Raw genomic sequence first — 57,671 nt, 5'->3', positions numbered from 1 at the left:
CCATCATGAGCGACTGGAAGTCCGGCCTGCTGTATCTGCTGATGCCCATCCTCACGCTGTTCCTGCACGAGATCGGCGTGCTGATCCGCATGGCCAGGGCCAGCACGCTGGAAGTGCTGCGGCTGGACTACATCACCCATGCGCGTGCCAAGGGCCTGTCGGAGCGTGCCGTGCTGGTGCACCATGCCTTCCGCAATTCCTTCGGCCCGACCTGGACGCTGATCGGCCTGGTGCTGGGCAACCTGCTGGGCGGCGTGGCCGTCGTCGAGACCGTTTTCACGATTCCCGGCCTGGGCCGCCTGCTGGTCGACGCGATCTTCGCGCGCGACTACCCGGTGATCCAGGGCTGCCTGCTGCTGGTCGCCGTGATCTACGTGGTTACCAACCTGGTGATCGACCTCTGCTATCCGATCTTCGACCCCAGGGTGCTCGCGGAATGAAAAAGTTTCTCACCCCGCAGGCCCTGATAGGCCTCTTCATCGTGGGCCTGATCCTCGCGGCCGCCGTGCTGGCCTTCTTCTGGACGCCGCACGAGCCGCTCAAGATCAACTTCCTGGCGCGCCTGAAGCCGCCCAGCGTCACTTACTGGCTGGGCACCGACGAGTTCGGCCGCGACGAGCTTTCGCGCCTGATGGCCGGCGCCTCCAACAGCGTGTGGATCAGCTTCCTGACGGTACTGCTCTCCATCACCGCGGGCACGGCGATCGGCGTGCTGACCGGCTTTGTGCGCGGCTGGACCGACCGCATCATCATGGCCTTCATCAACGCCCTGCTGGCCTTCCCCGGCTTGCTGCTGGCGCTGGCGCTGCTGGCCGTCTTCGGCGCCAACAAGTACGGCATCATCCTGGCGCTGGGCCTGGCTTACACGCCCTCCGTCACACGCATCGTGCGCGGCACGGTGATGTCGCTGCGAGAAAAGGAGTTCATCGAATCCTCGCGTGTGCTCGGCAACTCCGAGCTCTACACCATGTTCCGCCACGTGCTGCCCAACTGCGTGGCGCCGCTGACGGTGCTCGCGACCTCGATGTTCGGCTGGGTGATCCTCGCGGAAAGCTCGCTGTCCTTCCTGGGCCTGGGCGTGCCCCCACCCGCACCGACCTGGGGCAACATGCTGGCCGCGGCCAGGCCCTTCATGGCGCAGGCGACTTATCTTTCCATCTTCCCGGGCCTGTGCATCGCGCTCACGCTGCTGGGCATCAACTTCCTGGGTGATGCGGTGCGCGACCTGCTCGATCCGCGCATGAGGGGCATCGAATGACACAGCTGGTCGATGTCTCCGGCCTGAGCCTTTCCATCGGCAAGGGCGGCCGTGAAATCGTGCGCAACGTCTCCTTCACCGTCGCGCCCGGCGAAATCGTCGGCATCGTCGGTGAATCCGGCAGCGGCAAGACCCAGGCGGCGCGCGCCATCATGGGCCTCACACCGCCGCCGCTGCTGCGCAGTGCGGGCCGCATCCTGTTTGAAGGCGAGGACATGGCGGCGGCCGGCGACGCGCGTTTGCGCAAGCTGCGCGGCGCGCGCATCGGCATGGTGTTCCAGGAGCCCATGACCTCGCTGAACCCGTCGATGACGATAGGCAGGCAGCTCGACGAAGGCCTGGCACTGCACCGGCCCGAGCTCTCGCCGGCCGCGCGCCGCGACAAGGCGCTGGCCATGCTCGCGCGCGTCGGCATCACCGACCCACAGGCCGCGCTGGCCGCCTGGCCGCATGAGTTTTCAGGCGGCATGCGCCAGCGCATGATGCTGGCCTCGGTCATGCTGCTGGAGCCCGCGCTGCTGATCGCCGACGAGCCGACCACGGCCCTGGACGCGCTGGTGCAGCGCGACGTACTGGAGCTTATGGTCGGCCTCACGCGCGAACACAACACCGCCGTGCTGCTGATCAGCCACGACCTGCCCATGGTCGCGCGCTACACCCAGCGCATGATCGTCAWGCAGCAGGGCGAAGTCGTTGAAGCCGGCGACACCGCCGCCCTGCTGGCAGGCCCAAAACAGGACTACACCCGCAAGCTGCTGGAGGCCATCCCGCGAAGGCAAGCTGCGCGCACGATTGCCGACGAGCAGCCCGTTATCGAAGTGCGCAACCTCGTCTTCGACTACCCGGGCAAGCGTCGTCTCTTTGCCAAATCCGCGGCCAAGCGCGTGCTGCACGGCATAGACCTGGTGGTGCGGCCGCGCGAAATCGTCGCGGTAGTGGGTGGCTCGGGCTCGGGCAAGACCACGCTGGGCCGCGCGATTGCCGGCCTGATCAAGCCCACGGAAGGCGACATCCGTTTCCGCGGCCGTTCGATCGCGCGCAGCGATGCGGGCTGGCTGGACTACCGGCTCAATTGCCAGATGGTGTTCCAGGACCCGTATTCCTCGCTGAACCCGCGCATGAGCATTGGCCAGCTGGTCGGCGAAGGCCTGCGGCTGGTGCCCGGCCTGACTTCGGCCGAGCGGCAGTCGCGCGTGGCGAAGATGCTCGACGAAGTCGGGTTGCAGCCCCAGCACGCGCAGCGTTATGCGCATGAACTCTCGGGCGGGCAGCGCCAGCGCGTGGCGATTGCCCGCGCGCTGATACGCGAGCCGGCTTTTGTGATCGCCGACGAGCCGGTGTCGGCGCTTGACGTCACCGTGCGCGCCCAGGTGCTGGCGCTGCTGGCCGAGCTGCAGGAGCGCCACGGCTTTGCCTGCCTCTTTATCAGCCACGACCTCGGCGTGGTCGAGCAGGTGGCGGACCGCGTGATCGTGATGCAGGCCGGCCGGATCATCGAGCAAGGCAGCCGCGACGAGGTCTTCGATAAGCCGCAGCACGCTTACACACGCAAGCTGCTGTCGGCGATTCCCGCGCTGACGCCGACCGGCCAGGGCGGCATGCAACTCAAGTGGCGTTTTGACGAAGCCGATGCGCCGGCGGGCGCGACCAACCCCATACATCCCATACGACCTTTTTCGGCCTGATTTTTAAGGAGCCTCCCATGCTTTCGATGCGATTGAAATTCCTGAGCGCCGCCGTGCTGGCGGCCTGTTCCGCGGCGCAGGCCCAGACGCCGCAGATCGTGGTCGCGCAGCCGGCCGACATCCGCTCGACCAACCCCGGCGTGAACCGTGACAACACCACCGACGGCGTGGTGCTCAACATCGTTGAAGGCCTGGTGGCCTACCACGAGAACGGCACGGTCGGCCCGCTGCTGGCGCGCTCCATCGTGGTCAGCCCCGACGGCCTCACCTACATCTTCAAGCTGCGCACCAACGTGAAGTTTCACAACGGGGAGCCCATGACCTCGGCCGACGTGCTGTGGAGCTGGAAGCGCTATACCGACCCCAAGACCGACTGGCGCTGCCTCAGCGAGTTCGACGGCCGCTCCGGCGTCAAGGTGACTTCCGTCACCGCGCCCGATGCGCAGACCGTGGTCATGCAGCTGGACAAACCCTCGGCAGTTTTTCTCGACAACCTGGCGCGCACCGACTGCGGCATGACCGCCATCCTGAACAAAAAATCCGTCAAGGAAGACGGCAGCTGGGACAAGCCGATAGGCACCGGCCCCTTCAAGTTCGAGGAATGGAAGCGCGGCGAGTACGTCACGCTGAGCGCCTTCGCCGACTACCAGTCGCCCCCCGGCACCAAGCCCGACGGCTACCTCGGCCTCAAGAAGCCGCTGGTCGAGCAGGTCAAGTTCCTGACCGTCCCCGACATGTCGACCTCCAAGGCCGGCCTTCAGTCGGGTGCCATCGATGCCGGCCAGATCACCTCTTCCGACGTGCAGGAACTCAAGGCCAACAAAAACCTCAACGTGGTCGCCGCCGTCGATGCCGGCAAGAACACGCTGCTGATGCAGACCAACGACCCGCTGCTCAAAGACGAGCGCATCCGCCAGGCCATCGCGCTGTCGCTGGACATGAACCAGCTCGTCGCGGCCGCGTCCGAAGGCCTGGCCCGTGTCAACAACTCGGCCATCCAGGACACCTCGGCCTTCTACACGGCGGCCCAGAAAAAAGGCTACCGCCATGACCCGGCCAAGGCCAAGCAGCTGTTGAAGGAAGCCGGCTACAAGGGCCAGCCCATCGTGATCCAGGCCAACAAGCGCGCCCATGTGCCCAGCTTCTCGGTCGCGGTGATGAGCCAGGCCATGATGCAGGCAGTCGGCATCAACGCGCAGATCGAGGTGCTTGAATGGGCGACGCAGCTGGACCGCTACAACAGCGGCAACTACCAGTTGAGTTCTTTCACCTATTCCTCGCGCCTGGACCCCGCCCTGAGCTATGAGCAGTTCTCGGGTCCCAAGGCCAAGCAGCCGCGCAAGGTCTGGGATGACCCGGCCGCGCAAAAGCTGATCGACCAGAGCTTCACCGAAGCCGACCCGAAGAAGCGCCAGGCGCTGTTCGACCAGTTGCACGCGATGATGATCGCCAAGACGCCGCTGGTCATCCTCTACAACGTGACCGACTCCTGGGCCGTGCGCAAGCGCGTGTCCGGCTTCACGGTGTGGGAAGGCAAGCCGCTGCTCTGGAATACCAAGCTGGCCGCCAAGTAAGCCGTTCCAGTTTCAGTTTTCACTCGCCTTGATGCGCAGGCCCGCGCACAAGGCCCGGACAGGCACGCCTGGCGGCGGCCGTCCGTCCCCTTCGGCTAGTTTTCACGACAGCACAGAACAAGACAAACATCGAACAATTCCCCTTTATTTCAGTTTCCGGCAGCCCGCATGAGCGCGGCCTGCAGTACGGCCGCCAGGCCGCCGGCCGGGTGCGCGGCAGCGCGCGCCTCTACGGCCAGACCCTGGTCAACCTGGGCTATAGCGAGCAGGCGCGCGCGCGGCTGATCGACTTCTTCGCCAAGGAAATCGGCGACTTTGCGCCCCATTACATTGACGAGATGCGCGGCATCGCCGAGGGCGCGGGCGTGGACTTCCAGGACATCGTGATGATCAACGCCCGCACCGAGGTGCTGGCCAAGGCACGCGCCGAAAAAGTCAAACAGGCCGACGCGGAACCGGGCGACGGCTGCACGGGCGCGCTCATCCTGCCCGAGCGATCCGCCAACGGCAACCTGCTGCACGGACAGAACTGGGACTGGCGCGCCGAGTGCGTCGAGACCTCCGTCGTGCTGCGCGTGCGCAACGACAACGGCCCCGATTTTTTGACCTTTGTCGAGGCCGGCGGGCTGGCCCGCAGCGGCTTCAACAGCGCGGGGGTGTCCATCACCGCTAATTACCTTGAATCGGACCGCGACTTCAAGCAACTGGGCGTGCCGCTGTCGCTGATACGCCGCAAGGTGCTGGAGCAGGAGATTTTTTCGCTGGCCATGAAGGCTGTCGCGGCCACGCCCAAGTCCTGCTCCAACAACATCATGCTGGGCATGGCCCAGGGTTTCGGCATCGACTTCGAATGCACGACGAATGAATCGTTTCCGATTTATCCCGGCGCCGACAACCTGATAGTCCACGCCAACCACTGGATGAGTCCGGTCGCGCTCAGCAAGCTGGTGGACCTCGGCATTTCCCAGTCGCCCGACAGCCACTACCGCGACTGGCGCGTGCGCAAGCTGCTGAACACGCAGGACAAGCTCAGTCGCCAGGATCTGAAGAACGCCTTTTTCGACGACTTCGGCCTGCCCTACTCCGTCTGCCGGCCGCCGCGCCTGGGGAGCCACGACAATCTCTCGGCCACGGTGGCCATGGTCATCATGGAACCGGCCGCCGGCGAGATGGAAGTCGCGCCCCTGCCGGCACTGAACCGCGTGTTCACCTGCTACAGCCTGACGCAGGAACCGCGGCTTTCGGCCGCCTGACGCTGATTAGGGCCTGTTAACGCTATTTATGCAAATGCGAATGGGGTGAAAACAGCGCCAATCAAGGCGTGCGACAACGCCCAGACCGGGCGTCTGCGCTAGGAGCGCAACGCGGAGTGGGGCTGTTTTCACCCCATTCCCTCCGGGTTGCGATCAAAAAGGCCTTGCGCGGCGTTGCAAAGCCTTGACGGGGTCTACCCCGCCCGCGTTTTGCGCCTTGCTCAAGGCCTTTTTGACTCGCAACGCATCTTGCATAAATAGCGTTAACAGGCCCTAAAGTACCGCGGCCAGGCCGTCCAGGTCCAGCGAGGGGACAAACTTGGGGTTGATGTAGCGCTTGCGGATGTCGGCTTCGGAGAACTCGACCATCTCCAAGCTCTTGGCGCTTTCACCGCCGCCCGCGATCCAGGCGCTTTCCCAGATATGGGCCAGGTTGCGTATGCCCAGGGCCATGACCTTGGCGGTGTTGCCGCCGAACTGCTCCCACAGGCCGTCTATCACCGCGCGCGAGGCGCCTTCGCCGAGTTCGACGTAAGCGTCGCAAATCTCCAAGGGCGGGATCAGCCTGGCGACGTCGTCCATGAGCTTGACCGTGGCGATCGCGGCCTTGCGGCCTTCGTCGATCTCCGCCAGCTTGGCGGCCGGTTTACCCAACACCTTGTCGATGGCTTCGAACAATTCTTCCGCCTTGGCGTCAATCATCTTGGTCTCATAGACCGAGTGCACGCCCTTTGCGGGCCAGTCTTTTTTAGGCTTGCCGGTGCTGGTGACACCTTCCGTGACCTGGTCCTGGTAGCCGTCTGCCAGGAAAGAGCCATGCAGCGGCTGGCAGGCGTCGCCCACATAGTGCGCCAGCAGCCCCGCCGCGGCCACATAACTCGCGTAGTCCTTCTTCTCGACATAGCCAACCATGGCGTCATAGAACTGCCAGACGCGGAAAGGCAGGCAGCCGCGCGACTTGGAGGCCGTGGAGCCCACACTGTCGTAAAAGCCCTGCCAGTATTCGACCGTCACCCGGTCGCTGTCCTGCATGCACAGCTCCCGAAGGCTGGGCCCGTCGCCGGGACCGGGCACGTCGATGTCGGCATAGTGCGTCGGGTGTTCCGGCCCGCTGTTAAAGCCGGTGTCGCGTCCGCCTTTGACCTTGCCGGGCTGCTTTTTCCAGATGACGTCGGGCACGTCCGCCAGGGCGATAAAACCTGTCGTGTCTTTCAGCGCCTCGTTGATCTTGCCGGGCGCAATGTCGGCGCGGTCAAAGCTGATGCGCATCGCGTTGGCCGCGAGCAGCTTGGCGAGCTTTTTGTCTTTGACCTGGCCGACCGCGACGTTGCCTATGCTGTAGTGGCCGGTCGCGCCCCAGTAAGGCTGCGCCGCCGTGTTGTGGGCCGACACCAGTTCCACGTCCAGCAGCTTGCAGACATTGCTGAGGTTGGTCGCCAGCGCGAAGTTGTAGGCGCCGCCGTCGACGCTGAAGGTCTGTGCGCCCCATTCCACGGCCAGCGGGCGGTAAGTGGGCTTGCCGTCTTTGCCCGCCTTGCCGTCTTTGCCCGCCTCGACTTTGAGGTGCCAGACCGTCCCCGAATCGCCCGGCTGTGTCTGGTGAGTGGCATCCTGTGGCGCAATCAGCAGGTCGGCCACATAGTCATAGCCGCCCACGGATTTGTAACGGTAAAACAGTGCCTTGATGCGCCCGTCGAGGTGGCCCGAGGCCGCGCCGAAGGCGGACACCGGATGGTCTATCAGTTGCAGACCCAGGTTCTGCTCGTTGAGGTCCGCCAGCGCCCCCACCTCGCCGAGGCCGTAGACGCTGCTGGTCCAGTCCCTGGCGTCGTCGACCTCGACCAGGCCGACGTCCAGGTTCAGGTAGGTCTGCTTGCCGGCAAACGACGGATAAACCTCGGTGAAGGGCAAACGCGTCAGCTGGCGTTCGGAGGCATGGCCGACTTCGACCTCCTCGCCGCGCAGGCGCGCATGGACGGGCTCGCCCGGCTCGCCGCAGACATGGCGGTTGGTCAGCGCGTAAATCGTGTGGCCGTCGCTGACCAGGCAGCCGGCGCTGGCCGTGCGCAGCAGGCCCTGGTTGCGGATCAGCAGCGGAAAGCCCCCGCCTATGGCCGCCTCCGGCCAGATCCACGAGGGCAGCTGCTTGCGCCCCGGCACCTGCGGTTCGACCTTGACGACGCAGACCGGAACGACACGTCCATCGGGCAGATACAGTATCTTGGGCACCATGTCCTGCGGATGGAGCTTGCTGGTGGCGAAGGCTTTTTCCTCCACCCACTCATCGACCATCACCAGGATGCAGGGCCAGGAGTAAGGGCGAACCTCGGAGTTGGCGAAGGTGCGCTCCACCTTTTTCTTTGCCGTGGATTTTTTGAGCGGATTCTTCGCGTCCGGCCAGGGGTCGCTGTGCCGTATCAGGTACAAGCCCACCGCCGTGCCCACGACGTTGCGCTTGTTGAGCATGTGCACATGGAACTGGTTGCGCGCGTCCAGCAGGTCGCGCACGGAAAGGCTGGCGTAGTTGTTCTGACTGCTCAGGATGTCCATGGAATGTCCTCCGTGTGGTGAAGCTTCCGAGGCAGCTCCCCCGTTTGTGCGCGCGAATGCGCGGGTGCGTCAGGCCTGCGGGCATTGTGCGCAGCCAAATCGGCCTGATCAATCCTCCAATAGGAGGAGGAACCAGCTTCACCGGGTTTTATGACGTGGATGTGTCCGCGGCGGGCTGCCTCGGTGGCACGCGCTGGATTGGCGCAATGCAGGCAACACAGCAAGCGATGCAAAAAAAGCATGAGCAAACAATGTCTTTCTGGCGACATTGCGAGATCATCAAAGCTACAGAAAACCAGGGCTGTACGCGCGACATTCAGGGCACAACCCGCAGCGCCACAAGCCCCTTGCCCAGTCTCCAGACCGTGTGGACCCGGGCATTGTCGCGATCCACGTGGAGTTCGATACACAAGCAGGCGGAAGTCAAACCCCGTCGCCGCAGGACAGCCGCGACGCCGGGGAAAACATCATGGGGCGAATAACATGGAAGCCATCAACGCAGGAAATGGATTGTCGATTTATCTGCCGCTCGCGCTGTACGCGGTCATCGCCATCGTCGGCTGGCGGCTCATGAAGAGACAATGCAAATCCGAAGCCGGGCAAGCCACCTACTGGCAGGCCTGCTACATCAAGCTGAACAGCCTCGCCAGGTCACACCGACTGCGCGCGGCCGAGTTTGAAATCCAGGCGGAAAAATTCCGCCTGCGCTGGCAGCAGGAACAGCGAACCCTGCACAAAAGAAGGTTCGACGAAATGTTTTTCAAAAAATAGGCCGCGGCCCAACAGCCACGTCGGCCCCTCGAACACCACGGGATGCATCAAAGGCGGACCAGTGTTTTCCTGGCCAGATAGCCGAAGGTCACAATGCCCGCCAGCCCTCCCCACTTGGTATATCCGGTCGCCCACCAAGGTATTACCGGCGCATGGCCAGGCGATGGCACCATGCTTTGGCCCGCCCAGAAGTCCAGGGCCGGCCACCAGCACATCCAGAGCAGCGCCAACAGGACGGGCCAGATTTTCCTCGGCCGCAGTCGCGGGAAGTCGCCTTTCAGGGTCGAGCAAAGACGGGTGAGCACCGCCAGCACGGCTATCCAGGAGAACACCACCCCCGCCACATCCCGGCTCAGCCGGAAATAGCCGGAAAACTTGCAGGCCAGCAAGGCCACGGATGCAACGCCAATGACAAAAAGAATCCAGCGGTCTTCACCATCGATTTTGTACATGGAAGTTCTCCTTCACTTTTCGGATCAAGCCCAGCCGCGCTTTGAAACGGGAAGGCCGCAGCGAAACGTGGCGTGCAGCAGTTCGGCCTTGAAGGTTTGCGCGGCATTGCCCAGTGCTCGTAAAAGCCCGTACATCGAGCGAGCGCACGCTCCGGGATTTTTTGCACCAAGGCTTCGCTCGCCTCCCTCACGCGGGCCCTTTCAAGCAACCGCGCTCAAATGGGCGCCCAGGGCCCGGACCACCGGTGACCATTCGCCCGGGGTCTCCTGGTTGAAGATCTTCAGGCTCGGATACCAGGGGCTGTCCTCGCGCGGCGCCATCCATCGCCAGCAGGCGTCAAAGCGCGACAGCATCCAGGTCGGGCGGCCCATGCTGGCCGCCAGGTGCACACAGGCCGTGTCCACACTCACCACCCCGTCAAGGCAACTCATCAGGCCCGCCGTGTCGCCAAAATCCGCCAGGTGGTGGCTCCAGTCGACGATGCAGCCCTGCCAGGCCGAGGTGGCGATTTCAGCCGCCGCCGGGCCCAGCTGCAAGCTGTGCCACTGCACACCGCGCACCGACAGCAAGGGCTCCAGGTCGGCCAGGCCTATGTTGCGGCGTTGCGCCATGGCCTGCGCATTGGAGCCGCTCCAGACCAGGCCCAGCTGCCGTACCGCGCGGCCCCGCGCCACGCCCTTGATGGAACGCGGCATGGGCGCATAACAAAAGCGGGTCATACGTTCATGCCAGACGTCGACGCGCTCCTGGCTTGCGGCCAGCGAGGCAGGCGGCGGCAGGTTTTCCATCCTGCAACCTAGGTGCAGCGGCAGGCTCAGCAAGGGCACATGCAGGTCGTGGCCCTGCACGCGGCCCGGCAAGGCTTCTTCCGCCGGCATCAGCGTGATGCGCTCACGCGCGGCCATGCCGGCCAGCACCGGATGCAGGGCCCGGCGGCAGACCAGCAGCAAACCCGCCTCGGGATGCGCGGCCCGCAACTGCGGCAAAAAGCGCGCGAACTGCATCGCGTCACCCAAACCCTGCTCGGCCCAGACCAGCAAAATCCGCTCACCCAGCGCGTCGCCCGTCCAGGCCGTGCCGTAGTCGCGCCAGCAGCCCTGGGCTTGCGAAACCTTCCAGCGCCATTCATGCGCCGGCCAGCCGGCCTCGAAGTCACCCCCGGCCAGCAGGCCCAGCGCGCGGCTGAACTGCGACTCGGCATATGCCGGGTCCGCCTCGCAGGCGGCCTCCACCAGGGGCCTGGCCGCGGGCCAGCGCGACGCTTCCAGCGCCACCACGCCCAGCGCGGTATAGGCCCGCGCCTGGGCCGCGCGGTCGCCGGTGGCCAGCGCGACGTCAAGCTCGGGCTGCCACAGCCTACGCGCCTCGTCAAAGCGGTACTGCGCGCGCAGCATGCCGGCCAGCTGGCGCAGCACGGCTTCCTTATCCGCCGGCCCCAGTACCAGGGCCTTGCGGTACGCCTCTTCGGCGCGGGCCGCCAGGGCGGGCTGTTGCGGCTGGTCGAGCGCCGAGCCCAGGTTGAACCAGTCGTCCGCATCACCTTCGCCGCCGGACGCCTTTGCCAGCGCCAGGACCTTTTCGAACGCCGCCAGGGCCTGCGCCGGCCGGCCGCCGCGAAAAGCCAGCGCACCCACCAGCCGCCAGGCTTGCACCGACTCCGGCTTCACCTCCAGCACCTGTTGCACCAGGCGTTCGCAGTCGGCCCAGCGCTGATTGGCATAGGCTAGATTTGCGGCGCGCATCGCCGCCTCGGGCGTCATGGAAGAAATAGAGGCTTGGTTCATGTCAATTCACCGTGCTGGGAAGCGAACTGTTGCGCACAGCCGGCTCAAACCACACTGGTGGTCAGCAAGACATTGATCAGCAGATTGATGGTGTGTCCATCATGCTGGTACCGGTATACGTCATAGGTCTGGCCACCGATCGCCACGTCGTTGGCCGATGCATTACCGGCCGCTGAAGCCACGACGCTGTAAACCGTTCCGTCCACGTCGGTCAGGTTGTTCGTGCCCGCGGACTGCGTGGTCAGTGTTTTGCCCAAGGCGCCCAGGTTCAAGACGTCGCCTGCCGTGCCCGTGATGCGCAGGGTATCCGCCACCGAGTTGCCGCTGGTGAACTCCAGCACGTCGCCCAGGCTCAGGTTCAGCGTCTGGTTGCCGGCGGCCGCCATGCTGACGATCTCAAAGCCTTTGACGAAATTGCCGGGACTGGCCGCACCCCTGAAGTTGAATGCCGTTGTGGTATCCAGCGCCAGGGTATCCACGCCCGCGCCGCCAAGGTATTGCGCGCCGGCGACGAAGAAGTTGGCTTGTGTCGTGCCGGAGTTCAGGGTGTCGTTGCCGGCCCCCAGGTTGATGACGCTGTTGACGTTGGAGGCCGTGCCGATGGTCACCAGATCGTTCATGTCGCCGGTGTCCAGGATCAATCCACCCAGGTAGCTGCCGCTGGCCGTGCCGGTGACCAGGGTGTCGGCTACGCCTGCCGCCATCGTTTGAAGGTCGTCGTCGATCAGCGTACCGGTCGCCGACGATGTGCCGGCGCTGAAACCGCTGTCGGTGGCGCTCTCGCCCACGATGGTTTCATTGGTTTCAGCCAGCGCGTCCTGGGCCAGGGCCACCGTGACCACCTTGGTGACCTGGCCCGCAGCCCAGTCCAGGGTCTGGATGCTCACGTCCGTGTAGTCGGTCCCGCCGCCTGTGGCCGTGCCGCCGTTGGTGCGGAAGTAGCTGGTGCTGGCAGCGGCGAGGTCACCGCTTCGGGTGACGGTGAAAGCCATCAACCCGTCCGCCTCGTGGGGCGCGCCGGCGGCCGTGACCGCGTAGGCATAGGGGGCCGGCGCGGTGTCGTTGTCCAGCAGGTTGATGCTCGCCGTGGCCAGCCCGGCTGTGAAGCCGCTGTCGGTGGCGATCTGGCCGACCAGCGTTTCGGTGGATTCAGCCGACGCATCGTCCATCAGCACCACGAACACCACTTTGGTCTTCTCGCCCGCGCCCCAGCTCAGGGTCTGCGACGCTACATCGGTGTAGTCCACGCCGCCTGTGGCCGTGCCGCCATTGGTGCGGAAGTAGCTCGTCGTCGCCGCGGTGATGTCGCCGCTGCGGGTGATGGTGTAGGCTGCCATGCCGGTGTTCTCGAAGACGTTGTCGCTGGTCTGGCTGATACCGTAGCTGGTGGCCACCGTTGTCTGCAGATCCGTCAGCGTCACCGTGGCAGTGGGGGTGGCGATGGTGCCCGCCGAGGCATTGCGCAACCCCATGACGATGGTCTCGTTACCCTCGACCAGGGCATCGCCGGCCAGGTTGGTGGTGAATGTCTTGGTGGTCTCGCCCACGGCGAAGGTCACGGTCGTGGCGCTGATCCCACCGTATTCGACCGCACTGGTGGCGGTGCCGCCGGCATCGTAGTACTGCACGGTTTGCGAGGTGCTCAGGTCGCCGCTACGGGTGATGGTGAAACCGGCATACGTATCGTTTTCCTTCACGACGTCCAGGGTGGCCGCAATGCTGAATACGGAGCGCGTGCCATCGTTCGACGCCAGGGTGCTGGACGACGTGGCGGCGACGATGTCACCGATGCTGGCATCGGAGATCAGGCCGGTGATGGTTTCTCCCGTTTCGGCCAAGGCGTCGTCAGTCACGGGCACCAGCACCGTCTTGCTCATCTCGCCCGCGGCAAAGCTCAAGGTCTGCAGGATGGCGCTGTAATCGGCTCCAGCCGCGGCCGTGCCGCCACCCGCGGTGCTGAACACCACCGTGGCCTGCGCACCGGATCCCGTGCGTGTGACGGTAAAGGCGGCAAAACCGCTGGCCTCGTTGGCGGCGGATGCGGCCACGCTCCACAAGGACTGGTCGTCGTCCAGGATCGTGCCGGTGGCGCTGGCCGTGCCGATGACGCCGTTGCTGGCGCCGCTGATGGAAGCCACCACGGTTTCATTGCCTTCGGCCAGGCTGTCGCCGCCGATGGCGATTGTCACGGTTTTGCTGTTCTCGCCGGCCGCAAAGCTCAAGGTCTGGTAGGCCGCCGTGTAATCGGCGCCTGCCACGGCCGTACCGCCCACGGTCGCGAACTGAATGGTCTGCGCCGTGCTGTAAGGCCCGGACCGGCTCACCGTGAAGGTCAGCACACCAGCGCTTTCGCCGGCATCGCCGCCGCTGGTGACCTTCCACACCGACAAATCATCGTCCAGGAGGGTGACGCTGGCCGTCGCCGTGACAATGGTGCCTGTGCTGGCATTGGCGATGCTTGCGACGAGGGTCTCGTCGCCTTCAGTCAAGGCGTCGTTTATCAGGTTCACCCGGACGATCTGCGTGGTCTCGCCTGCCGCGAACGTGATGCTACCCGCGGAATTGGTGAAATCACTGCCGCCCGTTGCGGTCCCCCCTGCCGTGAAACCGAGGAGCGTCGCCGCGGTGCTGCTGTTTCCCGTTCTTGTCACCGTGTAAATCACGGCGAAGCCGTTTTCGCTGCGATCGATGCCGGTGGTGGCGATGCTCCACAGCGACTGGTCGTCGTCCAGGATGGTGGCTCCGGCCGTGGCCGTCGCCAGGGTGCCCGTGCTGGCGTTGCTGATGACACCCAGCACCGTCTCATTGGCTTCGACCGCCGTGTCGCCGCTGATCGCCACCGTCACGACCTTGGCCGTCTCGCCGGCGGCGAAGGCCAGGGTCTGGTTGGCGGCCGTGTAGTCGCTGCCCGCCGCGGCCGTGCCGCCCGCGGTCGCGAACTGGATCGTAGCGGTGGCGCTGCTGTCTCCCGTCCTCGTCACCAGGTAGGCCAACACGCCCGCACCCTCGCCCRCGGCCCCGACGCTTGCCACGCTCCACACCGGCTGGTCGTTGTCCAGGATGGTGGCGCTCGCCGTGGCCTGGACGATGGCGCCCGCGCTGGCATTGCTGAGGAACACGCCCACCGTCTCATTGGCTTCGGGCGCCGCATCATTGTTGAGCGCGACCGTCACGACCTTGACGCTCTCGCCGGCCGCGAAGCTCAGCGTCTGGCTGCCGGCCGTGTAGTCGCCGCCAGGGGTGGCTGTGCCGCCGCCGGTGGTGAACTGCACCGTTGCCGCGGTGCCCAGCGGCCCTGTCCGCGTGACCGTATAGGTGATCACCCCCGCGCCCTCGCTCGCATCACCGCCGCCGGCCACACTCCAGCCCATCTGGTCATCATCCGTGATGGTGGTGGTGACTTCCGGACTGCCTCCGAGGTTGCCTGTGCCCGAGTTGAGGGCGAGATACATACTGCTGGTTTCATGCAGCTCTGGCACCGCATCGTCCACGATGTTGCGGCTGATGGTCTTGACGGCCTCCCCCGCCGCGAACGTGTAGAAAACGTCGAAGGCGATGATGTCGGTGCTGTCGGCCGTTCCGCCTTCACCTGTCAGCCTGACGACGGCGGCGCCCAGGGCTCCGGTTCGCGAGATCACGTACGTGATGGCCTGGCTGCCCCTTTCACCGGCCGTGTCGATTGCTGACAGGCTCCAGACCGAGGCGTCGTTGTCCAGGATGGTGGCGCTTGCGACGCCGTTGGCGACGACCCCGCTGCTGGCATTGCCGATCATAGCCAGCACGGTCTCATTGCCTTCCACCGCCGCGTCCTCGCTGACCGCGACTGCAACGGTCTTGCTTGCCTCGCCGGCGGCAAAGGTGAGGGTCTGGCTGGCGGCCGTGTAGTCGGTGCCGGCCGTGGCCGTGCCGCCGCCGGTGGTGAACACGATCGTGGCCACGCCCGTGGGGTTGGTCCGGGACACGGTGTAGGTCAACGCACTCGCGCCTTCGTCAGTGCCGGCGTTGCCCACCACGCTCCAGCTCGACTGGTCGCCGTCCACGATGGTGGCGCTGGCCGTGCCCTTGCTGACAAAGCCACTGGAGGCGTTGCTGATCAGCACATTGACCGTCTCGCCGGCCTCTAACAGCGCATCGCCGGCAATCGCCACGGTCACCGTCTTGCTCAGCTCGCCGGCGGCAAAGCTCAGGGTCTGGTTCACCGCCGTGTAGTCGCTGCCCGCCGCCGCAGTGCCGCCCATGGTCGCGAACTGGATTGTCGCGGCCGACGAGATGTTGTTGCCGGACCGCGTGACCGTATAAGTGAGGAAACCCGAGTCCTCGGCCGCGTCGCCGTTGCTGGTCACGCTCCACGAAGCCGTCTGGGCGTCCATCAGGGTGGCGTTCGCAACGGCGCCGGTCGGGGAAATGGTGCCCGTGCTGGGGCTGGTCAGCTGCACGCTCACCGTTTCGTCGCCTTCGACGAGGCTGTCCGCGGCCAGGTTTCCGGCGACAACCTTGCTGGTTTCGCCTGGCGCAAAGGTCAGGGTGACCCCATTGATCGAGCCGATGTCGCCATTCGTCGCAGTCGTGCCGTTGAACTGGAGCATCTGAATCGTCGCCGTCGCATCGATGGCGATCACCGGGAGGTGAGCAATCAAGCATAGGCCGCTCAAAAACAATTGGGCGCAACATTGTCCGCAGGAAGGCAATCTCCGTGGGTTTTTGAAAATTGACGTCCCGCGATCAACGGGCTTGCGCCTGATCGTTGGCGGTGAACAGGCCAGGCCGCGCCTCTTGCGGGGATGGCAGGTATCGCGAAGATGGGGCCGTATGCTGCAGGCTGTCTCAGGAACACCCGCCGCGGCATTCATGCAGCCGCCAGAAAGCGCTGCACGCCATAGGGCGCGGCATCGAAGGGCAAGGTTGCGCCAGTCAGTTGCGCCGCCAGCAGGCGATCCGTGGCCGGGGCCGTGGTGACACCCGGGCCTTCGTGGCCGACGGCCAGGCACAAGGTGCCGCAGGTGGTGAAGGCGAAGGCGCAATCGGCATTCACAGGCGTATGCCCCAGGCGAAAGGATCGCCGTCCTCGATCAGCAAGGTCGCTTCGGCGCTCATGTGGGCGCGTCCACGCAAAGTCGGGATGACTTTGCCGTCCTCCAGGGAATAGCTGGCCTCGAAGCGGCTGCCGATGATGCTGGCCTGGCGCCAGACCTCACCGGGCGCGAGCTTGCCGTCGGCCGCCAGGCAGGCGATCTTCGCGCTGGTGCCGGTGCCACAGGGCGAACGGTCGTAGGCCTTGCCGGGGCACAGCACGAAGTTGCGGCTGTCGGCGCCCTCATCGTCGTCCGCGAACAGCTCGATGTGGTCGATCTCCGCGCCGCCCGCGCCGGTGATGCCCTGTGCGGCGAGCGCTTCGCGCAGCGACACGCTGTAGGCGGTCAGGGCCTCCAGCTTGTCGCTGGCCACGCGCTGGCCGTGTTCGCTCACGAGGAAAAACCAGTTGCCACCCCAGGCCACATCGCCGCGCACCGCGCCGTGGCCCGGCACATCGACGGCTACCTGGTGCAGGTGCCGCCAGGCGGGCACGTTGCGCACGCTCACCGAGCCGTCCTCATGCAGCGTGGCCGTGACCGTGCCGACCGGCGTTTCGATTCGGTGCGCACCGGGCGCTATGCGGCCCAGGTAGGCCAGCGAGGCCACCAGCCCTATGGTGCCGTGGCCGCACATGCCCAGATAACCGGTGTTGTTGAAGAAGATCACGCCGGCGGCGCTGGCCGGATCCACCGGCTTGCATAACAAGGCTCCCACCACCACGTCGCTGCCGCGCGGCTCCAGCACGGTGGCGGCGCGCCAGTCGTCGTATTGCTGCGCCAGCAGTTCGCGCCGCTCGGCCATGCCGCCGGCGCCCAGGTCGGGAAAGCCATCCACCACCAGCCGGGTCGGTTCGCCGCCGGTGTGGGAGTCAATTACCTTGATTCGTTTCATGTTTTTCATGTTGCAGGCCTGTGAAGGTTCAATCAGATGAGCTTACGTCTTCAGCCATCTGAAGTGACGGGGGTACCAGCTCCAGCAGCGGCCCTTGGAAAGCAGTGGCGAGCCAGACAAAAGCCTCATAACGGAGAGGTTGGAGCAGCAATTCCTAAAACAAAGGATTTAAATTCTCAATATATAAATATATTAATGAGATATTTAAATCGACTTTATAGGGTATTAAGCATCTTGCCAAGCCGCCCTTTTTGCGCTGGGGTTGAGTCAAGAACCGCCGGGTGGCCCCGCAGCGGCCTCAGATTTCGATGGCGCGCCTGGCGAAGCCCGGCTCCTCGCTGGCTTGCGGCAGGGAAGTCTCGCGCCGGTCGACGGTCCTAGGGAAAGCACATGCACCCAGAACATGCAGCAGGTCTTCCTGCAGAAAAGAAGTGCCAAGGTACATCGGGCTGACGCGGGAAAGATGGTGGCGGAAATGGTCAAGCACAGTCCGCTGGCTGATGACCGGTATCACCAGGGTGGCAGGGAAGGCGGCCAGTTGCGCCAGGAAGTTCTCCATGGCCTTGCCGCGTTCGCCGTGCGTGTGCCGTTCCCGCAGGCATACAAACACCGCGCGATGCCGGAAGGTCTCAAGCACCCATGGCGCGCCCATCAGCGCCGTGCTGTCCACACGCGTAATCAGCCTCGAGGCGGACAGCATTTTCAAACGGCTTCGAAAGTCCTCGACGACGAGTTCGTGGAAATCCACCAACAGCACGCGAACACCAATTCCTCTGTGCAAGGCATTGAATTCAAAAGAATCTCTGGCACTCATATGGGGTCCTCTGCTTCGCCGAGGCCGGGTGCGGGCTCACAGGATGTGAGCGGCATCACCGGGCAACGTCGCCGCAGTGTCTGCGAGAACGCCAGTATGTAAAGCCGACTTTGTCTACGCACGGGCAAAGCTTGCTGGAAAGGCCGAACATTTACGCTTTGCCGCAGCCCGCAGGAATCGCCCGCTGATCAACAACAATTGTCCGCAGAAACACATTACCGGCTTGCCGGTACCGGCCTGATTTTTACAATGGCCGGGACGCTCTGGCGTTCCTTGTTCTCATCCCAGACAAGGCTGCTATCAGGCAGTTCAAGCCCCTGCAGTGACCTCTTCTGCAGGGGCTTTTTTTCGCCTGTGAACAGGCAACAGATGGGTGCTAGACCCTGTCTTTCCAGCGCCCCAGTTCCCACGAGGGCAGGCCCCGCAGGTCGCCGACCTTGGCGCTCTGGAATTCCGCAAGCACGGGTTTCGCGCCCAGCCTGTCATAGGCCTGCTTGACCAGCGGCGCGGTCTTGACAAACACGCCCTTGACCTGCGCCCAGCTCAGCGGCTCCGCGATGATCTTCGCGCCCGCAATCATCTTGGACGTCGCCAGCAAAGACAGCGCATCGCCTTCGGTCGACCAGGCCCAGCCGCGGCGAAACACCACCTCGTCCCGGACCACCTTGGCGCCGTCCGCCGGGGACAGTCCCCAGTAGGACTTCACCAGCTGTGACACAGCCGCCGGCTCCGACTCGCTGAGCACGCCCACCGCCTCCTGCTGCGCCAGCAAAAAAGCCAGCACGAGGTTCGGGTGTTTTTCCAGCAGGCTGTTGTGCACGATGCGAAATGATCGGTGCAGGTAGTAGCCGTCCGGATAAAAAGGCGAGTTCTTCACCGAAGGCAGCAGGATGCCAGCACCCTTGCCTTCCGGCCCGTCGTAATGCGACTCCGTATAACCGTAGGAATTCATGATCGCCACCGTGCCCGTCGCCTGAGCCTTCAAAAAGGCCGGGTAGACGGCCAGCGTGGCATCCATCCCCGCCGGCACCTGCGCCGCCTCGGGCAGCGTCGATATGTGCACCATGCGAATGCCGTGGGCGGCCGGGTCCGGGTTGCCCAGCTCATAACGCAGAATCTGCGTGAAGGCGTTGTACGGGTCAGCACCCATCAGCGTGCCCACCGTCTTGCCCTTGAGGTCCTGCACATTGCGGATGGGCGAATCCTTGCGTGTGCACAGCAAAAAGCGCAGCCGCCCCTCCGCTACCGACACCAGGCTGAAAGGATGCTGCGCCACGATGGCGCGTATCGTCGGCGTGTTGCCCCACATCGCCATGTCGAGCTGGCCCGCGGCCAGGGCCTCCACCTGGGGCGCGGCCGCCGGGTAGCTGCGGTAATCCACCGTCAGGTCGTAGCCGAACTCCGCCGCGTGTTTTTCAATCAACCGCTTGCCTATCATGTACTGCGTAACCGGTGAGTTGCCCGCCGCCCAGGGCACCCAGCCGTAAGACAGGGTGAAAGGCCTGCCCGCCTGCGCGCGCGCCATGCCCCCAATGCCCACAACCCCAAGCGAGGCGGCCAGGCCCGCGCCCCGGCGCAGCCAGTGCCTGCGCGTCGACATCGATGATCCGCCGTTCATGGGAGACCTCTCTTTCAGCCTGAAGAACAAGACGCGCGGCGGGCTTAGGCAGCCTCCGCCGCAACACCCAGCCGGCCCGGTTTGGTATCCGGTTCGTGCACCACCCGCTCCACCAGTTCATACACTTCCTGCAGCTCACCGCGCGGGCCCAGCGGCACCGTCGCCGCCAGCCGGAACCGGAAGTGGCGCGCCGCCGCCAGCGCCACCGAGCGGCTGGCCGCGACGCTCAGGCCCAGCGCGTTAGCCTGCCGCGCCAGCGCCCGCGCGTTGTCCAGCGGCGCGCCCACCGCCGTGAAAGTGAGGTGGTCCCAGGTGCCGAAGTTGCCCACCGTGGCATTGCCGAAATCCAGGCCGAAGCACGGCGGCTTCACGGCCGCATTCAGTCCCTCGGCCAGCGCCTGCATGGCATCCACCGCACGCAAAGCCGCCTCGCACGCATAGCCCGCCGGGTTGGAAACATTCAGCGGCGTGTTCCACAGCGCCACCGCCGTGCAGCTTTCATAGCGGTCCATCATGCCCTTGCCCTGCGCCACCTCCACCGCGAAGATCTGCAAATAATGTTCGGCATGCGGCGACCAGGTCACCGCCGTCGCGTGATGTTCATCCAGCGCCGCGCACAACACCGCCAGCTCGCGCTGCTCCACCCCCGCCTGCGGCGTCAGGCGGTTGGCGATGAAATGCTTCACCAGCGGCCGCGGCACGTAGCGCGAGAAACCCTGCAGCGCGATGCGCGCCAGCGCCAGCGACTCCTGCAGGCGGCGCACTTCAGAAATGTCACTGTCCTGCGGGATGTCGCTGTCGAACTCGAACTCCCGGATGTGTTTGGCCGAACGCACCAGGTTCATCAAGGGCCTCGCCAGCCGGTTCGCCATCCAGAACAGCATGGGTAGCAGTAGCAGCAGCCCGGCCACGCCCACCCCCAGCAGCATCCAGCGCATGCGCCGCACCTGCGCCAGCAAGATGTTCTGGTCCGACACCAGCGCCACATAGGCCTTGTGGCTGAACACGCCCTCCATCGGCATCACCACCGCCGCGAAACGCAGGCCCCCCGCGCCTTCGACCGAATGGATGGGCGTGTCCTGCGGCGCCCCCTGCTCCACCAGCTTGTGCAGCGAGCCGTACAACGGATCACTCAGGGCCGACAGGCTCACCGGCGTGCCCGAGCCCAGCAGGCGGCGCAGCCTGTCGGCCTGCGACCATCCCCAGACACGGCCCTGCGCGTCGAACAAAATCAGCTCCGCCCGGCTTTCTTCACCCCGTGCCCGCAAAAAATCCGACAAGCCCCCGACCGTGAACATCGCCGCCGCGACGCCGCCCCTGGGGCCGCTCAACGGTCGCGACAGCGCCATGCCGAACTCCTCCGGCACCTTCAGCACAAAAGGATCGGTCGCCTGGAAAGTGCCCAGGTTCAGGTCGCTCGCCCCCTGGTACCAGGGCCGCTCGCGCGGGTCGTAGCGCTCGCCCCACAGCCGCCGCTCGCTCGCGATCGCCGTCATCTGCTGGTCGTAGAACACCCATTGCTCGACCCGCTTCTGCTTCTCGTCCACCCGGATGGTCTGCAGCGCGAAACGCGCCTCAGGCAGCGACTTGGCCCAGGCCCGGTCACGCGCGGTGCGCAACACCATGCTCTGCTGGAAACTGCCGTCCGGGTAGCCGAACACCAGCGAGCCGATCTGTGGATAACGCTGCTGCATCGACATCTGCATGCGCAGCACCGAAATGTCGTTGTCGCCTTCCAGCCCCGCATGCGGGTCGTTAGACGTCGCCTCCAGCCAGGCGCGCGCCGGCTCCTGGAAACGCAGCAGCTGCTCCTGCGTGCGCCGGCCCAGTTGCTCCAGTTCGCGCTGCGCACCGTCGAGCACGATGCGGCTGGCCGCCAGCTCCGCCAGCGCCATCAACGCCACCACCAGGACCGTGACAAGCGCGGCGTAGGTCCAGAACAGGTGGGCCCGAATCGACCTGGCATGAAAGCTCAGCATCTTCATCACCGTTGTCTCCCTGCGGTGCGTGTTTGCACTGCAAGATACGCCTCGCTAATGGCTTTGACAAGGTGATTGATACTGCCTTTCGAGTGTGCGGCCCGACTTGAACAGTTTGTGACGTTTGTCAGGTGGGCAGAGTGCTGGGTGGCCTACTACAAAAAGAGGAGCCAACCCGCTTAGGGCCCGCCTGTGGCCTATGGAGGAATAGAAAGAGGGGGTGGTGCCGGCGCGATGGTAGGCCGGCTTTGCGAAGTTGGTCTGCTGACTTTTTGTTGCATTAAGCGAGAGGCCGCGCGTAGCCGTCAGTGTTTTCTTATCAGGCGATACGCCATCCATCGGGAACGGTAAATATTTTCCAGGGTTCTGACAGCTCGTCTGGCTGTCGAAACATCGTTTCAATCATTTGAACCTCTGGAATTAAAAATTCCCTCACCGCATCAAATTTATCAACGCCAACTTTCCGCCGCACCTTAGCCACCTTTAGGAGCTCAGCATTTGATGACAACAATAAAGGAAGAAACTCTTCCATGCGATGAGGCGAATTAATATGGTCGTCAAACACACGCATGACTATGCCATCCACCCAACTATGTTCAAGTGCCGGTCGGATTTCATCCAGCATGAGTTGTAGCCACTCCGAAGTTGCAGTTGCGCCACCGGCAGTGCGAACAAAAGAGGAAAACCACACTTCGGCGACAGCGTTGTGTATCCAAAAGGATTTCCCTTTGAAAGTCATGAGAGAGGCAGACATCTTTATTTAAGCACTACTACACGAGATTGTCGCGATGATGAACTTCGCTGAAGCTTGGTCCTCGCCGTATGTCAGTTTCAGTTTTGGACCGGAGCGCCGGAATGTTGGTCAGATGATGACCAGATGCACGTCAACTGGCTTGCAACGTCCTTGTCTAGCCTGTCCCATGCGGCAACTCTGATATCTGACGACTCGCCGATCTCACAGACAAACAAAACCTCACCGACATCACGCGCATTAAAGCAAAGAACGCATTCATTCAGAAGATCGTAGGCATGTGTTTCGTAAATAAAGTTGACGGGCAATTTGTAGATAGAAATTTTGTCGATCACCTTGCCGACAAGTTCACAGCCAGCAGACAAGTCAATTGCGTGCCGAGCGCAACCACGCACACCAACTTTGTCTTCAAATTCAAGAGCATCAAAAAATCGACCATCGTCAACATCAAGACGAAGCTCTCTCAGCACAATAGACCCCAAGAAGTCATCTTCATAAAGAATGATGGTTTTACCCTGTTCGCAGGAAATCAAGAAAGGACCTCCCTGTGACTTGTAGATCAAGTCCGAGAAGTCAGTTATCCCCCTTTCTTCAAACAGAATTTCCTTTGACAAATACCTCGTCCCAAGCATGAACTTGTTGATGGGTTTACCTACCATCCATTTCAGAATTTCAACGCTTTCCGAAGGAAGGAGGTAGTTGATTCGACGACGCCTAATCCTGAGGTTATTCATAATCTTCCCGACGCTGGCGGCGGTGATGGTGATGGTGCCCGCCTTGTCTTTGTCCAAGTTGCCTGCGGTGCGCGTCAGGCCCTTGTGGGTGTATAAGTACCCGACGCAATCGCATCTGCCAACCCATGAATGGTCGAGTGCTCAAGCGCATGCAGTACATCCCCCATACAAATTCCGCGTATTGGCATGGCGGAGTTGTGTTTATGCAGTGCGGTTAGCAGAACACCAAAAAACATGCTGTACGCATCGTGATGATTCTCTTTCAGGAAAGCGCGGACTCCATCCGACAACACAATCCAGAGGTCTGTATCTCCGACCTGCGCTTCAGAGATTTTGATCAGGTCTCCATTGCAAACGATTGTGATTTCTCGCACCCGCTCAGTGTGCAAAAAATCGTGCACATCAAAAAATATCTCTTTGATTTTCATAGTTAATTTGACTTAACAAGTGAGCCAGTCCAGTCATTGGCTGTCCAGTTATCCGTCACGAACAATCAGAAGGTGATTGGCAAATTCACCTCATGGCCGTCAACCATCTCCCAAGTGATACTCGAAAGTACTTTTACTGCGTCGGCCCTACGCGTTAAAGCATCGAGCATTAAAGCCTCAAGTTCTGCAGGACATATCATCCGTCGGATGCCCCCGCTGTCCAGCAACTCGACCTGATAAGTCATAAGTACATGATTGATTAAGAAGCGATAGGTCGCTGTTTTGGCATCCGAAGATAGTTCAATAGAAATAAGTTGCACAGCGGTTTACTCCTTGAAGACGGCGTAGCCGTTCCACGTATTTTTAAAGTCAGTGACTGTCATGGTGTACACCGTTCCTAGTCCAGCAGGGTCGCGCACAATCACCAGTCCTGCAGAGTTCACCCCATCAACAACTACCCAATGACCGACTTTTGAACCAGGCTCCCACATCATCGCACCCCAAGATCCTGTTCTATTTAGACCGCTGAAGCTCGACGCCTCCACTGGCGCGCCGATCCATCCCGGACTCACGGAGTTCAATTTATCCGACAAGCTTTGTGCCGAAGTTAGTTCTCCCCCCAGTGTGACTTGGGAAGCAGGAATACCCCGCGACGACAAAAGCATCTCTGCACATGCTTGTCCACAGCTAGTCGGCGTCGCTTGACTTACTACTGTTCCACTAGGAACCTCTCCGGTCCTTGGCCAATTTCCACCAGCACCGCCGGTTTGGATAAGCTCACCGTTGGGGCCTTTGTATGTAATTCTTCCATAGGCGTTTCCGCCACGAGCGTTGACCGTCAATGGGTTGTAACCGCTGATAGGAGCACCGGTAGCCATTTCGGCAATGCCATTAAGCAAATTCAGACATTGCTGAGGTCTCACCGCACAGTAGGTTCCACTGCTGTCGGTCAAAACGGCTATTCCCACAGCGCCCAACTCAACCGAAAACGCGGTCATAGCAGCGACACTGACGCCGGTCAAGACTAGTCGAATGCTGCCGTTCAGACGTAGGGTGTTGCACTGCGCCTGGTTTGCTGCACACGCAGCGATCATGTCGTAGGCATCCACTTTGCTTTGAAGAAGTGGAATAGTTGTATTGAAGTCGGATCCACTCAAATAGTAGGCCGGCAAGCCAATCCGAGTATTCGCATATTGCTGCCCCAGCTCAAGCTGTTTTGCGGTTCCAGCATTAGCGACTGCCAGGAGGCTTCGGCAATTTGGGCTACTCAGGTCTACGCAAGCGGCCTTCAGTTCCGCATCCTGTTTGTTGCTGATCGCTTGGAACTCCTGTCGGATTTTGGCTTCTTCTGCACTGGAGCAACCATCACGTTTCTTAGCGCATGCACCCAACTTGTCGGCCAAATCCTGCCACTGTTTGCTGGTCAAATAATTGTTGGTGATCTCATTAAACGCCCCTGCAGCGCCAGCCGTCCCGCCCAGCACCCCACCAATAGTCGAGCTCAAGCCGGCGATCAGCGCGTCTCGCGCCGGCCCCGTAATACCGAGGTCATCGATTGCTTTGCTCAGGTAAGGCGCCAAGGCCGTGCTTCCTGCCGCGCCTAACGCACCCTCAACGCCACTGCCCAACGCTCCAATGACCGAATGCCCTGCTATGCGGCAAGGGCCGTTCGCGCTCCAGCATGCCCGCTCTTCCTCATCCTTGGCATCCACCATCTTCTGGTTAGCGTACTTGCCCCAGGCACTGGAGGCCTGTTGCCCAAATTCGGCCGTGATGGCCACTTGCGCATCGATCTCTTTTCGCACTCTTTCGGAATCAAAGATCTTCTGGATGCCGGTTTCGGCGTCGCCCGTTCTGACTGCGGCGTTTCCTGCGATACCTGAGACGCCAGATGAAGAAGTGCTGTTGACGCTGTCTTGGGTACTACCAATGCCGAATCCGCCACCGGGCGTGTAAATGGTGTTGCCCTTCGCATCTTGACCAGAGCCCGCGCTCACCGAAACGCTGTAACCACTGCCTTTGTACTCCGCACTGTTCTGAATATCGCTGAGGGTAAGGTTACCGCCTGTGCTGAAGCTGTTCTTGTTGCCATCTACCGCTGCCTGCGTGCTGGCAATCACCGCCCCCTTGAGATCAGTGTTGCCCGCGACGTTGACCTGGAAGCCACCATCCCCCGCCTTGATCCCGCTTTGCTGCACGACAGAGGCGTAGCTGCTGTCGATGTTGCTGTTGGACGCGCTGATGCCGCCGCCCGTGGGACCATCCTTGCCGGAGCTGACGGACGCGCTGCTTGAGCTTTGCTTGCTGGTGTAGGTGCTGGTGTCTTGCAGGGAGGCGATGTTGAGGTTGCCGCCGACGTTGGCATTCACCGTGTTGGCCGCCACCACCGCGCCTATCAGGTTGGCATCGCCTCCGCTGATGATGCTGGCGGTGTTGCCGGCATTGACCTGGGTGTTGGTGTAAGTGGTGTCGCTGCCGCTGCTGTTGCCTTGGCTCTGGCTGGCGCTGGCGCTGAAGCTGAATTGCTGCGAGATGAGCCCGTAGCTCACGCCTACGCTGCTGGAGCTTGAGCTGTTGCTGCTCTCCTGGCTGGCATTGCTCTGGCTGGCCAGCAGGTTGACCTTGTTGTCTGCGAGCAGGGTGACGTTGTTGCCGGCGGTCAGGTTTGCGCCTTGCGCCGTCAGGTTGCTGGCCTGGCCTGCGCCCGTGGCGACGATGGTCAGGTTCTTGCCTGCGGCGACGGTGCTGCCGGCGGCGCTGTTGCTTTGGCTGCTGCTTTTGCTTTCGCTTTCAGAGGTGCCGTAGCTGATGTTGATGGTGACGTCAGTTGCCGCATCCTTGTTGAAGTTGCCCGAGGCGTCGGTCATGCCCTTGTAGGTGTTGTAGCCCTTGAAGGCTGCTGCCGCACCGGCCAGCGCCTGCATGCGGCCGTCGCTGGTGTTGCTGGCCGCGTCTGCCATCTGCTGGCCGCTTTCCATGGCGCTGAGGAGGGGGCTGCTGACGCTGAAGGTGAGGGCCGATTGTTTGAATTTGTCTTCACTCTCGTAGCGGCTGGTTTCGCGGGCTTCGGTGATGTCGACCTTCTTGGCCAGGATGGTGATGTCGCCTGCGGGGGCGATCACGTCGCTGCCGACCTGTTTGTAGGCCTCGCCGGCTTGCAGGGTGACGTTGCCGGCGATGCTGCCCACCGTGCTGGCCGCAGCGCTGGTGCCTTGCGCCTTCTGCTGCGTGGATCGCTCTTGCGTGCCAATGCTGATGCCACCGCCGTCATCGAGCAGGCCGCTTTGCTTTCTTTCCTGGAAAGAGTTGGAGCTGCTGGTGTTGGTGGCTGCCTCGATGGTGAGGTTGTTGCCAGCCACCAGGGTGGTGCCGGTATCGCTCACCACGCTGGAGCCCTTCACGTTGATGTCATTACCTGCCACCACGGTGACGGTGCTGCCGCTCAGGGATGAGCTGATCGCCTTGCCGGCGGCAGCGCTCTGGCGCACTTCAGTGCTGCCCGAGCTGAACGCGTCCGAGTCTTCTACAAAGGTGGCGGTGGCCAGCGAGCTTTGCGTCCTGCCGGCATTGATGTTGACGTTGTTGCCGGCGCTGGCGACCAAGGCACCCTGCTGGCTCGTCACGCTGGCTGCCGTGGCGTTGATGTCTTTGCCGGCGATGAGGCTGAGGTTGCCGGTGGCGCTGAGCTGGCTGCCGACGTCCTGGCTTTGGGAGAAGCGCGTGTAGTTGCGCTCGTCGCGGGTGGCGTCGACGCTGTCGGATTTGGTGACCGTGTTCAGGTTGATGTTGTTACCGGCCTGGAGCTGGGCGCTTCCCTGGCTCTGGATGACGCCGGCGACGATGTTGGCATCGCGCCCGGCGCTGGCCAGCAGGGTGCCGCCGGGGTTGGTGATGTAGAGCCCGGCCACGCGGTCTATGCCGGTGAAGCTGGAGACGGTGGGGCCCACGCTGCTGAGCGTGCTGGTGAGCGCTGTGGTGGTGCTGGCGATATTGAGGTCGCGCCCGGCCGCCACGTTGAGGCTGTTGGCGGCGTCTATCTGCCCGCCTATGTTGTTGAGGTCGGTGCGCGCGGTGACGGCCACGGCGTTGCCGCTGATGCGCCCGCCCAGGTTGTTGACGTTCTCTGCCGTGAGGGCCATGACGGTACGGCCGGCCAWGGTGCCGCTGTTGCTGAGGTCGCCCGCAAGATTGAGATTGAGCTCGCGCCCGGCCAGCAGAGTGCCGGCGCCGTCGATGTCGCCGGCCTGCACACGCACATAGACCTGGGGCACCAGCACGCGCTGGGTGCTGCCGTCGGCCAGAGTCACGGTCTGCTCCACCAGCCAGACGATGTCGCTGGTAAGGGCTGCCATCTGCACGGCCGTCAGGGCGATGCCGGGGCGCAGGTTCATAGTGCCGGCAAAGGTGATGCCGGCGTCCATCAAGGCCTTGTACTGGACTTCTTCGCTGCTGTAGTTGCCGAGGAAGCGCTGGCCGGTGAGCTGGGCGACCTGCTCGTTGATGAGGCGTTGCTCGTAAAAGCCGTCGCCCAGGCGTTTCTGGGTAACGCTCGGGTCCAGCGTCAGCTGGCCCAGCATGTAGTCGCTGCCCAGCCAGAGGCGGTAGTTGGCGAAGCGCGGGTCGGTCTCGATCAGGAAGGCGCCGGCCGGGCCGGGGTTGGTGCGGAACAGGCTGGTATTGGGGATGCCAAGGTTGGGCACGATGGTACGCACGACGGGGACGTTGGCGGCCAGGCTGCCGATGGCGCCTACGCTGGAGGTGACCTGCACGATGCCGGCGCTGCGTGCGGCGGCGCTGGGCGTGCCGATGGCGCCGGGCGTGGTACTGACGCTGCCGGGTGTGAGGCTGGCCAGCACGGYGCCGGTGCCCGGCACGGCGGCGTTGGACTGCGCGACGGCGATGCCAGTGACGATGGTGTGCGGGATGTTCTGCGCATACGGGTCGACGATGAAACCGTAGATATCGCTGCAGGAGCCCAGGAAGCAGTCCTGGCCGATGATGCCAAAACGGGTGGCGCTGCCGGAGCGGCTTTGCACCGCGGTGATCTGCGTGGCCTGGTTGTTGACGGCCTGGGCGGTGGCCGTGAGCACGCCGCCCGCGATGATGCGGCTGTTGTCATTGAGCAGCGTGCCGCTGGCGTTGAGCGTCATGTTGCCGCCGCTCAGGATCTGCCCCGGCCGACCGGTGTTGACGGTGGCGCTCTGGTCGGTTTCGGTGTACTCGCGCTTGACCGAAAAGAGGAGCAGGGAACTTTGGGCCGCGGCGCGGAAATCATTGAGCTTGACTTGCAGCGCCTGCCACGGGGCGGATGCCGTTTGCCAGGCGGCGAGCTCGGCGGGTGTGGGGTCGACGAATGAGCCCTGGTCCTGGCTGCCCACCCAGGTGCGCGTGGGGCGCGGGCCGGGCGTGGTGTTGGCGGGGTTGGCCATGCCGAACAACGCCCAGACCGGGTCGGTGTTCTGGTAGTTCAGCACGTCGGGAAAGTAGGCGCCGTTGTTGTTGTCGCCCGAGGGCGGCGTGGTGGCTTCGGCCTCAAAGGCGTTGGGGCCTTCGTAATAGGTCTTGTAGATGGGCGCGGCGTAGGGACTGCCCGGCAACAGGCCGCCGATGACGGGGAACCCCGGGGCCGTCGAAGCGATGAACCTGCCCTGCTGCCCGGTGGTGGTCCAGGCGAAATCGGTGCTTGCGCGAACCGTGCCGTCGCTCGCCACCATGTCCATCTTGCTGACTGGGCCAGTGGTGTTGAGGGTGTAGCTGAACGAGGGGTTGGTGTTCTGGATGCTGCTGGCCGCCAGTGCCATGGCGCCCAGCGATTCGATGGTGGCGGAGGCGTTCTTGATCAGCGTCGCCTGGCCGGTGGCGCGGCGGCTGCCGTCCAGGCTGCCGCCTATGGCCATGTCGCCGGCGCTGAAGATCAGCGCGCCGTTGCTGTTGTTGATGGTGGTCGCGCCTATGTCCAGGCGCTGGCGCGCGGCGATGGTGGCGGCCGTGGTGACGCCGCCCACGGTTTCGGCGTCGTTGTTGATAGTGGTGGCGGCGATGCTGAGGGTGTTGCCGTAGATGCGGCCGGTGCCGAGGTTGTTCAGCGTGACGGTGTTGATCTGTGTGTCCACGCCGTCGATCAGGCCGCGGTTGATCAGGGTGTTGGCGGCGGTGGCGGTGATTTTGGTGGTGGTGCCGGTCATCTCGCCGGTGGCGGTGTTGTCGATCGTCGCCGCCGTCACGTCCAGCGTGGCGCCGGCCTGCAGCTTGCCGCTGTTGGTCAGGGTACCGGTGACGTTGACCGTGTTGTTGCCAGTGGCGCTGATGATGCCGGTGTTGCTGAAGTCTCCGCCCAGAGAGAGCGACAGGTCCTGCTGCGACAGCAGGCTGCCGGTGCCACTGAGGCTGGCGGCGCTGGCGGCCAGCGAGCGGCCGGCCACAAAGGTGCCGCCGGTGTTGGTGATGGCCAGGGTGCGCGCGGCCGGGTTGGCGACCGTGTCTTGCACGGTGGCGGTGTTGCCCGCGCTGACGAGGCCCGCCGTGTTGTTAAGGCTGCCGCCGCTGGTCAGCGTGGCATTGGTGCTGGTGCGGATCGCGCCGCTGTCGTTGCTGATGGCGCCGGCCGTGATGGCGACGTTATTGCCTTCGAGCCCCAGGTTGGCGCCCAGGGTGTTGCTGTTAATGACGCTGCCCGCAGTGAGCGTGGCGGTGCCGGCGCTGCGCAACAGGCCGCCCGCGTTGTTGATGGCGCCGGTGCCGGTGTTGATGCCGGCATCGCCCAGGGCCTGGACCTGCCCGCCGCGGTTGTCGAAGGCGGTGCTGCTGAAGTTGAGCGAGGACTCGCCGACGATCTGGCCCGCCGCGGTATTGCCGACGGCGGCGGTCGTGGCTGTGAGCGCACCCTTGGCGCCTATAAAGCCGGCCGCGTTGTTGAGGTCGCCGGTGGCGAGCGTCATCGTGCCCTGCGAGGTGATGCCGCCCGCGCCGCCGGCATAGGAAGCGGCATTGGTGTTGGTAAGCGCCTGGCCACCGGTGTTGATGCCCAACGCCGCGCCGGCCTGGATCAAGCCGGCGTTGTTGTTGAGTGCGCCGGTCTGCAGCGTGGCGCCCTGCGCGGCGGCGATGGTGCCGAAAGCGTTGTTGAGGTTCTGGCCGCCGGTGTTGATGGCGATGTTGCGGCCGGTGATGCTGCCTGCCGTGCTCTGGCCCGCGGCCTTGGCGTTGGCCAGGCCGGAATTGGCCAACGTGATGTCGCCGGCGGCCTCGATGCGGCCGCTGTCGTTGGTGGTGGCGCCCGTGGTGGTGACGCTTGCGTTGTTTTGCACGGAGGCGATAACGCCGCGGGTGTTGTCAACACTAGCTGCCGTGAGGTTGGCCGCGCCGTTGGCGGCCAGCAGGCCCTGGACATTGGTGATGGCACCGCCGGCTGTGGCACTGAGGCTGCCGCCTGCTGTGATCTTGCCCAGGCTGTTGTCCAGCGTGCCGGTGTTAAGGGTGGCTGCGCCGCCGGCGGCAACCTGGCCGTTGGCTGTGTTGTCCAGCAATGCGGTGGTGGTGACGCCCAGGCTGGAAGCGCCCGTGGCCTGGACCACGCCGCCCTGGTTGTTGAGGCTTTGCGCGCTGACGGTGGCGCTGCCGTTGCTGAGGATCTTGCCCGCGCTGTTGTCGATGGCGCCGGTGGCCGTGACGCTTGCCGCGCCCAGGCCGCTCTGGCTGATGGTGCCGCCGCGGTTGTTCAGCGTGCCGGCCGCCACGGTGAGGCTGCCGGCCGACAGCGTGGCGTTGTTGTGGTTCAAGGTGGCGGCCGAGAGGCTGGCCGCGCCCGTGCTCACGATAGTGCCGCCGTCACCATTCAAGGTGGTGGCGTTGATGGCCAGTGTGCCGCCGCCGGCATGTTCTATCTTGCCGCCGGTGTTGTTGAGGGTGGGCGCGGAGAGGGTCAGGTTCTGGCTGTTGGTGGCGATGCGGCCCGCGCTGTTGTTGAGCGTGCCGGTGGGCGATGTGAGTGCAATGGTGGTGTTGCCCGTGCCGGTCTGTACGATCTCGCCGCCGGCGTTGGAGATGTCTTTGGCCATGAGGTTGAGCTGGCCGGCCGAGATGACGGCGGCATCGGTGCGCAGGGTTTGCGCCGCGCTGGCGCCCAGCGTGGTTTGTGCGTTGAGGGTGGCGCGGCTGGTGTCGATGTTTCCGGTGCTGGCCGCCAGCGAGACGTTCTGCCCGCCCAGTTTGCCGTCGGCCAGGTTGAGTTGTGAACCCGAGACCGCGACATTGCCGCCCGCCAGGGCCTGGCCGTTCAGCGCCACGGCGCCCGAAGCCGCCACGCCAAGGTCACCGCCGGTGCTCAGCGTGCCGTCGGTGTTCATGCCGGCCGCGAGCACGGAGCCCGCCGCTGAGTTGATGGACGCGCCCGTGGCCTGCAGGCTGGTGTTGCCCTGCGCGGCAATGATGCCGGTGCTGCCGTTGCTGATGCCGCCCTGGCCGGCCAGTGTGGTGTTGCCGCCGGCATAGACGGTGCCGCTGTTGCCGATGGCGCCCGCCGTGGCTAGTTGCGTGTTGCCGGTGGCCTGCAGGCTGCCGGTGTTGGTGAGCCAGCCGTTGGCCTGCAGCACCAGGTCGCCGCCGGTGGCGGCAATGACACCGGCGTTGCGCACGCCCAGGCCGGTTTCCGTACCCACCAGGTAAATCTTGCCGGCATACATACCGCCCAGCTGGGCGACGTCGACGGCATAGCTGGGCGCCGGGCCCGCGCCTGCGATGGGCGTGGCGCTGTGCTGCGCCGCATCGATGTCGTTGGCGCCCGTGACCACACGCAGTTCTTTCGCCCAGATGCCGGCGTTGAGCTGCACGGCGCGCGCCAGGATGGCGGTGTAGTCGGCCGTGCTGGTGTCCAGCCCGGCGCCGCCGACACTGACGCTGCCGCCCTGCACCCGGAAGCCTTCCAGCGCGCCACCGTTGAGCACCGGGCTGCCGGTGGTCAGCGTGACGCGGCTGGCATTGAGGAAACCGCCGCCGTTGACGTTGATGCCKGCCGGGTTGGCRATGATGACTTCGGCGCGCTGGCCSGCSACYTCSACATARCCCCGGATCTGGCTGGSGTTGGCCGACTGCACTTCATTGAGGATGACACGGGCCGGGCCGGTGGCCAACCAGGGATTCGCGCCGACAAAGCCGCCCAGCTGGGTTTGCACATTGGTACGGCTGTTGTTGAGGATGGCGCCGTTTTGCTGGACGTCRAACTGGCTGTAGGTGTTGCGGCTGACACCCGCGGCCGAGGGCGTCTGGATGTTGACCTGCGGCAGGCCGTTGGCGGTCTGCAGCACCGTGGGGCGCTGGTTGGCGGGGGCGCCGGGGGCCGCGACGATTTGTGCATGCACCGTCGAGAACGCGGCGGGCTGCAGCCACAAGACCATACCCAGCGCGGCGAGCACTGCGAAGCGCAGCGGGTGCAGTTGCACAGACAAGCCCGGCGATGCCGCCGCACCCGAAGTTTCACCGCCCGCGGCCTTGCCCCCGGCGCTGGCGGTTTCGGCCACCACCATACGCTGGCCGCGTGTGGTGTTGAAGATGATGCGGTGCAGATTCTTGTTCATGGGGCGGGGTCAGCTTGAAAAAATGTGATTCCGAACGAAGCACTGCGGCTTACTGCAGTTCGAGAAGGTCGGGCAACTGGGCGGCAAATGCTTCAGCGCAGTACGCAACAGCTTGCGGGACCAGGTCGACCACAGCCTGGTAGTCATTGGCTTTCCAATCAGCCATAGGGCGAACTTCGCTCTGATAGCTGCAGGGCTTTCCGCCGCGCTTGGCGCCGGTGATGAAGGACGGTTTTTCACGGGACTTGAAGATTTCCGCGTCCAGTTGCAGCCTGTAAGTGGTGTCGGCCTCGTTCAGCGAGTTGTAGACCAAACGCCACGTAGCGGCACTCACCACCAGTGAGCGATTGAATGTCATGTCGCGTGTTTTTTCCTGGCCGGCAAGCCAGAGCGAGGCTCGGTGTTCCAATTCAGCAGTCAGCAGTCCTGAAGCGGGGTTTTTCAGCCTCGCCGGGTCAACCACGTCCTCTGGCGCAATTCCCGCGAAATCTTCTTTTGCGAATGTGCGCACATTGAGCGACCGCCCACCCGTGAGAAGAAGCAATGCCGCGTTGAGCACGACCTGTCCGCCAAGGGCGTTCTTGGTGGTCTGCTGGGGCACCACCCGCAGGCTGTCCATGACGTCTTTGACCACCGCACCGGAAACGCTCTCCTGCGAATAGGTCACCCTCAATGCCGCCGGCGGTTTTGCGACATCTGGCGCTGTTGCCGATGGGCTTGAAGCGTCCCTTGGAGCGGGGCCGGACGCGAGGGCGTTGCCGGCACTCAAAGAAGCATCGGGTGCCGGCCAGTCCACCGCTTTCGTCGCCGCAGGCGGGGGTGGGGAAGCCTCAGTTGAAGCTGGCGCCCCATCAGTGGGTGGCAAGGCCTGGGCGAATACGCAGTGGCTGGTGCAGATCAGGCTCAACGCAAGGGTGCCGCAAAACAATCGGGTCAAAGAAGTGGTCATGGATTCAAGGTGTCAAAAAAAAGATGGCGCGCTAAAAACTGGCGCTGAGGCTCACACCCAGGGTGCTGCTGGCGGTGCGGAAGAATTCGGGCTTTTTGACGGGCGCGGCGATAAAGATGTCGTACTGCACTTTCTTGAAGCTGCCGCGCACGCCGATGACGGCGCCCGTCAGGCGCTTGCCGACCAGCAGCTCACTGCTGGGGCCGCCGACTTCGCCGTGGTCCAGGCCGATGTAAAGCTCCTGGCCGGTCTCGCCCAGCAGGGTGCTGAGTTCATTGCGCAGCAGCCAGCCGCGTTCGGCGCTCAGCGAGGATTCGCCGTCAAAGCCGCGAACGGTGTAGCGCCCGCCGATGGAAAAGCGGTCTTGCGGAGTCAGGGGCGTGCGATTTTGCTGCAGGCGCCAGGCGGCGCTGTAGCGCAGGCCGACCCCGGCCAGCTTGAAGGGCAACTGGAGGTTGGCATCGGCGTTGATGACGGCAAAGCGCGAGGTGCCATCGCCATAAGGCTCTTCGGGCGCGGGCATAGAGTTGAACGCGCCGGTGCCCCGCTTATAGGCGAGGTTGCCTTCGAGCGTGGCCTGGCCTATGAATTCCTTGTGGCCGACGCCCAGCTCCCAGCCGCCGACCACGCGGCGCTGCACCTCGACCTCGGTGTCGTCGATGAAGTTGTTGGAGCGGCGCTGGAAGGCCTTGAGGCTGACGGTGCTCTTGCGGCTGGCGTCGCGGTAGACCAGGCGCGAGAGCTTGAGTTCGACGTTGCGGCTGGTGCCACGGTAAATGTAGTCCTGGAAGGGGCCGGCCACGTTCTGAAAATAGCGATTGTTGCTGACGGTGGCGGCCAGCGCCCAGTAGCCCAGGGGCAGCGAGTAATGCACGGTGCTGCCGCGCGTGCCGCGGCTGCCGGCCTCGCCGCCGCCCAGGTCGGTGTTGAGCGACACGTAAAACAGGTCGTTGAGCGTCCACCAGTTGTCATAAGACAGCGTGATGCCGCCCTGGTATTTGCCGGTGGCCTTGGAGCCGCTGTCGTCGGCGAACACCGAGAGACGAAACGGAAAGGCCTGCTTGTAGCTGATGACCAGGTCGCTCTGGCCGGGCCGGGCACCCTCGCCCTTGGCCTCCTCGATCTGGATGTCGGCCTCGGCCGTGGGCACGCGCTTGAAGTTTTCCAGGCCCTGCTCGATGTCGCGCAGGTTGAGCAGGTCGCCGGGCTTGGCGGGCATGGCCGTCCAGGCGTTGCCGCGCGCGTCGCTGCCTTCAGAAAACCGGATGGCGCGTATGCGGCCGRGGACCAGCGTGAGCGTGAGAACGCCGGTGTTCAGGTCTTGCGGCTCGGCCAGGACGCGGGTGGTCACGTAGCCGCGGGCGATGACGGCGTTTTGCACGCGTTTCATCACGATGGCGATGCCCTGGGTGCCCAGGCAACGGCCCAGCGGCGCATCGTTTGCATCGGGCCCCGCCGCCGCATCCAGTGTCCACGCGAACTGCGATGCCAGCTCGGCTGGCTCGCCCGCAAGGGTTCGCAGTTTCAGTTCGCGGATTGGCAGGCAGGGCGACTCGGCGGCGGGCAGCTTGGTGGCCTCGGGCTGAGGCGGCGGTGGAGCACGCTCATCACGTCCCTTCTCCTGCTGCTCGCGCAGCAAGCGCTCACGCTCCTGGGCACGGCGCTGTTCCTGGTCGGCGCTGCTCAGCGGCGCGGGCTGGGCCCACACATGGCCGGCCAGGACGGCCATGGCCACGCCGGCGACGAGCTTGCGTGCGCCGCGGTGTGTTTTGACAAATTGTTGGGTGCGCTCCGGCACCCCCTCGAGTGATCTACCCAAGTCATCGTGTGGCTTGGCCAATCACGCTCTCCCCGATTCCGTTTTTTTTATTGCCGGGCCTTATTGCCGGACATGCAAGCAAGTGTAATTTTTAAGTAGTCCGAAAGCTGTAACTTCGTCTTTTTGCGGGCAATGGCTGTTGGTTTTTGTCTGAAAAGTTAGCCCAGGAATCTCCGATCCTTAGAGTGCTATGGATATTGGCTGTGAATCAAACTGAAAGCTTGGCCGACACGTGAACCGAAGACAGATAAGCCCGGATTTCCCGGCCAAGGTCTTCAAGCGCCGCAACCATGGGAATGTTGTAGTGCGCACACACGACATCGACATTTCCCTTGCGCCAGTAACCCGGCGGGCAGCAGACCACGGCCTTGCGTTCCCGGGCCGCGAGGCCGAGTTCCAGCAAGGTGACGGGGGCTTGCGATTGCGGTGCAAAGTAGAACGCGATCATCCCCGCCGCCTCCATCGCGGCCAGTTCCCATTCGACCTGCTCACGAAACGGTGGAAAGCTGGCTTCCGCCAACCAGCTTGAATCCCACTGCGCTCGGCGAGGGTTGAGCAAGATTCCTGGGCAATCTGCAAGAGACAAGGCCAGTTCCGCTTGCCAGTCAATACTTTTCCCCAGGTCGATGGAGCCGGCCAGGAACACCGCTCGGTCAAGAGACAGGGCGGAAAGCGGGGTGGGTGGCTGGATGAGCTGCATCACCGTGCGCGGCACTGCTCAAATGCGATCGGTCAGCGAAAAGAAGAAATCCAGCATGTGGAAATGGTCGTCGTGGAAGCGGTCCTCCATGGCGGCCAGTTTCTCGACCGGAACCCACTCGACCGCCGCCGCATCATCCGCGGCCTGCACTTCAGGCAGGCTGCGCGAACCGAGGTCAAAAAAGTGCGCATGCGTGATCACACGGCCGCGCAGGCTGCGGTCCGGGTGGTCAAACACATGGACGGCTTTCAGGGCGTTTTTCATGTCGCCGTCCAGCAAATGCAGCTGGGTTTCTTCTTCGARCTCGCGCAGGGCGGATTGGTACACGGTTTCGCGCTGCTCGATGAATCCGCCCGGCACCGCATACAGGCCCTTGCCGGGGGAACGCCCGCGCTGGATCAGCAGCACACGGCCGCTGCATTTCACGACCGCATCCACCGTCACAAAAACCGGCGCATAGGGCGAGCCGGCCCACTTGGCTTTTTCCTGCCTGAGGCTCTCCCATTCCTGCGCGAGTTCATGGAAGTAAGGCAAGGCCGCCCAGGTGCGAAGAAATGCGACGGTGCTGGCCGGCGCCTGGCTCACCAGAGCGGCAAGCGCAGGCTCCAGCGCCGCGCCGGCATTGCCGAAATAGGCGTCGCGCAAGGCGCTGGCATCTATCCTGCCTTGCGATTCGACGGCATCGAGTGTCCAGCCGGGGAAATTCTTCAAGTACTCGCTGGTCGCATCCTTGAAATGCCCGACGAGCACCAAGGAGCCCCCGGCCTTATCGCCGACCAGTTCCGCCACGCCGTGCTTGACTGCGGACACCCAGCGCTCCTGGTCATAGTAGTCACGCACAGGCAGAAAACGGACCCTGTCCCTATCCGCCTCGGGCAAGGCCAGACGGATCATTTCCGCCCGTTCCTGCCAGGTGAAGGGATTCTTGGGCGTGCGTGCCTGGTAAGCCGACCCCAGCACCACGATGCATAGCGGCGCCGCTTCCAGGGCTCGCCGCAGCAGCGCAAGCTGTCCGTTGTGAAAGATCTGGAAGCGGCCGATATAGACCGAGACCTCGTGTTGTTTGGAAGTTGATGTCATGGGAGCCTGATGAAGCTAATTAAATTTGGCGGCAATCGGCATCTGGCGGCCGGAGCCAAAAGCCCGCGCGCGCAAACGGATGATGGGGGGCGCCTGCCGGCGTTTGTATTCGTTGCGGGCGATCATGCCCTTGATGCGTTCTGTCATCGCGAGGCCCTCGGGCTGCAGGCGCAGCTGCGCGACAAAGGCGGAAGCTTTCTCGTACTCCCACCCGGCCAGGCGCCGGCCTTCGATCAAGAGCTTGAGCACCTCGTCGAGCACCGGGTAAGGCGGCAGGCTGTCCACGTCCTTCTGATCGGGCGCCAGTTCCGCCGACGGTGCTTTGTCGATGATGGCCTGCGGAATGATTTCCCTGCCCGCGGCGTCGTTGAGGTAGCTCGACAGGGCGAACACCTCGGTTTTGTAGAGGTCGCCGATCAGGCCCAGGCCGCCGTTGGTGTCGCCGTACAGCGTGCAGTAGCCCACCGAGATCTCGGACTTGTTGCCCGTGGTCAGCAGCAGGTGGCCGAAGCTGTTCGAGTACTCCATCAGGATGGTGCCGCGCGCTCGCGCCTGCAGGTTTTCCAGCGCGATGCCTTGCAGCGGCTGTCCGAAGGCGGCCTCAAAGCCACCAGTAAATTCGTTCACGATATCGGCGATCGGGTGGTGAAGCAGTGCCACCCCCAGGTTGCGGCACAGGATTTCAGAATCATCGACCGAGCCGGCCGACGAGAAGCGCGACGGCATGGTGATGGCCGTCACATTGGAGGGGCCCAGCGCCTCGGCGGCCAGCGCCAGCGTCAGCGCCGAATCAATGCCGCCCGAAGAGCCGATCACCGCCTTGGTGAATCCACAGCGGCGCGCATAGTCCTGCAGGCCGAGCACGATCTGGCGCCGGTAGAACTCCATGGTCGGCAAGCCCTCGGCAGGGACTGCGGCGGGCTCATCCCCGGCCAGCGTCAGGAAGCGGCCGTTCTCGAAGCGCAGGGTGGTCACGTCTTCGGTGAAACGTTCAGCCTCAAACACCACGCCGGCCTGTGGTTCCACCGCGAAGGACGCGCCGTCATAGACCAACTGGTCATGCCCGCCCACCTGGTTGACGTAGAGGATGGGCAGCTGGTTGCGTTTGCTGGCGGCGCCGAAGATCTGGTGGCGCTGTTCGCGCTTGCCGATGTTGGACGGGCTGGCGTTGATGGAAATCACCAGGTCGGGCGCGGCGTCGCGCATACGGTCGAAGGGGTTGATCGCGTAATCCAGGCCCTCGTCGTTCCAGCCGTCCTCGCAGATCAGCACGCCCACCTTGGCGTCGCGTATGCGCAGAACTTTCGCGACGTCCTGGCCGGGCTCGAAATGCCGGCGCTCGTCGAAGATGTTGTAAGTGGGCAGCAACTGCTTGGCATATTCGAGCAGCACCTCGCCGCCCTTGATCACGCACAGCGAGTTGCGCAGCTTCTTGCCCGGCGCTTCGCGGCGCGCGGGCAGGCCTATCACCCAGTAGAGATTCGGGATCTGGCGGGAGGCCAGCAGCAGGTCTTGCAGAGCCGCATCGACGCGCTCCATAAAACCCTCTTCTTCGAGCATGTCGCCGGGGTAATAGGCGGTGAGCGACATCTCGGAGAAGACAACGATGTCGGACTGGTCGGTCCAGGCCTTGCTGGCGGCCGTGACCATTTTGGCGACGTTGCCGGTGAGATCGCCTATGGTGAAGTTCAGTTGGGCGGCGGTGATTTTGAGCATGCGGTCCTCAAGCCCTTAAGTTGAAGCGGGGAAACGGAAGACCTGGCGCAAATAGGCCAGGAAGGTCTGGTCGTTGCACAAGGTCTTGCCCGGGCTGTCCGACAGCTTGGCCACCGGCCTGGCATTGGCGCCGGTGAGCTTCATCACGATGTTCAGCGGTACCAGCCCGACGTCGTTGGTCAGGTTGGTGCCTATGCCGAAGCCGGTCTGGGTGCGCGCGGCAAAGGCACGGTAAAGCTTGAGCGCGGTCGGCACGTCCAGCCCGTCCGAAAACACCAGGCGCTTGTTCTGCGGGTCCACGCGCAGCTTGGCGTAGTGGGCCAGGGCCTTCTCGCCCCAGACAAACGGGTCGCCCGAATCATGGCGCAGCCCGTCGAACAGTTTGGCGAAGTAGAGGTCGAAGTCCGCCAGGAAGGCGTCCATGCCCACCACGTCGGTCAGCGCGACACCGAGGTCGCCGCGGTACTCCTGCACCCAGTCTTCGAGCGCGGCGCGCTGGAAGTCGCGCAAGGTCATGCCCAGCGCCTGGTAGGTCTGCAGGTATTCATGCGCCATGGTGCCTATGGGCACCAGGCTGAGTTCCTTGGCCAGCAGCACGTTGGAAGTGCCTTTGAAGTACTGCGGTATTTCACGCTTGAGGGTGGTGACCACCTCGGTCTGCCAGTCGCGCGAGAAGCGGCGCCGCACGCCGAAGTCGAAGAACTCAAAGGGATTGCGCAGCGCGGGTTCTTTCTCGAAGGCGCGCAGCATGTCTATCTTGTCCTGCAGGCGCTTGCGCCCTTCCGCCAAAGCGGCGGCCTGGTCGGAGCGGCGGAAGTACAGCTCGTTGACGATGGCCAGCACAAAGATCTCGAAGGCCATGGTGTGCACCTGCGGGCCCACGGCCTTGATCACCAGCGTGGGGCCGTCGGCCGTCGCCTTGATGAACTCGCGCTGGAATTCAAAGATGCGCAGGAAGTCTACAAAGTCGCTTTTGATGAAACGAAGGCCGCGCAGGTAGGCCAGTTCCTCGGGCTGGAAGCGCAGGGTGCAGAGATGGTCGAGCTGCGCATTGACCTCCGCCAGCAACTCGCTCAAAGGGTAGCCCGGCTGGTTGCGGCAGACAAATGTGTATTCGGCTTCGGTCTGCGGATGCCTGTGCAGCATGGTCTGCCACATGGTGAACTTGTAGAGGTCGGTGTCGAGCAGGCTTTGGATGATGGGTTGCATAGTGGTTTGTGTTGGAAAGGGATGCCGTTCAGGCGTTGGCTTGGAGGGCTTTCAGGATTTCCGCGCTGGTCGACAGCACGGCGCCGCGATGGGCCATGTCGTCCAGGAAGGCTTGGTGCTGGGCTTCAAAACCGCCGACCGGGCTCATGCAGTCGGTCAGCAGCACCACCTTGCCGGTCTTGCCGGAGGGCAGGTTTTCCACGATGTGCTCGGTGGTCGCTTTCACGCAGTGGCTGCTGGCCTCGCCGGCGATGATGAGCAGGTCCGCCTGGTCCAGCGACGCGATCAGGGCCGTGTTGAGCTGCGTCGCGGGGTCTTCTTCATCCGGCACCTCGGCCTGCATGGCGCTGTAGTGTTCCGTCCAGGGGTTGCTGCCCTTGCCGATCTTTTGCACCATGGCCAGGCGGCTGTCTTCCCAGGCGTTGTAGGCGGCCTTCACGGCGGGGTGAACGTTGTGGCCCCAGCTACCGATTTCGCAGTGCACCGGCCAGACCATCAGGGTGTAGCGCCCGCGCCGCTCGAGTTCGTCGATGTAGGCCAGCGCTCTGGGCAGCATGGCCGCATCTTTGGGCAGGTAGTCGCCCTTGCGCACCTGCGCCGCCGTGATCGGCGTGAACGGCCCCACGGCCGCACCGGCGCCGGTCTTCCAGAAGGTTGGGTGAGCAATGTCAAACCTGTGGTGAGAATCCAGGGTCACGCCGATGGCGGAGATGCCGGACGCGGCTTCACGGATCAGCGTGGCCAGGCGCAGCATGTCGGCATGGGCACCTGCCACCGGCAAGGCCGGCGGCGTGGCTTTCCCCGTCACCGGGTCGACGGGCAGCCAGCCGGCCGGCAGGTCGCAAAAGTCGTTTTGCGGGTCGATGATCAAAAGCTGGATGTTTTTCTTCATGCTGTCCTCCGTTGAGATGGCTCGGTTGAGATTGATTAACTGCACTGCCGCCGATTCTGCTGGATTACCTTATAGGTTGTACTAAACAACCTATTTATAAGTTGCATAATACAACTTAATTCAAGTTTGTCAAACAGGAGCCGAAAAAGCATGGCGACCAAACCCAAACACCTGGACTTTGAAAAACCGCTGACCACGGTCGACGTGGTGATCTTCAGCGTGCTGGACGAGCAACTGCAGGTGCTGCTGGTCAAGCGGCCCACCGGTCCCCAAGAGCCGTTTCCCGATGCCTGGGCCCTGCCCGGCGGCTTTGTGGATGTGGACAAGGACGACTCGCTCGAGGCCTGCGCCAGGCGCAAGCTGCTCGACAAGACAGGCGTCAGGAGCCCCTATCTGGAGCAGCTGGGCAGCTGGGGCGGCAAGACGCGTGACCCGCGCGGCTGGTCGGCCACGCACACCTACTTTTCGCTGCTGCCGGCCGACGCCGTGAAGCTGGTGCAGGACGAGGCCAAGCCGGCCAAGTGGCATCCCGTGGACGAACTCTCGCCCCGCAAACGGCTGGCCTTCGACCACGGCGACATCCTGCAAGCGGCGCTGGAGCGGCTGCGCAGCAAGGTCGAATACACCTCGCTGCCGGCCTTCCTACTGCCGGAGCCGTTCACGCTTCCGCAGTTGCAGAAGATGTATGAGGTGGTGCTGGGCCGGCCCATCGACAAAAGCGGGTTTCGCACCCGGGCGCTGGCGGCGGATTTCCTGAAAGAGGAGGGCTTTCTCGACGTGGGATCGCCCCGGCCTGCCATGGGCTACAGCCTGAAAGACAGGCGTGCCGTGATGTATTTTCCGAGGACCTTCAGCCCCCGCAGTTAAAGAGACTCGTCTAAGCAGCGGTTTGCCTGATGTAAACCGTCTCAACAGGCAGCCGCAGGTTCGGGTCCTCATCCTCGGCTTGCAAGCGTTGCGATGCGACAAAGCTGCTCATGTCGATAACCTCCAGCAGTTCGTCCGTTGCCACGGCGCGCAGGGCCTCCCCGCGCAAGCCGAGTTGAACGGCCCGGCGAGCGAGCTTCGCGCCCGATGGCGCGTGGTCCGGGTCCCACTGGCGCCTGACGTTCGAAGCCGCGACGGCGGCCTGCCAGGCTTGCGGACTGGCGTAGGCCTCGCTGTCGAACGTGGACGGCACGGCCGCCGCCAGCAGGGAGTCGAAGAAGGCGCGCCTCAGCCTCAGGCCCAGAACCCCCTCCTGCCCTTCTTTGGTACCCCAGCCTGAGCGGTACATCATCCACAGGAAGTTGGGTTTGATCCAGCTCATGCGGTTGAAGCTGAAGTCAGGGCCGCCCAGTTGCCCATGCCGGATCGCATATGCGGCCGTGCTGGACCGGTAGGCCTGGTAAACAATGATGGTCTCCGCGTCGTGGTGCGCCAACACATGCTGTCCCTCTGCCGGCCATGAGCGTCGCTGTTCCATGTGAGGAGCGGTAGCCAGCTTCACTCAAGGCTCCCGGCTTCGACGACGCTGAGGTAAACCGGCGGCACGTGGTCGGTCAGCCACACATTGTTTTCGGACCGGAAGAACAGATAACCCTCCGCGGACATGCGCCGGCTGTCCACGGCCAGCAGGACGGGCTGGCCATAGCGCCCGCCCACGGTGGTGGCCGTTTCGCGGCTTTCGCTCAGGTGCACATGGTGGCGCTGGCGTTTGCTCAGGCCCTCCGCCAGTATTGCGTCGAGGAAACGCGATGCGGTGCCGTGATAAAGCCTGGCCGGCGGCGCCGCGGGCGGCAAGCCAAGCTCGACATCGACGGAATGGCCCTGGTTGGCGCGGATGCGCAGCCCGTCTTCGCTGAAGGCGAAGCGCTTTTTATCGCTGGTTTCGACGACCTTCTCGAGCAGCGCGCGGGAGAGGGTGTGATGGGCGGAAGCGGCCTTGGCGAGCAGTTCGTCGACGTTGGCCCAGCCGGCGGCATCCAGTTCAAGCGCTATGGTCGATGGTTTGTGCCGCAATACCAGGCTGAGGAATTTGCTGGTGCTGGTGAGTTGTTGTGGTGTCATGATTTTCCTTTTTATTGTTATGGATGGATCTATAGGTTGCTTTGAACAAGCTATAGAGTTGCATAGTACAACCAAACAAACGAAGAGGCAAGTCCACGAACTTTTGTATTCCACTGTATCCACCCCTCCCCGCGATACCCGGCCTTACGCAGCGCCCCGCACACGACACACCGGGGATACCTCAGGGCCTTCCAATGCCTGCATGGGCCGGCGATTTCCCTTGTCGCCGCCTGCCACCCCACTCTGAAGGACCCGACCATGAACGCTCGCCGCCAATTTCTGGCCACCGCCGCCGTCGCCACAGCCGCCGCCTGTGCAACGCCCTATGCCTCGGCTTTCTTTCCGCTGGGGCGCACGCCCACCGCGGCGCCGGAGTTCGCGGGCATCGACAGCTGGCTCAATTCGTCGCCGCTGCGCATGGCGGACCTGCGGGGCCAGGTGGTGCTGGTCGACTTCTGGACCTACACCTGCATCAACTGCCTGAACCACCTGCCGTCCGTGAAGTCCTGGCATGAGAAATACAAGGACAAGGGCCTGGTGACGGTCGGCGTGCACACGCCCGAATTCGCCTATGAAAAATCGACCAAGAACGTGCGGGAGGCGATGGAGCGCCTGGGCGTCAAACATGCCGTGGCCCAGGACAACAGCTATGCCACCTGGCGCGCCTTCAGCAACAACTACTGGCCCGCCATCTACCTGGTCGACAAGAAAGGCATGATCGTCTACAGCCATTTCGGCGAGGGGCGTTATGCCGAAACAGAGAAGGCCATACAAGCCCTCCTGGCGCAGTGAGATCGCCCTCCCCAGGGCCCTGGCGCAAAATGCCGGGGTGACGAATTTTCCAGGACGCAGCCATGCAGCAGCCAGACCACATCCTCATCGTTGACGACGACCGCGAAATCCGGGAGCTGCTGGGCAGTTACCTTGAAAAAAACGGCCTGCGCGTGACCAAGGTGGAGTCGGGCCGCCACATGCGCGCCGCGCTCGAGGATGTGGCGGTGGACCTGATCGTGCTCGACCTGATGCTGCCCGGCGAGGACGGCCTGACGCTGTGCCGCGACCTGCGCGCCGGCAAGCACAAAACCATTCCCATCCTGATGCTGACCGCGCGCAACGAGGAGGCCGACCGCATCCTGGGCCTGGAGATGGGCGCCGACGACTACCTGGCCAAGCCTTTCGCGGCGCGCGAGCTGCTGGCGCGCATACGCTCGGTGCTGCGCCGCACGCGCATGCTGCCGCCGAATCTCCAGGTCGATGAACCGTCCCACCTGCTGTCTTTCGGCGACTGGCAGCTCGACACCACGGGCCGCCACCTGCTGGACGCCAGCGGCACGCTGGTGCCGCTCAGCGGCGCCGAGTACCGCCTGCTGCGCGTCTTCCTCGACCACCCGCAGCGCGTGCTGAATCGCGATCAGCTGCTGAACCTCACGCAGGGGCGCGACGCCGAATTGTTCGAGCGCTCCATCGATCTGCTGGTCAGCCGCCTGCGCCAGCGCCTGGGGGATGGCGCGCGCGAGCCGCGTTATATCAAGACGGTGCGCAGCGAGGGTTATGTGTTCAGCGCCGCGGTGCAGGGCCGGCCGGAGGCCGCATGACAGTGAAACCGCGCGCCTGGCCGCGATGGCCGCGAAGCCTGTTCGCGCGCCTGATGCTGATCCTGCTACTGGGCATCCTCGCCGCCCAGGCCATGTCCTACCTGCTGGTGATGTATGAGCGAGGCATGGTGGGCCGCGACCTGATGCTGGACAACCTCGAAAAAGACATCACCAGTTCCGTCGCCATCCTGGACCGGGTGCCGGCGGCCGAACGCGCGGCCTGGCTACCGCTGATAGACCGCAAGAATTACCGCTACCAGCTCGACGGCGGCATCACCGAGCAAGGCGGCGACAACGAGATCGTGGCGCGCGTCAGCGCATCGATTGCCAATGCGGTGGACAAGCGCTTCGGCACCACCGTCAATGCCATCCCCGGCGACCCCAAGCGCGTGCACATCCACCTGCGCCTGAGCGACGGCGCGCCGCTGACCATCAACCTCTGGGCCGCGGCCACGCCGATCTCGCCCTGGCTACCGGCGCTGATGCTGCTGCAGCTGTCGCTGCTGGCCGTCTGCGCCTTCTTCGCGGTGCGCATCGCCACCCAGCCGCTGCGCCGGCTGGCCCATGCGGCCGATGCGCTGGGCCCCGACCTCAAGGGCACGGCCCTGCCCGAGGGCGGCCCGACCGAGGTGGCGCGCGCCTCCAGCGCCTTCAACGCAATGCAGCGACGCATTGCCGGCTACCTGGCCGAGCGCACGCAGATCCTGGCCGCGATTTCGCACGACCTGCAGACGCCGATCACGCGCATGCGCCTGCGCACCGACCTGATGGACGACGAGGCGCAGCGCGACAAGCTGCAGCACGACCTCGATGAGATGGTGGCCCTGGTGCGCGAGGCGCTGACCTACGCGCGCAGCCTGCACGGCGCCGACGAGGCCCCGCGCAGGGTGGACCTCGACGCCTTGCTGGACACGCTGCGCTGCGACTACGAGGACGCCGGCAAATCCATCACGGTGAGTGGCCAGGTCGGCCACCCGGTGATGAGCCGGCCGCTGGCGCTGCGCCGCATCCTGACCAACCTCAGCGACAACGCGCTCAAGTTCGGCACCGAGGTCGAACTGGCCGTGCGCGTCGACGCCGATGAGGGCATCGAGATCCGCGTGCTGGACCGCGGGCCCGGTATCCCCGAGTCCGAACTTGAGGCCGTGCTGCAGCCTTTTTACCGCGTGGAAAGTTCGCGCAACCGCGACACCGGCGGCACCGGCCTGGGCCTGGCCATCGCGCAGCAGCTGGCCGCTTCCATAGGCCCGGCTTTGCTTTATGCAGGCTCTGCGAACCCTACGGGACTCAGGCCAGGTTGATCTCCACGTCGATATTGCCGCGCGTGGCCTTGGAATAAGGGCACAGCTGGTGGGCGGCATCGACGATGGCACGGGCCGTCGCGGCGTCCAGGCCGGGCAAGCTCACGTTCAGGCGCGCCTGCAGGAAGAAGGCGTCGCCGGCGGTGCCCAGGTCGACTTCGGCGTCGACAGCCAAACCGGCCGGCAGCGTGACTTTCTGCGTGGCGGCGGCGCGGCCCATGGCGCCAATGAAGCAGGCCGACCAGCCGGCGGCGAACAGCTGCTCGGGGWTGGTGCCCGCGCCCGCGCTGCCGGGCGGCGACAGCTTGATGTCCAGGCGGCCGTCGGCGCTGCGGGATTCGCCGTTGCGCCCGCCGGTGGTGTGGGTCTTGCCGGTGTACAGGACTTTGTCGAGGGTGTTGATGGCGGTCATGGTATTTTCCTTTTTAAGCAATTGAAGAAGTTGAAGAAGTTGAAAATGCATCGCTCGCGAAGCACAAGATGAATTACAAAGGGGCGGCGTATCCCCGGTATCTCGTAAACGCAATGTTCTGTACGCACGAGGCGGCTGGACACACTGCGGTACAAATCTCCGGCGCATGGCGATAGCGGTGGTTTGCATCTTCTCTTCCGAAGAAAGGCGGGGTGTTTTAAGCGCCGCGGCCCCCACCCCCGCCCTCCCCCAGAGGGGGAGGGAGTAAGAGCGGCACGCTGTGATGGCGTTGAAGATTTGCTCCTTCCCCCTCTGGGGGAAGGCTGGGATGGGGGCTGGCGGCGCTCAGCCCTGCTCGCGGCCCGCACGCCAAACCACCGCCGGGCGGGAGCTGATGCACTGGCAGCTGAGCGGGTTACGCAGCTCATGCGCGAAGCCGCCCGCCAGAAAGGTCAAGGCCATCCAGAGTTTTTTCACGATGTAGGGATCCTGAAGGTTTTCAAACTTGTCGAACCGGCTCAGCCGAAGGTAAAGGCATACACCTGCGCGCCGGGATCGAGAAACTCGATCTCGAACAGGTGGTCGCCCGCCGAGGCCGGCAGCCGCACAAGCTGGTACAGGCGGTGCGCGTCGATCACGCCGCTGCCATCGGCCGCGATGTCGGTGCCATGGTTCTGGGACGGCGACTGCCCGTCGACACGCACACGAAAGCGCACCGGCGCCGCGCCGGCTTCGCGGCCCAGCACCAGGTGCAGGTCGCGCGCGCGAAAGCGGTAAGCCAGGCGCGCACCGGCCTGCGTCGCGACGGCGCGTTCGGCCTCCACCGTCCACTCGCCACCCAGCGTCCAGTGGTTCAGCCTGACCACAGCGGCCGGCTGGTAGCCATGCCGGCGATCAGGCTGTAGGCCGCCTTGAGGCACAAAGTTGACGGCGCGTTCATGGCCCACATAGGTTTCGCCGGACATCACCCGGCCGCCGGGTGCGGCCTGCACGCCCTCGCCTTGCACGGCCACCAGCCCAGCGTCGCCCGCGCCTTTGCCGTTCTCGGCCAGCAGCTTCTGGATCAATCGCTCGGACGCTTCGTACTGCCCTTCGCCGACCACCTGATGCCGCACCCGACCCTGGGCGTCGACAAAGTACAGCGCCGGCCAGGACTGATTCTCAAAGCCGCGCCAGATGGCATGGTTGCTGTCGATGGCGACGGGATAGTCGATGCCCAGGTCTTTCACGGCCAGTCGCACATGGTGTTCATTTTTCTCAAACGCGAACTCCGGCGAATGCACACCAACGACGACCAGGCCGGCGTCCCGGTACTTGTCGGCCCAGGCCCGGATGTAGGGCAAGGTGCGCAGGCAGTTGATGCACGAATAGGTCCAGAAGTCGACCAGCACCACCTTGCCGCGCAGGTCCGCACCGGCCAGCGGTGGCGTATTGATCCAGCCGGTCGCGCCGGCCAGCGGCGCGAAAGTTCTGCCGCTCCAGTCCGCGGGGGCGGACGGCGCGCCGGGATTCGCGGCGGCGAGCGTGATGGTTTCGGGCGTGGGTGCTTCAGCGTCCGCCTCGCCGACAATGCCCGGCTCTTGCGATGCCCTGGGCTGGAAGGCATTGATGAGCGCCTGCTCTATCCCCGAGGTGCTGCTCAAGGACAGGCGGCTCAGCAGCCCGGTGTCCAGCCCGGTGGCGATCAGCGCCACACCGGCCAGCACCGCCGCGCCCATGCCGCGTCGCGCCCAGTGGCTGATGCCCAGCGAACGCCGCAGCAWGGCATACACACGCCCRCCGGCCAACAGCGACAAGGCCAGCGAGGTCGCCGCGCCGCCCGCATAGGCCAGCAGCAGCAAGGAGGTGCCCGCGTTCGCGCCCTGGATGGCCGCACCCGTGAGGATCAGCCCCAGCACCGGCCCCGCGCACGGCGCCCACAACAAGCCGGTGGCCGCGCCCAGCGCCAGCGACGACAGCAACGAAGGATCGGCGGACGTGCCACCCTCGCCGCCTGCATTGGAAGAGGCCAGACGCGCACCCAGCGCCACCAGCGGCCTGGACAGCCAGTCGGCAAAGCCCGGAAACATCAGCGTCAGCGCGAACGCGGCCAGCAGGCCCAGCGCCGCGACGCGGCCGTACTCATTGGCCTGCACCGCCCAGCCGCCACCCACTGCGGCCAGTGTGGCCACCGCGGTGAAGGACAGCGCCATGCCCAGCAGCAAGGGCAGGCCGTTGCGCAGGAAAGGCCGGCCGGCACGCGCCAGCACAAAAGGCAGGACGGGAAGAATGCAGGGGCTGACGATGGTCAGCACGCCGGCGGCAAAGGCAAGGAGGAGGAAGGTCATGGTCTGGCGGGTTCAGGAGTGGGCACCTCCGTGATTGAACCGCCGCTGCGTATCCCCACCGTSTCGCCCCGGCCGCCTTATGGCATGCGGCTGTATCCGCGGCCGGCGCGGATACACAGGCATACAAAACCCTCAGAAGCCGTTCACCGTCTAAGGCTTGACTGTCAGCCCCGGCTTGCTGGAAGACAGGGTGTTGGCGTTGGCATTGGTGTTGCCCGGTGCGCTGACGCCCTGCGGCGCCGGGTTGACCACCTTGACGATAACCGTGGTGGCGGGCCCGCTGCTTTTGCAATTGCCCGCGGGCGTTGCGCTCGCCGTGTAGTTCTTGAACGCGTCGTAAGACGACATCGAGCCCGTGCCGTAGACATAGACGGCGTTGAAAGGCAGCTCACCTTCAACATCCACGGCGTAACCATCACCGCCGCTGAGCTTGAGCTTGCAGTGGCCGCTGCCTTCGAACTTGAAACTCAAAGGCTTGCCCGCGATAACTTCGCTCGCGGTGGCCTTGAAGGTGGTGAACATGCCGGGCGCGGAGACGACCAGCTTGGGAACGGCGGGCGCGGTACGTGCTGCCGGGGCCGGCTGGGCCAGCGCGGCACCGGCGGCGACCAGGCACAGCAAGGTGGCGGCCAGTATGTGTTGTGTGTTCATGGGTGAATCCTTACCGGGTGGTGAGTGAGTCGAAAGTTCCGTGCGGCGCTTTGCCTTGCACGGATATGAGTCGGCGTAAAGAGGCCTAAGGTTCAAGCCTGTGCTTCCGCACAAAAAACTTACCCTCAGTTGCTGTGGGCTACCCTGTGGATAAAGTCCGGCGACCGTCCTGAAAGCCGCGCTGGTACTGGCGTGCCAGCGAGTGCCCAAAAATTGACCACCCGGCGGCCTTATCTTTCTAGGGGCTTTTGCGGGCCGTGGGCGCCAAAAGCAACGGGCCCTTGGGAAGCACCAGGCCGCTGGCCGCCGCCTTGTCCACCGCGGCCTTGTCGGCGGCGGCTTTGGCATCGGCCTTGACGCCATCCGCCACGCAGCTGTGCTCCGCCTTGACGCGTTCGGCGGCATCGACGATGGCGGGCCTGGCGCAGTTGCGCGCCGCATCGGCCGCGCTGAAGTTCATCTGTTGCAAGGCGTCGCCGGCGCTGATGCAGACCCGGATCTTGTCCAGCGGATTTTCAATGCGCGAAGGCCCAGCCCCGACACCGGCGCCCGAGGGCGGGCACCAGTTCATCGTGGCCTGCTGCGGCAGGCAGCTGTCCAGCGCCGCCTGGCCCGGCAGCGCTGGCTGGGGAATGTTGCGGTACACCATCTGCTGGGTGTGCTGTGGCTCGCTCAAAAATCCGGGCGACACATGGGCCCAGGAAATCAGGTGCGAAAGCTTCGCATACTGGTCGCAGGCGTTGTTGCAGCTCGCGCCCAGCGCGCCCGGGGGAATCGCCGAGGACGCCAGCACCTTGCCGCTGACGGCCTTGTCCTTGAGCAACTGCGCGTGCAGCTTCTGGCTGGCCAGGTTGGCCAGGGCCGCCATGCACTGGCCCCTGAAAAAATCCTCGCTGACCGGAATGCCGCTGCCGGCCGGGGGCGGCGTCGCCACGCCGCTGCCGGTGCCGGGCGGCGGGGTCCCGCCTTGTGTGCTTCCGCCCTGGGCCAGGGCCGCGCCGCAGGCGGCCATTAGCGCCAGGGCGGTGATCAGTGATTTGTACATGGGTGTGCCTTGCTGCTTGCGCGGTTTGCTTGCGGGTTTGCTTGCACGCTTATTTGGCGATGGCATCGCCCACCACCACCATGGTGCCGTCGCCCGCAATGCCGGTGTTGTTGCCGCCAGAGATCACGCCGCAGGCTTCGCGCTCGGCCTGCGTGGTGCTGGGCCCGCCCTCGGTCATGGAGATCCTCACCTGGTAGGTGCCCGGCTCCAGCAGGAAGGTGGCGACGCGCGGCCAGGCGCCCGTGCCGTATTGCACCGGGCCCTTCTTGAAGTAGGCGTTGCCGTTCTGGCCTATCAGCACCGTGGTCGCGCACTGGGTTTCCAGGCCGGTGCCGAAGACCTTGACGGTCAGCGGCGTGCCCGGCTTGACCTGGGTGGGCGCCTGGACCTGGGTGATTTTGGTGTGCGGCACCGTGATGTTGGGCTTGGTGGTGGCGGCCACCGGCGGCGGCAGTCCCTGCAGGCTGGGGCCGGCGGCGCCGGCGGGCGCGGGTGTCGCCGCCGGCTGTGATGCGCGCGGCGCGGGCGCCGTTGCACCGCCGGTCGCGGCATGGGCCATCAGCGGGAGGGCCAGGGCCAGCAGGCTGGCGGAAAGAAATTTGGGGTTCATGGTGGTCTTTCGTGAAGGGTGAAGAAGGTGCTCGCGCCGCCCGGGATCAGTTGTCGACGCAGTTCGGGTCGATCTGCTGGCCGTTTTTCTTGGCGCAGGGTTTCGCGGGAACCGCCGGCTTGGGTTTGGGCGGTGCGGCCACCACCGGCACGGCAGGCTTGGGACCGGCCGGCAACACCAGCACCGGGTTGAACTGGATCGGTTCGGTCACCGTGACCTTGGGATTGAGGATGCCGCAGGCGCTGGCGCCGTTGTCCTTGACGTACAGCGTGTAGCTGCCGCCCTTGCTGTACTTGACCTTGACCGGCCATTTGAAATTGTTGTAGGGGCTGAAGTTGACCGCGCCGACGCTGATGATGTTCAGGTTGTCGCCCAGGGCGACCGACACGTTCTGGCAGATGCCGCTGCCGGCGAGTTCCAGCGTGATCTCCTGATTGACCGCAGCGGTCGAGGTGGCCGGCGTGACGCCGGTGAACTTGGCTTGCGTCGGGTAGGTGTAGACCACGACCTGGGCCTGGCCCAGGCATTTGAAGCCGTCGGCCGCGGCCACCTTGATGGTCTGGTTGCCGCCGTTCGGGTAGTTGTGGCTGGCGTTCAGCGGGAAGTTGCCCGACACCGGTTCGGGCGACGAGCCATCACCCCAATTGACGAAAGCGCGCTCGCAGGCGCCGCCGGGGCTGCCGTTGACCATGATCTTGGCCCCGGTCTTCTCGGGGTTGGCATAAGCCACCTGCATGCCCGTGATCTTGCTCATCGCGGTGGCATCCTGCACCGTCGTGTTGAACTGGGAGACGGCACTGCCGTAGCAGGTGGCGCCAGTCGCCTTCACGCTCTGTTTGTAAACGCCGGCCTGCGCATAGACATGGGAGGTCTTGATCGGGAAACCGCCCGAAATCTGCTGCACCGGCGTGCCGTCGCCGAAGTCCAGCGCGGCGCCGTCGCAGCTCCTGTAGTCGACGCCGCCAACCAGGATGTTGACCGGCTTGCCCTGCGCGACGATATTGGTTTCCGCGTTGACGCTGCCGATGCGGCTGGCGTTGACCTGGACGTTGAAGGTCTTGGACGGGCCCTCGCAGCGCGAATTAAAAATGCCCTGCCCCACAATCATCGTGAAGCCCTCACTGATAGGGCCCATGGCCGTCGAGGGAACAAAACTCAGCTTGCCGTTCTGGACCTGCCCTCCCCCCTCCATGGAGAACGCGGAGACGTTGGAAGAGATCTTGATCATGCAGGAGGGATCGGTCACACCGGTAAAGCTCAGCGTGATGGGCTCGCCCATCTTTGGCGTCAGCGTGTCGATCTGGATGTCGCTGTAGTTCGACCCCGCCGCATGGGCATGCGGCATCAGGGCCAGCGCCATCACGGCGGTGAAGAGTTTGGCTTTATTCATGGTGTTCTGTCGGTTTCTGGAGTTTTAAAAATTGGAGGCTCAAGGCGCCACGGTGAAGAAGACCTGGCCGCTGCCGGCGATCGGTGCGATTTCGCAGCGGATCTCGCCGGGCGCCATCGCCTCGTTGCCGGGCTGGCTGATGACCGTCCACTTGCCGGCCGGCAGGGTCTGGCCCAGGTTGTTGAGGTCCCAATCGAGGCTCTGGGTCTTGGCCGCGAAAACGACGTCGTCGCTGAGGTTGATAAAGGGCAGCTTGCGCACTCTGAAGACGAAGCTGCAGTTGTCGCCCTGGACTTTCAGCGTCGAGGGAATCGGCTCGCCCGGTGCATAGGTCGCCTTGGCCACCGAGAGGGCCATGATCACGCCCTTCTTGGGCTTGGGCGGGAACACGGCGGCGGGCGTCGGCACCAGCTCGAGCTTGGGCGTACCCAGGCAGCCCTTGTTGTCGATCTTGTCCTCGTTGTCCTGCACGGTCTCGATCAGCACGTTCTTGGCGCCCTGCTTGGGTACCGTCATGAGGCCCTTGCCCGCGCCCAGCACGTTCTTTTCATAGACCATGGCCTGTTCCTTGAAAATGCTCATCTCGGGCAGGATCCAGGCGCGCACGTGGTATTTGCAGGAGGCGTCGCCGGCGCCGTGCACGGTGATGTCCCAGGAATCCAGTTTTTCGACGGCGGTGACCTTGGAGATGAAGGAGCCGTAGTTGGGCGCCGGGCCGGACACGGGCGGCGCGTCGCCGCCCATCTTCTGGCGCTTGATCTCGAAGTCGGCCGATGCGCTGCCCGCGCAGTGGCTCTCGACGTCGGTGCGCGCCTTGACCGTCACGCGGAACTTTCCCTGGTTGGTGAACGTGAGTGTTCCGGGATTGAACTCGGTCGACGCCGCGGTCGTGAAGCCGCCGTTGAGCGACTGGCTCATCAACTCGACATTGAGCGCGTCGGGGCCGGTGTTGAGCGTCGTGACGCTGAAGTTCAGCAGGCAGTTGCTGTCGGGCTTGTCCAGAAAGATGGTCGAGTACAGCGACACCGTGCCGGGGCTGAACAGGTTGCCGCCGCGCAGCACCACCTGCTGGACCTTGGCCTTGAGGTTCACGGGCACCATGCCCTGGATCGCGGCCTGCGCGCCGGGCGCCATCACGGCGGCCGCGGCGTTGGCCGCGCCCGGCTTGGGCGCGGGCGCGTGCGGCAACCCGTCTTCAATCGTCAGCGTGGTGGAGGCCGAGCCCAGGCAGGCCACCAGGCCGTTGTGCGCAACGCCGGTCAGCGAGGCCGCGTACTTGCCGGGCTTGGTGTATTGGCGCATGCGGCCCACCGCGTCCATCGGGTATTTGATGGGCACCATTTCCGATGCCGTGCCGTCGCTGTATTCGAGCTTGGCATTGCAGGCGAAGTTGACGTTCTTGTCGGGGCCGTAATAGGCCACGCCCATCATGTGCTTGATCTGCAGGACCTGGCCCGGCGCGGTGAGCTTGGGCGGATTGGTGGTGGTGGAAACGCCGTTGAGCGTGGAGCTCGCGCCGCTCAGCGTTCCCGCCTGCGCCAGGGGAGCGGCCAGCAGCGCCAGCGCGCCCGCGGCAGCCAGGATGTTCAGGGTTTTCATGGTGTGTTTTCTCCGGGTTGAAACCGCATGCATCCAGGCTGCACGAAGCGCTGTGGCGAAACGAAGGGGAAAGGGCTTACTCGACCGTGAAGGTCTTGGGGCCGGCGTCCGGTCCCAGCGTGCAGGAGTCGTAGTCGGCGTTCGACGGCGTGATGATCACGGAGTAGGTGCCGGAGGCGTAGGTGTGCTGCTCGTCGGAGCCAGGCTGTATCGCGCCGGCGCCGGTCTTCTTGCTGGTGCCGTCGCCGAAGTTCAGGATGTAGCTGCAGGCCGAGTTGGGCGCGGTGCCTACCCACTTGGTGCTGATCAGGCGCACCTTGGGGTTGAGCATGGGCGTCACGACCAGTTTGGTCATCATGGACGGCGGCAGCGGCGTCGGCGGGTTGACCTTGATGCTGACCGAGATCGGCGCATCGCTCACGCAGGGGTTGCCGCCGTAGCTTTTCGGCAGGACCACTGCGGTGAAGGTGCCGGCCTGCGAGAAGGTCTTGTTGATGGTGCTCCACTGGCCGTTGTCGGCCAGCATGTTGTCGAACTTCGTGCCGTCACCCCAGGTGACCGTGCCGCCGCAGATCTTGCCGGCGCCCAGGTTGATGCCGTCGAACTTCATCGCGACGGATTCGCCAACCTTGATCTCGGCCTTCAGGAACTTGGCCGACACCAGCTTGGTGACGGGGGCCGGGGGAGGAGGAGGTGGCGGCGGCGTGGTCAGCACGGGCTTGACGACGGCGGTGGGCAAAGGCGTGGGCAGGGTGCGCGTGGGCGCCTTGCCGTCCGCCGCGGCGGGCTTGTCGGTGGCAAAGGCCTGCATGCTGAGGCCGAGCACCGCAAGGGCGGCCAGCGAAAGAAGGGAACGGTTCATGGTGTGTGTGTCCTGGTAAAGAGTGGGATGAAAAGAGTGGACGTAAGGGCCTGGCGCCTGTTGAGTCGCGGGGGCCCGTCGCGAGGTTCAATCCCGCGCGGAAAAATTCAGGGCGCCATGCCCGCGGCGGGCGGGTAAGGATTCGGGAAGGCCGCAAGGGCCTGCACCGCAGCCTTCAGTTCGACGGCCTCCTTGCCGTCAGCAACGCCTGGCGCTGTTGCGGCGCCCGTCAGTTGCCCGGCCACCGGAAGCCGGGCCGGCGCTGCCGCACGGGCGATGCCGTAGCCAACCAGGCCGATGCACAGCAGCGCGGCGCAGAAGGCCGCGGCCAGGGTGCCCAGCGTGCGCGACACGCGGCGCGCCAGGCTTCGCGTCGGGATGGCATGCGGGCGTCGCGCCACATGGACTTGCAGGGGAATGGTTCTGATCATGGGAAGGCTCCTGGGTGTTGGGCGCAAGGTTTTTCGGCCCGTTCAATACGCCGGCTTGAGGTTGGCGCGGCAGCCCATGCGGTTCCAGCTTTCCTTGTAGTAAGTCGTGCCCCACTGCCAGTCAGGCGTGGACTTGGGGCACTTGACCATGGGCTGGGGAATGGAGTTGAAGCTCAGTTCGCCGTTGCCTGAACCGTGCGTCCAGCCATCGGGTGCGGCCACAGGCACTTTGGGCGTGCAGGTCAGCTGGCCGGTCTGCTGGTTGCGGTTATTGGCATAGCCGTCGGGGCAGGTGGCATCGGATTTGACGCAATAGGCCTCGCCCTTGGAGACGTCCACGCCCTGCGTGTACTTGGTGTAAGGCGTCGGGCAGGTCATGGCTTCGGACATCGTGATGGCGCCCATCGTGATCACGGGCGCCTGGGGCTGCAGGGCACCCATGCCCATGCCGGCCGCGGGCTTGCCGGCGGGAGCGGGAGTCGCCGGCGTTGCTGGCGTGGCCGGTGCCGCCGGTGCCGGTTTGTCCTTGACGACCACGGTGATCTTGGCTTCGCCGCCGCACTTGGGATTGAGCGAAGGGCTGCCCATGGCCGTGACCGTGTAGGTGCCGGCCTTGGAGAGGGTCTTGTCCATCACGCCGCCGCCCGCCGGCTGGTTGTTGACGAGCGCGTTGTCCGAAGGCTCGTAAGGGCCGCCGGCGTACACAAAACGCGCGCCGCAGGCGCCGCTGCCGCTGGTGGTGACCTTGTATTTGACCGACTCGCCGGCCACCGGGTTGGCCGGCACGGCAGTCAGGCCGGTGATGGTGCCGACCGCGTGGGCCGTGCCGCACAGGGTGACGAGGGAGGCCAGGCAGAGCGCATATTTTTTCAGGGAGGTTTTCATGGAGGGACTCGCAATAAAAGAAAAAGAAGAAGTGAAGGGATCACCGGGCACGCGGCGCCGGCGCGACATGTATGAGTCGCCTGGTCCGCCTGCGCGGTTCAATGGCGATGGCGTTGTTTTGCGCGGCGGAAAAATCAGGCCGCGGCCGGATGGCGCGAGCGCGCCTCGACGGCGCCTGCCTGCATCACGCCGGCCAGCATCTCGTAGGCGGCGGTCCAGGCCTCGCGGACGGCGGGCGTGAATTTGTCGCCCAGCCCCTGCTCCAGCGTCCACAGCAGGGCGCTGCCGACGGTGGCGTAGTGCGCATCGCGCACACCGTACTTGACGTGGCGCGCGCCGAGCTGGCGCACCACGGGCACCATGGTGTCGAGCTGGGTCAGGCCGTTGACGGCGGAGTTGAGCATCGCCATCAGCATCCGGCCCTGGTGCGCCAGGTCGCCCTTGAACATGGGGCGCAGCGAGGGATCGAGGACAAAAAGGCGCGTGTAAAAAAGCTCGGCGGCCGCCGGCGCGATGGGGCGCACGTCGGCAAAGGTGGATTGCACCAGGTTGATTTGCTCTGAGTTCATGGCTTGATTTCCTTGTGTTCCATGTAAATGGTCTTGATCGACATGCACCTTGTTACCCAAGATGCGTGCCAGAACATTTATTCAATGAAATCAATGACTTAAAGAAAACCAGCGGCGGCCGGCTGTCGGGATTCGCCGACAGCTTTCAGGGGCCGGGAAGAAAACACCAGGGAGATCATGGGACTGGGGTGTCTGCGCGCGCAGACAAGTTGCGCCCCGGGACTTGTGACTACTTGCTGCCGCGCCTGAATGCGCWGATCCATTGGCCGGGTCTTGCGCCGACTTGCGCGCCCTCGCCCTCTGCTGAGGGTGGCTGGCCGGGGGTAGCCCGGCGGCTACTCACTTTTCTTTTGCTTCGCCAAAAGAAAAGTAAGCAAAAGAAAAGGCGACCC

The 57,671-nt window shown here is 64.2% G+C and carries 44 protein-coding genes and 1 pseudogene (1 of these 45 running past the window's edge); 10 read left to right on the top strand and 35 right to left on the bottom strand.

Features of this window, described 5'->3' with window-relative positions; all coding sequences use genetic code 11:
- From AC1D1Y_RS07165 to AC1D1Y_RS07145, 5 genes are all read left to right on the top strand, one after another.
- Nucleotides 1-440, top strand: partial view of an ABC transporter permease gene (locus AC1D1Y_RS07165; RefSeq protein ID WP_477681729.1) — the 3' portion only. 505 nt of this gene lie to the left of the window's left edge; 440 of the gene's 945 nt are visible here — the last part of the coding sequence; the start codon falls outside the window, past its left edge; the stop codon is at nt 438-440.
- A complete protein-coding gene (locus tag AC1D1Y_RS07160) occupies nt 437-1,258 on the top strand; it encodes an ABC transporter permease (protein ID WP_477681728.1) in 822 nt (273 codons plus the stop codon). Before AC1D1Y_RS07165 ends, AC1D1Y_RS07160 begins: the two co-directional genes overlap by 4 nt.
- Nucleotides 1,255-2,943 (top strand): ABC transporter ATP-binding protein, encoded by a 1,689-nt coding sequence (locus AC1D1Y_RS07155; RefSeq protein WP_477681727.1) that lies wholly within the window; start codon nt 1,255-1,257, stop codon nt 2,941-2,943. The genes AC1D1Y_RS07160 and AC1D1Y_RS07155 overlap by 4 nt, the downstream gene beginning before the upstream one ends.
- Before the next feature lie 17 nt (nt 2,944-2,960).
- On the top strand, nt 2,961-4,517 hold the full coding sequence (locus tag AC1D1Y_RS07150; protein ID WP_477681726.1) for an ABC transporter substrate-binding protein: 1,557 nt from the start codon (nt 2,961-2,963) through the stop codon (nt 4,515-4,517).
- A gap of 68 nt (nt 4,518-4,585) precedes the next feature.
- Complete coding sequence (locus AC1D1Y_RS07145; RefSeq protein ID WP_477681844.1) at nt 4,586-5,770, top strand: C45 family autoproteolytic acyltransferase/hydolase; 1,185 nt, start codon at nt 4,586-4,588, stop codon at nt 5,768-5,770.
- A 273-nt stretch (nt 5,771-6,043) separates the two neighbouring features.
- Here the strand turns inward: AC1D1Y_RS07145 and AC1D1Y_RS07140 are convergent, their stop codons facing one another.
- Complete coding sequence (locus AC1D1Y_RS07140) at nt 6,044-8,320, bottom strand: Nal1-like putative serine protease (protein ID WP_477681725.1); 2,277 nt, start codon at nt 8,318-8,320, stop codon at nt 6,044-6,046.
- Nucleotides 8,321-8,803: 483 nt separating this feature from the next.
- Between AC1D1Y_RS07140 and AC1D1Y_RS07135 the strand changes: the two genes are divergently transcribed.
- A complete protein-coding gene (locus tag AC1D1Y_RS07135) occupies nt 8,804-9,091 on the top strand; it encodes a hypothetical protein (protein ID WP_477652352.1) in 288 nt (95 codons plus the stop codon).
- Nucleotides 9,092-9,138: 47 nt separating this feature from the next.
- On the opposite strand, the gene AC1D1Y_RS07130 is transcribed toward AC1D1Y_RS07135, so the two are convergent.
- The 20 genes and pseudogenes from AC1D1Y_RS07130 to AC1D1Y_RS07035 all read right to left on the bottom strand — a co-directional run bounded on the left by AC1D1Y_RS07130 (nt 9,139) and on the right by AC1D1Y_RS07035 (nt 41,553).
- Nucleotides 9,139-9,543 carry a hypothetical protein gene (locus tag AC1D1Y_RS07130; RefSeq protein ID WP_477681724.1) on the bottom strand — a complete coding sequence of 135 codons (405 nt, stop codon included), beginning with the start codon at nt 9,541-9,543 and terminating at the stop codon, nt 9,139-9,141.
- Nucleotides 9,544-9,744: 201 nt separating this feature from the next.
- Nucleotides 9,745-11,328, bottom strand: a complete 1,584-nt coding sequence (locus AC1D1Y_RS07125; RefSeq protein WP_477681723.1) for a tetratricopeptide repeat protein — start codon at nt 11,326-11,328, stop codon at nt 9,745-9,747.
- A 44-nt stretch (nt 11,329-11,372) separates the two neighbouring features.
- Nucleotides 11,373-15,965, bottom strand: a complete 4,593-nt coding sequence (locus AC1D1Y_RS07120; RefSeq protein WP_477681722.1) for a beta strand repeat-containing protein — start codon at nt 15,963-15,965, stop codon at nt 11,373-11,375.
- Nucleotides 15,966-16,174: 209 nt separating this feature from the next.
- A pseudogene (locus AC1D1Y_RS07115) lies at nt 16,175-16,318 on the bottom strand (D-amino-acid oxidase); the annotation flags it as partial.
- A 38-nt stretch (nt 16,319-16,356) separates the two neighbouring features.
- Nucleotides 16,357-17,292, bottom strand: coding sequence for a 4-hydroxyproline epimerase (locus tag AC1D1Y_RS07110; protein ID WP_477681843.1), 936 nt, complete (start codon nt 17,290-17,292; stop codon nt 16,357-16,359).
- Between the two features lie 298 nt (nt 17,293-17,590).
- Nucleotides 17,591-18,106: a hypothetical protein gene (locus AC1D1Y_RS07105; protein WP_477681721.1), complete on the bottom strand. Its 516-nt coding sequence runs from the start codon at nt 18,104-18,106 to the stop codon at nt 17,591-17,593.
- 376 nt (nt 18,107-18,482) lie between these two features.
- The gene (locus AC1D1Y_RS07100; RefSeq protein WP_477681720.1) at nt 18,483-19,724 is read right to left on the bottom strand and encodes an ABC transporter substrate-binding protein; all 1,242 of its coding nucleotides are present in this window, start codon (nt 19,722-19,724) and stop codon (nt 18,483-18,485) included.
- Nucleotides 19,725-19,768: 44 nt separating this feature from the next.
- Nucleotides 19,769-21,712, bottom strand: coding sequence for a hypothetical protein (locus tag AC1D1Y_RS07095; RefSeq protein WP_477681719.1), 1,944 nt, complete (start codon nt 21,710-21,712; stop codon nt 19,769-19,771).
- A 310-nt stretch (nt 21,713-22,022) separates the two neighbouring features.
- Nucleotides 22,023-22,457, bottom strand: a complete 435-nt coding sequence (locus AC1D1Y_RS07090) for a hypothetical protein (RefSeq protein WP_477681718.1) — start codon at nt 22,455-22,457, stop codon at nt 22,023-22,025.
- Between the two features lie 77 nt (nt 22,458-22,534).
- Nucleotides 22,535-23,245, bottom strand: coding sequence for a hypothetical protein (locus AC1D1Y_RS07085; RefSeq protein ID WP_477681717.1), 711 nt, complete (start codon nt 23,243-23,245; stop codon nt 22,535-22,537).
- Nucleotides 23,246-23,262: 17 nt separating this feature from the next.
- A complete protein-coding gene (locus AC1D1Y_RS07080) occupies nt 23,263-23,616 on the bottom strand; it encodes a hypothetical protein (protein WP_477681716.1) in 354 nt (117 codons plus the stop codon).
- Nucleotides 23,617-23,681: 65 nt separating this feature from the next.
- Nucleotides 23,682-23,936 (bottom strand): hypothetical protein, encoded by a 255-nt coding sequence (locus AC1D1Y_RS07075; RefSeq protein ID WP_477681715.1) that lies wholly within the window; start codon nt 23,934-23,936, stop codon nt 23,682-23,684.
- Between the two features lie 6 nt (nt 23,937-23,942).
- The gene (locus AC1D1Y_RS07070) at nt 23,943-33,188 is read right to left on the bottom strand and encodes a two-partner secretion domain-containing protein (RefSeq protein ID WP_477681714.1); all 9,246 of its coding nucleotides are present in this window, start codon (nt 33,186-33,188) and stop codon (nt 23,943-23,945) included.
- A gap of 49 nt (nt 33,189-33,237) precedes the next feature.
- A complete protein-coding gene (locus AC1D1Y_RS07065; RefSeq protein WP_477681713.1) occupies nt 33,238-34,137 on the bottom strand; it encodes a hypothetical protein in 900 nt (299 codons plus the stop codon).
- Nucleotides 34,138-34,168: 31 nt separating this feature from the next.
- Complete coding sequence (locus AC1D1Y_RS07060) at nt 34,169-35,866, bottom strand: ShlB/FhaC/HecB family hemolysin secretion/activation protein (protein ID WP_477681842.1); 1,698 nt, start codon at nt 35,864-35,866, stop codon at nt 34,169-34,171.
- Between the two features lie 298 nt (nt 35,867-36,164).
- Nucleotides 36,165-36,656 carry a nucleoside 2-deoxyribosyltransferase domain-containing protein gene (locus AC1D1Y_RS07055; protein WP_477681712.1) on the bottom strand — a complete coding sequence of 164 codons (492 nt, stop codon included), beginning with the start codon at nt 36,654-36,656 and terminating at the stop codon, nt 36,165-36,167.
- Between the two features lie 18 nt (nt 36,657-36,674).
- Entirely contained in the window at nt 36,675-37,736 is a 1,062-nt protein-coding gene (locus AC1D1Y_RS07050; RefSeq protein ID WP_477681711.1) for an NUDIX domain-containing protein, read from the bottom strand.
- Nucleotides 37,737-37,751: 15 nt separating this feature from the next.
- Nucleotides 37,752-39,452, bottom strand: a complete 1,701-nt coding sequence (locus AC1D1Y_RS07045; protein WP_477681710.1) for an NAD+ synthase — start codon at nt 39,450-39,452, stop codon at nt 37,752-37,754.
- A gap of 15 nt (nt 39,453-39,467) precedes the next feature.
- Nucleotides 39,468-40,661, bottom strand: a complete 1,194-nt coding sequence (gene pncB / locus AC1D1Y_RS07040) for a nicotinate phosphoribosyltransferase (protein ID WP_477681709.1) — start codon at nt 40,659-40,661, stop codon at nt 39,468-39,470.
- Between the two features lie 28 nt (nt 40,662-40,689).
- On the bottom strand, nt 40,690-41,553 hold the full coding sequence (locus AC1D1Y_RS07035; protein ID WP_477681708.1) for a cysteine hydrolase family protein: 864 nt from the start codon (nt 41,551-41,553) through the stop codon (nt 40,690-40,692).
- A 150-nt stretch (nt 41,554-41,703) separates the two neighbouring features.
- Between AC1D1Y_RS07035 and AC1D1Y_RS07030 the strand changes: the two genes are divergently transcribed.
- Nucleotides 41,704-42,420, top strand: a complete 717-nt coding sequence (locus AC1D1Y_RS07030; RefSeq protein WP_477681707.1) for an NUDIX hydrolase — start codon at nt 41,704-41,706, stop codon at nt 42,418-42,420.
- Nucleotides 42,421-42,430: 10 nt separating this feature from the next.
- On the opposite strand, the gene AC1D1Y_RS07025 is transcribed toward AC1D1Y_RS07030, so the two are convergent.
- Together AC1D1Y_RS07025 and AC1D1Y_RS07020 are read right to left on the bottom strand one after the other, a co-directional pair.
- On the bottom strand, nt 42,431-42,979 hold the full coding sequence (locus AC1D1Y_RS07025) for a DUF4291 domain-containing protein (RefSeq protein ID WP_477681706.1): 549 nt from the start codon (nt 42,977-42,979) through the stop codon (nt 42,431-42,433).
- Nucleotides 42,980-43,038: 59 nt separating this feature from the next.
- Nucleotides 43,039-43,602, bottom strand: coding sequence for an RNA 2'-phosphotransferase (locus AC1D1Y_RS07020; protein ID WP_477681705.1), 564 nt, complete (start codon nt 43,600-43,602; stop codon nt 43,039-43,041).
- 258 nt (nt 43,603-43,860) lie between these two features.
- Here AC1D1Y_RS07020 and AC1D1Y_RS07015 point away from each other — a divergent pair, with 258 nt between their 5' ends.
- The 3 genes from AC1D1Y_RS07015 to AC1D1Y_RS07005 all read left to right on the top strand — a co-directional run bounded on the left by AC1D1Y_RS07015 (nt 43,861) and on the right by AC1D1Y_RS07005 (nt 46,498).
- Entirely contained in the window at nt 43,861-44,394 is a 534-nt protein-coding gene (locus AC1D1Y_RS07015; protein ID WP_477681704.1) for a thioredoxin family protein, read from the top strand.
- A gap of 62 nt (nt 44,395-44,456) precedes the next feature.
- Nucleotides 44,457-45,197, top strand: a complete 741-nt coding sequence (locus AC1D1Y_RS07010) for a response regulator (protein ID WP_477681703.1) — start codon at nt 44,457-44,459, stop codon at nt 45,195-45,197.
- On the top strand, nt 45,194-46,498 hold the full coding sequence (locus AC1D1Y_RS07005) for an ATP-binding protein (protein WP_477681702.1): 1,305 nt from the start codon (nt 45,194-45,196) through the stop codon (nt 46,496-46,498). Before AC1D1Y_RS07010 ends, AC1D1Y_RS07005 begins: the two co-directional genes overlap by 4 nt.
- Here the strand turns inward: AC1D1Y_RS07005 and AC1D1Y_RS07000 are convergent.
- The 12 genes from AC1D1Y_RS07000 to AC1D1Y_RS06945 form a co-directional block, all read right to left on the bottom strand.
- Nucleotides 46,485-46,910, bottom strand: coding sequence for an organic hydroperoxide resistance protein (locus AC1D1Y_RS07000; protein WP_477681701.1), 426 nt, complete (start codon nt 46,908-46,910; stop codon nt 46,485-46,487). The genes AC1D1Y_RS07005 and AC1D1Y_RS07000 overlap by 14 nt on opposite strands.
- 345 nt (nt 46,911-47,255) lie before the next feature.
- On the bottom strand, nt 47,256-47,387 hold the full coding sequence (locus tag AC1D1Y_RS06995) for a hypothetical protein (RefSeq protein WP_477681700.1): 132 nt from the start codon (nt 47,385-47,387) through the stop codon (nt 47,256-47,258).
- 41 nt (nt 47,388-47,428) lie between these two features.
- Nucleotides 47,429-49,237 carry a cytochrome c biogenesis protein DipZ gene (locus AC1D1Y_RS06990; protein ID WP_477681699.1) on the bottom strand — a complete coding sequence of 603 codons (1,809 nt, stop codon included), beginning with the start codon at nt 49,235-49,237 and terminating at the stop codon, nt 47,429-47,431.
- 150 nt (nt 49,238-49,387) lie between these two features.
- Nucleotides 49,388-49,888: a hypothetical protein gene (locus AC1D1Y_RS06985; protein WP_477681698.1), complete on the bottom strand. Its 501-nt coding sequence runs from the start codon at nt 49,886-49,888 to the stop codon at nt 49,388-49,390.
- 238 nt (nt 49,889-50,126) lie between these two features.
- Nucleotides 50,127-50,933, bottom strand: coding sequence for a hypothetical protein (locus AC1D1Y_RS06980; protein ID WP_477681697.1), 807 nt, complete (start codon nt 50,931-50,933; stop codon nt 50,127-50,129).
- A gap of 49 nt (nt 50,934-50,982) precedes the next feature.
- Nucleotides 50,983-51,543, bottom strand: a complete 561-nt coding sequence (locus tag AC1D1Y_RS06975) for a hypothetical protein (protein ID WP_477681696.1) — start codon at nt 51,541-51,543, stop codon at nt 50,983-50,985.
- 46 nt (nt 51,544-51,589) lie between these two features.
- Entirely contained in the window at nt 51,590-52,933 is a 1,344-nt protein-coding gene (locus AC1D1Y_RS06970) for a hypothetical protein (protein ID WP_477681695.1), read from the bottom strand.
- A 39-nt stretch (nt 52,934-52,972) separates the two neighbouring features.
- Nucleotides 52,973-54,532, bottom strand: coding sequence for a hypothetical protein (locus tag AC1D1Y_RS06965; RefSeq protein WP_477681694.1), 1,560 nt, complete (start codon nt 54,530-54,532; stop codon nt 52,973-52,975).
- Nucleotides 54,533-54,608: 76 nt separating this feature from the next.
- Entirely contained in the window at nt 54,609-55,394 is a 786-nt protein-coding gene (locus tag AC1D1Y_RS06960) for a hypothetical protein (protein ID WP_477652308.1), read from the bottom strand.
- A 107-nt stretch (nt 55,395-55,501) separates the two neighbouring features.
- On the bottom strand, nt 55,502-55,825 hold the full coding sequence (locus AC1D1Y_RS06955; protein ID WP_477681693.1) for a hypothetical protein: 324 nt from the start codon (nt 55,823-55,825) through the stop codon (nt 55,502-55,504).
- 42 nt (nt 55,826-55,867) lie between these two features.
- A complete protein-coding gene (locus tag AC1D1Y_RS06950; protein WP_477652306.1) occupies nt 55,868-56,710 on the bottom strand; it encodes a hypothetical protein in 843 nt (280 codons plus the stop codon).
- Between the two features lie 134 nt (nt 56,711-56,844).
- Nucleotides 56,845-57,279, bottom strand: a complete 435-nt coding sequence (locus AC1D1Y_RS06945; protein WP_477681692.1) for a globin family protein — start codon at nt 57,277-57,279, stop codon at nt 56,845-56,847.
- Nucleotides 57,280-57,671: the final 392 nt, after the last annotated feature.

Source organism: Polaromonas sp. P1_G1, assembly GCF_056405595.1.
Note: the sequence above shows the minus strand (reverse complement) of the source record. Positions and strands in the feature narration are given on the sequence as shown.

Coding starts and splice junctions, on each gene's coding strand:
- AC1D1Y_RS07130 (WP_477681724.1), bottom strand. CDS start 9,543: ATGTACAAAATCGATGGTGAAGACCGCTGGATTCTTTTTGTCATTGGC.
- AC1D1Y_RS06985 (WP_477681698.1), bottom strand. CDS start 49,888: ATGAACACACAACACATACTGGCCGCCACCTTGCTGTGCCTGGTCGCC.
- pncB (WP_477681709.1), bottom strand. CDS start 40,661: ATGCAACCCATCATCCAAAGCCTGCTCGACACCGACCTCTACAAGTTC.
- AC1D1Y_RS07045 (WP_477681710.1), bottom strand. CDS start 39,452: ATGCTCAAAATCACCGCCGCCCAACTGAACTTCACCATAGGCGATCTC.
- AC1D1Y_RS07150 (WP_477681726.1), top strand. CDS start 2,961: ATGCTTTCGATGCGATTGAAATTCCTGAGCGCCGCCGTGCTGGCGGCC.
- AC1D1Y_RS06970 (WP_477681695.1), bottom strand. CDS start 52,933: ATGAATAAAGCCAAACTCTTCACCGCCGTGATGGCGCTGGCCCTGATG.
- AC1D1Y_RS07135 (WP_477652352.1), top strand. CDS start 8,804: ATGGAAGCCATCAACGCAGGAAATGGATTGTCGATTTATCTGCCGCTC.
- AC1D1Y_RS06960 (WP_477652308.1), bottom strand. CDS start 55,394: ATGAACCGTTCCCTTCTTTCGCTGGCCGCCCTTGCGGTGCTCGGCCTC.
- AC1D1Y_RS07105 (WP_477681721.1), bottom strand. CDS start 18,106: ATGAGTGCCAGAGATTCTTTTGAATTCAATGCCTTGCACAGAGGAATT.
- AC1D1Y_RS07110 (WP_477681843.1), bottom strand. CDS start 17,292: ATGAAACGAATCAAGGTAATTGACTCCCACACCGGCGGCGAACCGACC.
- AC1D1Y_RS07005 (WP_477681702.1), top strand. CDS start 45,194: ATGACAGTGAAACCGCGCGCCTGGCCGCGATGGCCGCGAAGCCTGTTC.
- AC1D1Y_RS07065 (WP_477681713.1), bottom strand. CDS start 34,137: ATGACCACTTCTTTGACCCGATTGTTTTGCGGCACCCTTGCGTTGAGC.
- AC1D1Y_RS07010 (WP_477681703.1), top strand. CDS start 44,457: ATGCAGCAGCCAGACCACATCCTCATCGTTGACGACGACCGCGAAATC.
- AC1D1Y_RS07020 (WP_477681705.1), bottom strand. CDS start 43,602: ATGACACCACAACAACTCACCAGCACCAGCAAATTCCTCAGCCTGGTA.
- AC1D1Y_RS06965 (WP_477681694.1), bottom strand. CDS start 54,532: ATGAAAACCCTGAACATCCTGGCTGCCGCGGGCGCGCTGGCGCTGCTG.
- AC1D1Y_RS07090 (WP_477681718.1), bottom strand. CDS start 22,457: ATGTCTGCCTCTCTCATGACTTTCAAAGGGAAATCCTTTTGGATACAC.
- AC1D1Y_RS07125 (WP_477681723.1), bottom strand. CDS start 11,328: ATGAACCAAGCCTCTATTTCTTCCATGACGCCCGAGGCGGCGATGCGC.
- AC1D1Y_RS07015 (WP_477681704.1), top strand. CDS start 43,861: ATGAACGCTCGCCGCCAATTTCTGGCCACCGCCGCCGTCGCCACAGCC.
- AC1D1Y_RS07080 (WP_477681716.1), bottom strand. CDS start 23,616: ATGAAAATCAAAGAGATATTTTTTGATGTGCACGATTTTTTGCACACT.
- AC1D1Y_RS07035 (WP_477681708.1), bottom strand. CDS start 41,553: ATGAAGAAAAACATCCAGCTTTTGATCATCGACCCGCAAAACGACTTT.
- AC1D1Y_RS06950 (WP_477652306.1), bottom strand. CDS start 56,710: ATGAAAACCTCCCTGAAAAAATATGCGCTCTGCCTGGCCTCCCTCGTC.
- AC1D1Y_RS06955 (WP_477681693.1), bottom strand. CDS start 55,825: ATGATCAGAACCATTCCCCTGCAAGTCCATGTGGCGCGACGCCCGCAT.
- AC1D1Y_RS07160 (WP_477681728.1), top strand. CDS start 437: ATGAAAAAGTTTCTCACCCCGCAGGCCCTGATAGGCCTCTTCATCGTG.
- AC1D1Y_RS07140 (WP_477681725.1), bottom strand. CDS start 8,320: ATGGACATCCTGAGCAGTCAGAACAACTACGCCAGCCTTTCCGTGCGC.
- AC1D1Y_RS06980 (WP_477681697.1), bottom strand. CDS start 50,933: ATGTACAAATCACTGATCACCGCCCTGGCGCTAATGGCCGCCTGCGGC.
- AC1D1Y_RS06975 (WP_477681696.1), bottom strand. CDS start 51,543: ATGAACCCCAAATTTCTTTCCGCCAGCCTGCTGGCCCTGGCCCTCCCG.
- AC1D1Y_RS07100 (WP_477681720.1), bottom strand. CDS start 19,724: ATGAACGGCGGATCATCGATGTCGACGCGCAGGCACTGGCTGCGCCGG.
- AC1D1Y_RS06945 (WP_477681692.1), bottom strand. CDS start 57,279: ATGAACTCAGAGCAAATCAACCTGGTGCAATCCACCTTTGCCGACGTG.
- AC1D1Y_RS07030 (WP_477681707.1), top strand. CDS start 41,704: ATGGCGACCAAACCCAAACACCTGGACTTTGAAAAACCGCTGACCACG.
- AC1D1Y_RS07055 (WP_477681712.1), bottom strand. CDS start 36,656: ATGCAGCTCATCCAGCCACCCACCCCGCTTTCCGCCCTGTCTCTTGAC.